43 protein-coding genes and 3 pseudogenes (1 of these 46 running past the window's edge) are annotated in these 57,671 nt (G+C 62.3%); 26 read left to right on the forward strand and 20 right to left on the reverse strand.

Annotation, left to right across the window (positions count from 1 at the left end; all coding sequences use genetic code 11):
- Positions 1-647, forward strand: a 647-nt coding sequence (locus L288_RS0121490) for a hypothetical protein (RefSeq protein ID WP_031304274.1), incomplete at its 5' end; no start/stop codon positions are given.
- Between the two features lie 127 nt (positions 648-774).
- Here the strand turns inward: L288_RS0121490 and L288_RS30540 are convergent.
- From L288_RS30540 to L288_RS30550, 3 genes are all read right to left on the reverse strand, one after another.
- Positions 775-1,506 (reverse strand): hypothetical protein, encoded by a 732-nt coding sequence (locus tag L288_RS30540; RefSeq protein WP_021237994.1) that lies wholly within the window; start codon positions 1,504-1,506, stop codon positions 775-777.
- A gap of 184 nt (positions 1,507-1,690) precedes the next feature.
- Positions 1,691-2,470 carry an SDR family NAD(P)-dependent oxidoreductase gene (locus L288_RS30545; protein WP_021237995.1) on the reverse strand — a complete coding sequence of 260 codons (780 nt, stop codon included), beginning with the start codon at positions 2,468-2,470 and terminating at the stop codon, positions 1,691-1,693.
- 300 nt (positions 2,471-2,770) lie between these two features.
- On the reverse strand, positions 2,771-3,502 hold the full coding sequence (locus L288_RS30550; RefSeq protein ID WP_030539942.1) for a helix-turn-helix domain-containing protein: 732 nt from the start codon (positions 3,500-3,502) through the stop codon (positions 2,771-2,773).
- Between the two features lie 170 nt (positions 3,503-3,672).
- On the opposite strand from L288_RS30550, the gene L288_RS30555 reads away from it, so the two are divergent.
- Positions 3,673-5,415, forward strand: coding sequence for an N-acyl-D-amino-acid deacylase family protein (locus L288_RS30555; protein WP_021237997.1), 1,743 nt, complete (start codon positions 3,673-3,675; stop codon positions 5,413-5,415).
- A gap of 53 nt (positions 5,416-5,468) precedes the next feature.
- Entirely contained in the window at positions 5,469-6,347 is an 879-nt protein-coding gene (locus tag L288_RS30560; protein ID WP_021237998.1) for a Coq4 family protein, read from the forward strand.
- Between the two features lie 111 nt (positions 6,348-6,458).
- Here L288_RS30560 and L288_RS43845 read toward each other — a convergent pair whose 3' ends face one another.
- Positions 6,459-7,256, reverse strand: coding sequence for a TetR/AcrR family transcriptional regulator (locus L288_RS43845; RefSeq protein WP_236613015.1), 798 nt, complete (start codon positions 7,254-7,256; stop codon positions 6,459-6,461).
- Here L288_RS43845 and L288_RS43850 point away from each other — a divergent pair.
- Positions 7,236-7,667, forward strand: coding sequence for a hypothetical protein (locus L288_RS43850; protein WP_236613016.1), 432 nt, complete (start codon positions 7,236-7,238; stop codon positions 7,665-7,667). The two genes, L288_RS43845 and L288_RS43850, sit on opposite strands and share 21 nt — an antisense overlap.
- Here the strand turns inward: L288_RS43850 and L288_RS44260 are convergent.
- Positions 7,614-7,931 (reverse strand): annotated as a pseudogene (locus L288_RS44260) (hypothetical protein); the annotation flags it as partial. The gene L288_RS43850 and the pseudogene L288_RS44260 sit on opposite strands and share 54 nt — an antisense overlap.
- Between L288_RS44260 and L288_RS30570 the strand changes: the two are divergent.
- The 4 genes from L288_RS30570 (at position 7,898) to L288_RS30580 (ending at position 14,877) form a co-directional block, all read left to right on the forward strand.
- Positions 7,898-10,429, forward strand: a complete 2,532-nt coding sequence (locus L288_RS30570) for a TonB-dependent receptor (protein ID WP_021238000.1) — start codon at positions 7,898-7,900, stop codon at positions 10,427-10,429. The pseudogene L288_RS44260 and the gene L288_RS30570 overlap by 34 nt on opposite strands.
- Before the next feature lie 35 nt (positions 10,430-10,464).
- Positions 10,465-11,061, forward strand: coding sequence for a nuclear transport factor 2 family protein (locus tag L288_RS30575; RefSeq protein WP_084465703.1), 597 nt, complete (start codon positions 10,465-10,467; stop codon positions 11,059-11,061).
- A gap of 169 nt (positions 11,062-11,230) precedes the next feature.
- On the forward strand, positions 11,231-12,976 hold the full coding sequence (locus L288_RS0121495) for an outer membrane protein assembly factor BamB family protein (protein WP_161625647.1): 1,746 nt from the start codon (positions 11,231-11,233) through the stop codon (positions 12,974-12,976).
- A gap of 53 nt (positions 12,977-13,029) precedes the next feature.
- Positions 13,030-14,877, forward strand: a complete 1,848-nt coding sequence (locus L288_RS30580) for an alkyl sulfatase dimerization domain-containing protein (RefSeq protein ID WP_021238003.1) — start codon at positions 13,030-13,032, stop codon at positions 14,875-14,877.
- Positions 14,878-14,919: 42 nt separating this feature from the next.
- Here the strand turns inward: L288_RS30580 and L288_RS30585 are convergent, their stop codons facing one another.
- From L288_RS30585 to L288_RS30615, 7 genes are all read right to left on the reverse strand, one after another.
- A complete protein-coding gene (locus tag L288_RS30585) occupies positions 14,920-16,014 on the reverse strand; it encodes a DUF1214 domain-containing protein (protein WP_021238004.1) in 1,095 nt (364 codons plus the stop codon).
- A gap of 126 nt (positions 16,015-16,140) precedes the next feature.
- Complete coding sequence (locus L288_RS30590) at positions 16,141-17,073, reverse strand: NAD-dependent epimerase/dehydratase family protein (RefSeq protein WP_021238005.1); 933 nt, start codon at positions 17,071-17,073, stop codon at positions 16,141-16,143.
- Between the two features lie 31 nt (positions 17,074-17,104).
- Positions 17,105-19,339: a TonB-dependent receptor gene (locus L288_RS30595; protein ID WP_161625648.1), complete on the reverse strand. Its 2,235-nt coding sequence runs from the start codon at positions 19,337-19,339 to the stop codon at positions 17,105-17,107.
- Between the two features lie 268 nt (positions 19,340-19,607).
- Positions 19,608-20,264 carry a TetR/AcrR family transcriptional regulator gene (locus tag L288_RS30600; RefSeq protein ID WP_084465714.1) on the reverse strand — a complete coding sequence of 219 codons (657 nt, stop codon included), beginning with the start codon at positions 20,262-20,264 and terminating at the stop codon, positions 19,608-19,610.
- 151 nt (positions 20,265-20,415) lie between these two features.
- The gene (locus L288_RS30605) at positions 20,416-21,318 is read right to left on the reverse strand and encodes a TIGR03620 family F420-dependent LLM class oxidoreductase (RefSeq protein ID WP_021238008.1); all 903 of its coding nucleotides are present in this window, start codon (positions 21,316-21,318) and stop codon (positions 20,416-20,418) included.
- Complete coding sequence (locus tag L288_RS30610) at positions 21,318-22,514, reverse strand: cytochrome P450 (protein ID WP_021238009.1); 1,197 nt, start codon at positions 22,512-22,514, stop codon at positions 21,318-21,320. Before L288_RS30610 ends, L288_RS30605 begins: the two co-directional genes overlap by 1 nt.
- Before the next feature lie 13 nt (positions 22,515-22,527).
- Positions 22,528-22,890, reverse strand: a complete 363-nt coding sequence (locus L288_RS30615) for a nuclear transport factor 2 family protein (RefSeq protein ID WP_021238010.1) — start codon at positions 22,888-22,890, stop codon at positions 22,528-22,530.
- Between the two features lie 339 nt (positions 22,891-23,229).
- Between L288_RS30615 and L288_RS30620 the strand changes: the two genes are divergently transcribed.
- From L288_RS30620 to L288_RS30660, 9 genes are all read left to right on the forward strand, one after another.
- Positions 23,230-24,354 carry a sulfotransferase family protein gene (locus tag L288_RS30620; protein WP_021238011.1) on the forward strand — a complete coding sequence of 375 codons (1,125 nt, stop codon included), beginning with the start codon at positions 23,230-23,232 and terminating at the stop codon, positions 24,352-24,354.
- 42 nt (positions 24,355-24,396) lie between these two features.
- Positions 24,397-25,239 carry a TIGR03619 family F420-dependent LLM class oxidoreductase gene (locus tag L288_RS30625; protein WP_021238012.1) on the forward strand — a complete coding sequence of 281 codons (843 nt, stop codon included), beginning with the start codon at positions 24,397-24,399 and terminating at the stop codon, positions 25,237-25,239.
- 34 nt (positions 25,240-25,273) lie between these two features.
- A complete protein-coding gene (gene cofH, locus L288_RS30630) occupies positions 25,274-27,559 on the forward strand; it encodes a 5-amino-6-(D-ribitylamino)uracil--L-tyrosine 4-hydroxyphenyl transferase CofH (RefSeq protein ID WP_031304280.1) in 2,286 nt (761 codons plus the stop codon).
- A 14-nt stretch (positions 27,560-27,573) separates the two neighbouring features.
- Positions 27,574-28,884, forward strand: a complete 1,311-nt coding sequence (locus L288_RS30635) for an alpha/beta hydrolase domain-containing protein (protein ID WP_021238014.1) — start codon at positions 27,574-27,576, stop codon at positions 28,882-28,884.
- 55 nt (positions 28,885-28,939) lie between these two features.
- Positions 28,940-29,614: an NADPH-dependent F420 reductase gene (gene npdG, locus L288_RS30640; RefSeq protein ID WP_030539961.1), complete on the forward strand. Its 675-nt coding sequence runs from the start codon at positions 28,940-28,942 to the stop codon at positions 29,612-29,614.
- Between the two features lie 32 nt (positions 29,615-29,646).
- Positions 29,647-31,419: an FAD-binding protein gene (locus L288_RS30645; protein ID WP_021238016.1), complete on the forward strand. Its 1,773-nt coding sequence runs from the start codon at positions 29,647-29,649 to the stop codon at positions 31,417-31,419.
- A gap of 159 nt (positions 31,420-31,578) precedes the next feature.
- A complete protein-coding gene (locus tag L288_RS30650; protein ID WP_031304281.1) occupies positions 31,579-32,457 on the forward strand; it encodes a Rossmann-like and DUF2520 domain-containing protein in 879 nt (292 codons plus the stop codon).
- A complete protein-coding gene (locus L288_RS30655) occupies positions 32,457-33,113 on the forward strand; it encodes a Rossmann-fold NAD(P)-binding domain-containing protein (protein WP_021238018.1) in 657 nt (218 codons plus the stop codon). The genes L288_RS30650 and L288_RS30655 overlap by 1 nt, the downstream gene beginning before the upstream one ends.
- Positions 33,114-33,859: 746 nt before the next feature.
- On the forward strand, positions 33,860-36,397 hold the full coding sequence (locus L288_RS30660; RefSeq protein WP_031304282.1) for a TonB-dependent receptor: 2,538 nt from the start codon (positions 33,860-33,862) through the stop codon (positions 36,395-36,397).
- Between the two features lie 59 nt (positions 36,398-36,456).
- Here L288_RS30660 and L288_RS30665 read toward each other — a convergent pair whose 3' ends face one another.
- Positions 36,457-36,741: a sensor histidine kinase gene (locus L288_RS30665; RefSeq protein ID WP_021238021.1), complete on the reverse strand. Its 285-nt coding sequence runs from the start codon at positions 36,739-36,741 to the stop codon at positions 36,457-36,459.
- 19 nt (positions 36,742-36,760) lie between these two features.
- On the opposite strand from L288_RS30665, the gene L288_RS44095 reads away from it, so the two are divergent.
- Together L288_RS44095 and L288_RS30670 are read left to right on the forward strand one after the other, a co-directional pair.
- Positions 36,761-36,886, forward strand: coding sequence for a hypothetical protein (locus L288_RS44095; RefSeq protein WP_021238022.1), 126 nt, complete (start codon positions 36,761-36,763; stop codon positions 36,884-36,886).
- 693 nt (positions 36,887-37,579) lie between these two features.
- A pseudogene (locus L288_RS30670) lies at positions 37,580-38,815 on the forward strand (MFS transporter); the annotation flags it as partial.
- 59 nt (positions 38,816-38,874) lie between these two features.
- Here the strand turns inward: L288_RS30670 and L288_RS43855 are convergent.
- From L288_RS43855 to L288_RS30685, 3 genes are read right to left on the reverse strand one after another with little or no spacing between them, the layout of a single operon-like run.
- A complete protein-coding gene (locus L288_RS43855) occupies positions 38,875-39,852 on the reverse strand; it encodes a phospholipase C/P1 nuclease family protein (RefSeq protein ID WP_236613017.1) in 978 nt (325 codons plus the stop codon).
- A gap of 14 nt (positions 39,853-39,866) precedes the next feature.
- Positions 39,867-41,033 carry a YdcF family protein gene (locus L288_RS30680; protein WP_021238026.1) on the reverse strand — a complete coding sequence of 389 codons (1,167 nt, stop codon included), beginning with the start codon at positions 41,031-41,033 and terminating at the stop codon, positions 39,867-39,869.
- Positions 41,033-43,513, reverse strand: a complete 2,481-nt coding sequence (locus L288_RS30685; protein ID WP_021238027.1) for a TonB-dependent receptor — start codon at positions 43,511-43,513, stop codon at positions 41,033-41,035. The genes L288_RS30680 and L288_RS30685 overlap by 1 nt, the downstream gene beginning before the upstream one ends.
- Positions 43,514-43,654: 141 nt before the next feature.
- Here L288_RS30685 and L288_RS30690 point away from each other — a divergent pair, with 141 nt between their 5' ends.
- The 5 genes and pseudogenes from L288_RS30690 (at position 43,655) to L288_RS30710 (ending at position 50,151) form a co-directional block, all read left to right on the forward strand.
- Positions 43,655-44,752: an ROK family transcriptional regulator gene (locus tag L288_RS30690; RefSeq protein ID WP_021238028.1), complete on the forward strand. Its 1,098-nt coding sequence runs from the start codon at positions 43,655-43,657 to the stop codon at positions 44,750-44,752.
- Positions 44,753-45,009: 257 nt separating this feature from the next.
- Positions 45,010-45,386 (forward strand): annotated as a pseudogene (locus tag L288_RS43860) (IS3 family transposase); the annotation flags it as partial.
- Between the two features lie 259 nt (positions 45,387-45,645).
- A complete protein-coding gene (locus L288_RS30700) occupies positions 45,646-48,126 on the forward strand; it encodes a TonB-dependent receptor (RefSeq protein ID WP_021238030.1) in 2,481 nt (826 codons plus the stop codon).
- Between the two features lie 139 nt (positions 48,127-48,265).
- Positions 48,266-48,913 (forward strand): TetR family transcriptional regulator, encoded by a 648-nt coding sequence (locus L288_RS30705; RefSeq protein WP_021238031.1) that lies wholly within the window; start codon positions 48,266-48,268, stop codon positions 48,911-48,913.
- A gap of 47 nt (positions 48,914-48,960) precedes the next feature.
- Entirely contained in the window at positions 48,961-50,151 is a 1,191-nt protein-coding gene (locus tag L288_RS30710; protein ID WP_051209636.1) for a CehA/McbA family metallohydrolase, read from the forward strand.
- A 48-nt stretch (positions 50,152-50,199) separates the two neighbouring features.
- Here the strand turns inward: L288_RS30710 and L288_RS30715 are convergent, their stop codons facing one another.
- From L288_RS30715 to L288_RS30730, 4 genes are all read right to left on the reverse strand, one after another.
- Positions 50,200-51,798: a DUF4139 domain-containing protein gene (locus L288_RS30715; protein WP_021238033.1), complete on the reverse strand. Its 1,599-nt coding sequence runs from the start codon at positions 51,796-51,798 to the stop codon at positions 50,200-50,202.
- Between the two features lie 7 nt (positions 51,799-51,805).
- Positions 51,806-53,314: a DUF4139 domain-containing protein gene (locus tag L288_RS30720; RefSeq protein ID WP_021238034.1), complete on the reverse strand. Its 1,509-nt coding sequence runs from the start codon at positions 53,312-53,314 to the stop codon at positions 51,806-51,808.
- A 132-nt stretch (positions 53,315-53,446) separates the two neighbouring features.
- A complete protein-coding gene (locus L288_RS30725; RefSeq protein WP_021238035.1) occupies positions 53,447-55,732 on the reverse strand; it encodes a TonB-dependent receptor in 2,286 nt (761 codons plus the stop codon).
- Between the two features lie 233 nt (positions 55,733-55,965).
- The gene (locus L288_RS30730; protein ID WP_021238036.1) at positions 55,966-56,385 is read right to left on the reverse strand and encodes a winged helix-turn-helix transcriptional regulator; all 420 of its coding nucleotides are present in this window, start codon (positions 56,383-56,385) and stop codon (positions 55,966-55,968) included.
- 87 nt (positions 56,386-56,472) lie between these two features.
- Between L288_RS30730 and L288_RS30735 the strand changes: the two genes are divergently transcribed.
- Both L288_RS30735 and L288_RS0121500 read left to right on the forward strand, forming a co-directional pair.
- Positions 56,473-57,321, forward strand: a complete 849-nt coding sequence (locus L288_RS30735; protein ID WP_021238037.1) for an SDR family oxidoreductase — start codon at positions 56,473-56,475, stop codon at positions 57,319-57,321.
- A 164-nt stretch (positions 57,322-57,485) separates the two neighbouring features.
- On the forward strand, positions 57,486-57,671 hold the 5' portion of the coding sequence (locus tag L288_RS0121500) for a hypothetical protein (RefSeq protein ID WP_030539835.1). 438 nt of this gene lie beyond the right edge of the window; 186 of the gene's 624 nt are visible here — the first part of the coding sequence; it begins with the start codon at positions 57,486-57,488; its stop codon lies beyond the right edge, outside the window.

Genomic DNA, 57,671 nt, shown 5'->3' on the forward strand with positions numbered 1-57,671 from the left:
CAGCCAGCGCCGCAGACGCGGTGGCGAGCGGCGCGCCCCTGCCCCAATCCAATGCGGCGCTGGCCGGGCGCTCCTTCGTCCTGCGCATTCCCTTCGGCTGCCATGGCGAAATGGCGGAAAAGGATGCGGACGTCTGGGCAGGCTGGAGCTTCACCCCCAAGAGCCGCGCGCTGCGCCTGACCGCGCGCCCCGCCGCTCTTACCGACGCGGCATGGGTGAAGCAGCTCGCGAGCGAGATGGAATTCGACGCGGTGGAGGGCTTCTGGCTGCGCCGCCCCTGGACGCGCGCCGAACAATGCGGGGCGGGCGATCTCGCCTCGTCCGGCGCCATGCCCGACACCGTGCCGGACCCCGGCGCGCAGCGCCTTGCCATCGCTGAATTCTACTCTCCCGGCGGCCCGCGCACGCTCCGCCGGGGCGGCCGCCCCTATACCTCCACCGTCAAGCTGGAGGAGGGAGAAAGCCCATCTCCCGCAGGCTATCAGCTTCAACTGGAAGGCAGGCTTTCCGGCTTCCCCGATGGCCAGCCCGTCCACTGTTCACAGGAAACTCCGGCCACCGCCCCGCGCTGCCTCATCGCGGTACAGTTCGAACGCGTCGCCTTCATGGCGCCGGGCAAGGACGAACCGATCGTCGAGTGGCGGTAGGCCGACCCATCAACCTCACCCGTCCGGGCTGAGCCTGTCAAAGCCCTCCCCGGAGCGCCTACCGCAATCAGGCCGCCGAAGGGCTCCTCCCAAAAAGAAGCCCTTCAGAAACCTTAACCGGCGCGGATCATCCCGCCGCCTGAGCCAGCACCTGCGCCGAAGGTTTGTTCGCCGCATCGACAGTGCCATCCGCGATCATCGCCTTGGACAGGGACGCCGCTTCCGCCTTGATCGCGGCATCCTCGCTGGTCTGGCTCGCGCCGATGAGCGCGGCGAGCAGCAGGTTGCGGTTCACCGGATTGGCCTGTTCGGCGACGGCCTTGCGCGCCAGCGGGATCGCTTCGGCATAGAGCGGCGCGGCGCCAGCCTTGTCCTGCTTGCCCAGCTTGAAATTGCCAAGCTGGATCAGCACGCCGGTCAGCACGCCCCTGCTCTGCGCGTCGGCGGGCTTGGCGGCAACCACCTTGCGCCAATGCGGCAGGCTTTCCTCATAGAGCGGGGCGATCGCGTCGATCTTCTGCAAGGCAGCGTTCGCCGCCGCCGCGGCATAGAGCGCGTTGGCGAGGAAATTCACATTCTCGATCTTGTCCGGCTGCGTCTTCACCGCGTCGCGGATGGCGGGCAGCGCGGCTTCATATTTGGCGAGCGCGGTTGCATTGTCGCCGCTCTGCTGTGCCGTCTGACCGGCGGTAAAGTCGGTCACCGCCTTGTTGAAGGCGGCGATCTGCGCCTGGCTGAGCGCCGGGGCGGCAGCATCGGCAGCGGGCGCGGAAGCAGGCGCGGCGCCGGACTGTTCCTGCGCGGCGGCGGCGGTAACGGATGCGGAAAGGAAAAGGGCTGTCAGCAGAGCACGGTGCATCTGTTCATTTCTCCGGCTATGCGGACGCGCGCCGAATAGCAAAAGACACACGACCACAGTTGAACAAGGCATCAACGCCTCGACCCAAGTTAAGGATGCTTCATCGTCGATCAACCCATTTTCGCGATGAATTTCATCGGGTTCGCTTACCCGATCCGGCCAGAGCCGGGCACGTCACCAGCCATCATTGCAGTTCCGGCAGTGGCGGGAAGGCGGCCAGGAAAGCGGCGTCGACATTCTGCGCCTGCCCGTTGATCGCCGCCGCCCCGCGCCCCAGCAGGAACAGCGCGGCTTCCGCGATATGCTGCGCCTCCAAGCCGCCGCGATAGGCCGGGTCGGGAAGCTCCGCCGGATCGACCAGCGTCTCCAGCCCCGCGCCACCCGTCATGCCCGACAGCACCATGCCGGGGCAGATCGCATTGATGCGCAGCCCGCGCGCGGCGAAGGGACCGGCGGCCGACCGGACAAGGCCGACCAGCCCATGTTTGGAAATGGAATAGGCGGCGGCTTCCGAAAAACCCACCACCGCCGCCAGCGAAGCGGTGACGACGCAACTACCCCGCGGCCGCAGCCGGGCAAGCGCCTGCTGCACGCCCATGAAGGTGCCCCGCAAATTGACGCCGACCAGCCTGTCGAACAGGTCCAGCCCAACCTCTTCAAAGGGGATATAGGGTTGAAGGATACCTGCGTTCAGGAAAGCGTGGTCCACCCCGCCAAAGCGGTCGGCCGCCGCGTCGAACATGGCGCGATTATCGTCTTCGCTGGAAATGTCGGCGCGCACCGCGATCGCCTCGCCGCCCGCCTGCTCGATCAGTTCGACGGTCCGCCGCGCCTGGTCGATCGCGATGTCGGCGACGACAAGCTGCGCGCCTTCCGCCGCCAGCAGCCTGCTTGCCGCCCGGCCGATGCCCGACCCGCCGCCGGTGACGATCGCCACTTTTCCCGCGAAAGCCTTGCCGCCCATCTGCCTCTTCCTTTCCATCTTTGGGCAAGAGGCTAATGCATGAAGGCCGCGCCCTGCCATCCTCCAATTGGATTAGATAGCCCTCAGGAGGAGCAGCACGCCGCTATGGGCAAGCTCATCTTTAATTCGCGCAGAGGCGCAGAGAACGCAGAGTTGGAAGGATGAGGACCAAAGGTCCTCTTTAAAAATCCTCCGCGCCTCCGCGTGAACCAAAAACTCTGCGCCATCTGCGCCTCTGCGCGAACCAAAACTACTCTCTCGCCCGAAATAGCCTGCTAGATCACTATAAGTGAGCGCTCTTCAGCCACCCCGGCCTATCCCGCCCTGCTCCTCCTGCAACCCAGTCGTGCGGAACGGGCGGATGGCGCACAGCATGGCGATCCACTGGCGCTGGAGCAGACTGTTCTCCCGGTCCCGCTCGGCCAGCGCATGCGTATCCCGGCGGAACCGCTCCATCATCTCGGCGAGCTGCGCAATGCCCGCATTGGATAGCTTCAACAGTTCGGACGCATAGACCGCGTCCGGCGCGGCGAAGTCCATCGCCAGGAACTGCTGCTTCATATGCTTTTCGAACAGGCCGCGCATCGGCAGCTTGCGGAAGATGAGCGCGCGATCGACCAGCGGACGCACCTTGTCGTCGCGGATGCGGTCGATCAGCGCCAGCCGCTCCAGCTTGGCGAGCGCGACATCCAGCGCCGCTGGCGCGATGTCGAAATCCTGCGCCAGTTCGCGCGGGCTCGCCCCCGCCATCAGCGCCATGAACAGCAGCGACAGGAACACATCGGCGGACAGCGCCCGTTCCTGCGCCAATGTCAGTTCGCGCGCGAGGCCCGACCGCGCCTGCTCCGCCTCATGCGCCAGTTCCATGATGGTCGTGCCGCACAGCCCCGCCAGCCGCTCCAGCCGGTCGATCGACAGCGACCTGCCCGCCAGCCAGCGCTTGACCGTGGCCTCCCCGACTCCCAGTTCGCGGGCCAGCCGCACCGCCGTCCATCCTTCGCTGCGCAGGTGCCGGCGAAGGACGCTCAACATGGCGGCGCTTGTGGAATCGGATCGCATGATGATCCGATGATGCACGGATATTGATCCCTTTTTCAAGTGCGCCCTTCGGCATCCACGATGGCGGGCGTAGCATGCTCCCCGCGAAAAGCCCCCCTCGACGCAAGCCCGTGCGAGGAGAGGATCGTAGGAGATGGAGAGCGATGAACGATATCTTGATCAGGAACGGTACGGTGGTCGACGGCACCGGCGCGCCTGCCTTCCAGGCCGACGTGCGCGTGCGCGGCGGCAAGATCGCGGAGGTCGGGCCCGGCCTTGAGCCGCAGGTCGAACGGCTGTTCGACGCGGCGGGATGCTATGTGACGCCGGGCTTCATCGAAAGCCATACCCATTATGACGGCACCATGTGGTGGCAGCCTGATCTCGACCCGCTGCCCGGCTATGGCGCGACCACGATGATCCTTGGCAATTGCGGCTTTTCCGCCGCGCCGCTGCACAAATATATGCCCGCCCAGCGCGAGATGATCGGCATCTTCTCCTTCTTCGAGGATATTCCCGAAGGGCCTTTCATGGAAAAGCTGCCCTGGGACTGGAACACATGGTCCGAATATCGCGCCTCGGTCGAGCGCAATGTGAAGGTGCCGCTGAACTATGCCGCCTATGTCGGCCATATCGCCATCAGGCTGGCGGCGATGGGGATCGAGGCGTGGGATCGCGAAGCGACGCCGGAAGAAATTGCGCGCATGTGCGAGCTTCTGGATGACGCGCTGGCAGCGGGTGCGCTCGGCATGTCGGACAATATGCACGACCATGACGGGCAGGATCGGCCCGTTCCGACCCTGATGGCGAACGACGCGGAATTTTCCGCCCTGTTCGATGTGATGGAGCGCTATCCCAACTGCTGCTATCAGGTGATCGTCGACACCTTCATGCGCATGACGGGTCCCGCCAATCTGGAACGGCTGTCGAAACTTCTGTCGGGCCGCAAGATCCGCGTCCAGATCGCGGGCGCGGTGCCGACGCTTGAATTCCAGAAGGGCATCCTGCCCGCCATGCAGGACAGCCTGCGCAAGATGCGGGAGGCCGATGTCGATGTCTGGCCGGGCTTTGCCCATGTGTCGCCGACCTCGACGCTCAGCCTCGTCAAGTCGCTGATCTTCGCCCAGTCCAACGATTATGTCTGGCATGAGGTGGTGCTGGCCGACGATCATGCGGAAAAAGCGCGGCTGCTGGCCGATCCCGACTGGCGCGCTCGTGCACGCGAAAGCTGGGACAACAGCGCCTGGCCGCATTCACCGCTCAAGAACCCGCAGGACCTCTATCTGCTGGACAGCGAAAACGGTACGGGGCCGCTCAACATCACCTTGAAGGAATATGCGGAGTCTCTGGGGCTTCACCGCTCGGACGCGATGGCGGACTGGATCTTGAAGAACGGCACCCGCTCCACCGTCCACATGGCGCCCTTCCCCAAGGATGAGGAACTGACGATCGAGCTGATGCGCGATCCCAAAACGGTCGGCAACATCTCCGACGCTGGCGCGCATCTCCAGATGCTCTGCGGCGGCGGTGAGAACGCGCTGCTGCTCACCCAATATGTGCGCGAGGAAAAGAAGCTCAGCATCGAGGAAGCGGTGCATGTGATGACGGGCAAGCTCGCCGCCCACTTCAACCTTGCCGACCGGGGCGTGATCGCGCCCGGCAAGCAGGCGGACATCGCCGTCTTCAATCTGGACGAGGTGCAGCGGCAAGCGATGGAAAAGGCGTTCGACGTTCCAGACGGGCGCGGCGGCACCACATGGCGCTTCACCCGCAAGCCGATGCCGACACGGCTGACGCTGGTGAACGGCGTGCCGACCTTCGAAAACGGCGCCTACACGGGCGCGAAGCCGGGCGAATTCCTCTCCCCGGTGATTGGATCGCCCAACCTCGCCATCGCCGCTGAATGAAGGACAGGGCGCGCCCTTTGGAGCGGCGCGCCTGCACAGGAAGGATGCAAGACATGATCGAAGCCAAGATCGGCGATGCCGACCGCGAATATTTCAACGGCCGCATCAAAACGATAACGACGGACAGCAGCGTGCTGGTCAGTTCGTCCCGCTACCTCAACCACGCGCCATTACGCGCGCTGATCGCGCAGGAAATGTTGCGGCGGAACGGGCCGGACATGCCCAACACCGCCTATATTCCCGAAGTCGCGGCGATACTGCACGAACTGGAGGACATGCCCCGGATCATCGAACTGTTCGAAATGGAAAAGGCGCGGCTTCCGCAATTCGCCAAATGGCTTTCGGAACGCCGCCTGGCAGACTTCACCATCGCTGAACTCGCCCATTGCGAAGCGGGAACATTGGGCGCAGCCATCCATGACTTCATGGTGAATTCAGGCTATCAGCTAGACCTGTTCTTTCAGGAAGTACAGGTCGTCAACGATTTTACCTTCTACCTGCGCCAGACCGCGCTCACCCATGACATTGAACATATGGTGACGGGCTTTGGCCCCAATCATGGCGGCGAAGTCGCGCTGCTCACCGCGAACATGCATGCCAAAGCGCGCTATTTCCACCCGGAACTGTCCGCCTTCTTTTCGCGCATTGCGACCTACCTCAAGGCGAAGACGATCATGAAGGACGGGCTGCACTATCCCGAAGCCATGGTCCTCAACCTGGAGGCGGAATATCGTGGGGCGCAGCAGGGGCGGAACTGGAAATATCCTCTCATGCTGGTGGACTGGCGCGCCTATACCGACTGGCAGATCAGCGACATTCGCAGGGAATTGAACATCACGCCCGTCGAAGAAGGGCTGTGGCTCGACAGCAACCGCCTCTGCAATGAAGACGATCCGAACTATGGCGTGCCGATGCTGAACGCCGCCGAATAACCAGGCGGCGGCCTGCCCCTCCCCCCGGGCCGCCTGCCTGTCCCGCCGCCGGATGACAGCCCAGCGGCGGGACAATCCTGTATCCGGGCCCGTTCACCGGCCCGCCATTTCCTACAGGGGCGGCCGGAAGATTCCGAACAGGAACTGTTCTGCCGCTTCGCTGGCCAGGGCAAGCTGTTCCTCGGCGCCTTCTGGGGCGATGAAGAGGAAGCGGCTGCCGAAGGTCGCGAGCACGAAGATGTGCCAGGCGGCAAGGTCCGGCGCCACGCCAATCGCAAGATCACCTGTGCGGATAAGCGACAGGACAATAGGCAGGATTTTATCGATCACCTGCTGAACGAGATATTCGCAGACCGTACTGGTCATGACATCATGCTCACCCGCTCCGGCGATGAGAATCCGGCTGAGCGCAAGACAATCTTCGGAACAGAAGCGCTTCTGCATGTCGAGCATCACGCCAGTGAGTATCTCGTGGGCGGTGAATGCACCCTTTTCAAGTTCGACGGGTGCCGCCAATATCATGTCGATCCGGCGCCGGGCAGTGAAAAGGAACAGTCCTGCCTTTGAACCGAACCGCCGGTAAATCGTGTTCTTGGGCAATCCCGCACGGTCCGATATTCCATCCATGCTGGCGGCATCATAGCCCGCCTGCCTGAACACGGACCAGGCCTGGTCAAGAACGGCGTTCCAGCTTTCCTGAGACTTGCGGGTAGGTGGCAGATCAGGAAAAACGGGCTGCGGCGCGATCCAGCCATGCTTTCCCCCTTCCTTTATGCCCGCGCGCGATGATCCGTCCTCACGGGCCGCATATCCGTAGAGGAATATATGCGCGGCATAGCGGCCAAAGGCGCGTTGATCATCCGCCCCCGGCATCGGCAGGCCTGCAAGATGCCGAAGACCATCCGTCACGATGGCGCCAAATCTATATGCGCAAAGCGAAGCGTCGTCGAAGCGCGCACCGTCAGCTTCGGCCGTCTTCATGAGCAATCGCGCGAGACTGTCGCCTTGGCTCGCGCGGCGCAAATAGACCTGACGGGCAACGTCGGACGAAAAGCGATTGGCGACGATGGCCGCGCGAAGGATGCCGATTCCCGGCTGCATGACTTGCCCGCGGCGCATGAGCGGCCCCAAAGCGGCAAGTTGATCGAACAGCGGTCCGTCCGGGATCGGAAGAAAGCGCCCGGACAACACGATCAACCGCCGCGCGACCGCCAGGAAAACATCGTCCCTGTTTTGGAAATGCAGGTAAAAATCGCTTTTGCTGATATGCGCCCGGCTGACGATCATGTCGATGGTCGTCCCATCGAACCCTTCCTTTAGAAACAGGCTTTCTGCTTCTTCGAGTATGCGGTCGCGCTGATCTGCTTCCCCCTGCCGTTCTGCCGCGCTCCTCACCATGCCATTTTTCATCATCCTGTCCTTATCGGAAAAGCGGGCTTGCTCAAGCGGAAAACAGCCTGTAGCAGGACGCGATAGTACGCGACCGTTACGTATAAGTACGCCCACTCTTCGAAGAGAGGTGACGTAGGGTCGAAAGGGGAGAAGCAAATATGAAGACCTACACATATCCCGTTTTGGCTGCATTCCTGGCCAGCACGGCGCTGGCTTCCACAGCGGCTCTGGCGCAGACAACGGACACTAATCCGCAGGTTGCCCCCGAAATGGGCGAGATCGTGGTCACCGCCCAACGCCGTGCCGAATCAATCCAGGACACGCCCGTTTCCGTCACCGCTTTCAGCAATGAAAGCCTGCGCGAACAGAATATCTCCAGCGCGCAGGACCTGCTGGGAAAGGTTCCGTCCGTCATCGTCGGCCCCAACGGAACCCAGCGTGATGCGGAATCGATCACGCTGCGCGGCCAGGGCCAGACCTTCGGCGCGCCCGTCGGCGTCGTGAACTATTTCGCCGAAGTGCCGCTGATCCAGGGATCGGTTCTGGGCGACCAGGGCGGACCGGGGCTATTCTTCGACCTTGAATCGCTCCAGGTGTTGCGCGGCCCGCAAGGAACGCTGTTCGGCCGCAACACGACAGGCGGCGCGCTGCTGGTCGGCCCCAAGCGGCCCACCCAGAATTTCGAGGGCTACATCCAGGGCCAATATGGCAACTATAATGATCGCGAATTCGAAGGCGCGATCAACATCCCGGTTGTGCCGGACATTCTGTCGATCCGTATCGGCGGCAAATACGCCAAGCGCGACGGTTTCACCAAGGATGTTGGGCCAGAGGCATTCGGCTTCACCGATGTCTGCGTCGCCAGCACGGTGGGATGCCTCGCCCCTGCTGGACGCGGGCCGGGCTTTGCTGGCAAGCGCTATGACGACCGCGACTATTGGACCGCGCGGATCGGGATATTGTTCACCCCTACCGATGGCGTTGAAAACTACCTCGTCGCCTACAAGACCAAGTCCGATACGAACGGCACCGGCACCTATCTGGAAGCGAGCAACGGAAACAACGCGAATCTGGCTGGTCTCGCCGCGAACCTTGCCTATCTGCGTCCCTTCGTGCCGGCTCAATCCTTCAACCCCGCGATCATCCAGGGAATACTCGCGCGCCAGCGTGAGCTTGGCCCGCGTAAAGTTGCGCTTAACACCGACACCTTCTTCAAGGTCGATATCACCAGCGTGACGGACATTTTGAGCGTTAGGCTGAATGACGCTCTGACCTTCCGCAACATCTTCGGCTACCAGCGGATGAAACAGAGTTTCGCCTGGGATCTGGACGGTTCGATCGCTCCGATTCTGGCGAACATCCCCGCGGTGGTGACGCCTGGCTTTGCTGCGCAATATCCTGAGTTGGGCGCTGCGGGCTCGTCCTACCAAGCCACCAATCTCAGCCTGATCACCGAGGAACCGCAGATCCAGGGCAAGATGCTGGATGGCAAGCTCGACTTCGTGTTCGGCGGCTTCCTGTCGCACACCAAGCCCGAAGGGTTCCAGGGTACGGGATCGTTCAATGTCGGCAATCTTGGCGGCACATTCGCCAAGATCGACACCAGGAGCACGGCCGTCTACTTCCAGGCGACACTGGATCTCGGCACCTTCTCGCCCGCCCTCGACAATCTGAAGCTGACCGGCGGCTACCGGCATACCTGGGACACGATCAAGGGTTCGCGCATCGCGCCCGCCTTCGTCGTTATCCCGACCGCAAGCGCCAAGCTCGACACCAACGCGCCGACCTGGACCATTGGCCTGGACTATCAGCCGAACCGCGACCTGCTGCTGTTCGGACGGGTGACGCGCGGCTACAAGAGCGGCGGTTTCAACGCGAGCGGCCCCCGCGTCGAAGTGCTGACCTTCCAGCCCGAATATGTCACCAACTATGAAATCGGCGTGAAGAGTGATTTCAGGGTCGCCGACATGCCGGTCCGGCTTAACGTCTCTGCCTATAATCTCGACTATAAGGACATTCAGCGCGCCACCGCCGACAATGCACCCAACGGCCTTCCCCCGCCAGCCAGCGGCTTCGACAGCGGCTCTCGCGTGTTCAACGCGGAGTCTGCCCGCATCCGCGGCATCGAGGTGGAAGGCGTAATCCGGCCCGTCACCGGCCTCGAACTGTCCGGCAGCTACGCCTATACCGACGCGAAATATAAGAAGTACACGCTGATCGTCGCGGGTGATCCGCGCATCCGCTTCAAGGATAGCTGCGACGGGCCAGTCGCACTACCGGCCTCTCCGGGTCAGACGGTCGCGCTCGATATGTCCTGCCTGCCCTTCCAGCATACGCCCAAGCATCAGTTCAACCTGAATGCGCGGTACAGCATGCCGCTGGGCGATGATGTCGGAACGCTGGTCGCCAATGCCGGCTACTCATGGGTTGGGACCAAATATTCGCTTCCCGTCTCGACCATCAGGGACGAACCTGACGCGAAGATCGACTCTTTCGGCCTGCTTAACCTGTCTCTCGACTGGAATGGGCTGTTCGGGTCGAACTTCGACGCGCGCTTCTTCATGACCAACGTCACGAACAAGCTGTACCGGATCAGCAGCACGAGCGCGAGCAGCGCGGGCACGGGCTTTACTGCCAGCATCTATGGCGAGCCCCGCATGTACGGCACGTCGCTCCGCTATCACTTCTAGGGAAGCAGCAGCCGTCCGGTGGAAATGGAGAGAGAATGAGACATATATTCGCCAGACGGCTGCTGGGATTGATGTTCGCCGGATGCTCCTTGCACGTGGGAGCCGCTGCCGCGCACGCAGCCACTCCCGCACCGGCTTCTCTGGCGGCACGGCTTCAGCGCGTCGCCGACCAGCAGGATATCGAACGGCTGATCGCCGATTATAGCGCCTTCCTGGCCGCCAAGGATTTCGATTCCTACGGCAAGCTGTTCGCCCATGGCGCGTTCCTGGGTCCGCAGGGTCAGGTCATCGCCAGCGGGTCAGAACAGGTTTCCGCCCTGGTGCGCAAATATCTGGGCGGCGATCCGGGCACCACGGTGCGCCATATGGTCACCAACACCCGCATCGACATCGCGCCCGATGGCAACAGCGCGCAGGCGGAAAGCTTCCTCACCACGATCCAGGCGAAAGCGGGTCAGCCTGCCGAAATCTTCCGCATCGCCGTCTACAAGGACAGGTTCAAGAAGGTGGCGGGCGCATGGGTTTTCGCCAGCCGTCAGGAGGAAACCGCCTGGGTTTTGGAGGAGCGGGAACCCGTACCGCCTGCTGCGCCTGCCAATGGCCAACCGGCATCGAAACCAGTCGGCAAGTGAGATGATAGGGTCTGGTTCGAACGGATGGAGCCTTCGCTCCATCCTTTTTGCGCTTGGGGGCTCCCTGCTGCTCGGCGGTTGCCAGGCGCCTAATGACGGCAATGAAACGGTTGCTGCGAATGAAGCGGCTGCGATCAGCGGCCCGGCGCTGGACAACGGCTTTCCGGTGATGAACGCAGACCTGGCCGTCGAAGGCTTCGTCCTCTTCAAGCAGAATTGTTCCACCTGCCACGATCATCCTTCCGGGCCGACGCCAAGCCGGGCCGTGCTCGGCTCCCTTACCCGCGAACGCATCTATGCGGCGCTGACGACCGGCGTGATGCAACCAATGGCGGCTGGCCTGACCGACGCGCAAAAACGGCTGCTGGCGGCCATGCTGCCGCAGGAAAAGCCGCTGCGCGAACCGTCGCTGACCGCCAATATGTGCAAGACCCCTGCCCCACCGGCAGCGGCATCGGCCGATGGAAGCTGGACAGGGTGGAGCTCTGATCTCACCAACCGCCGCTTCCAGCCCGCAGGCGGGCTTGCCGCGGCGGACGTGCCCCGGTTGAAGCTCAAATGGGCCTTTGCCTATCCCGGCGGCGTCGGCGGCCTGCCCGTGGTTTCGGATGGCTGGCTCTACGGCGCCAGCGCCAAGGGCAATGTGTTCGCGCTCGACGCACGCACCGGCTGCACCCGCTGGACCGCCAAGGTTCCCGGAGAAGTGCGGGGCGCGCCGGTCATCGGCACCGTTCAGGCACCCGGCGGCGCGAAGGCGCGGATGCTGTTCGTCGCCGATGCGCTGGGGAACGTCGCCGCCTTTGACGCGCGCACAGGCAAGCAGCGCTGGGCGACCCGCCTATTCACCGAAGAGACGCGCCGCATCTCCGGTTCGCCGGTGCTCTACGGCAACCGCCTGTTCGTCCCCATCGCCGCTTTTGAAAGCCAGATGGCGCCAGTGCCGACCTATGAATGCTGTAAGGCGCGCGGCGGTCTCGCCGCGATCGACGCTGTCACCGGGCGGATCGTCTGGTCGAAGGATGTCTTCACCGAGCCTTTGAGGCCCACCAAAGTGAACGCGGCGGGCGCTCAGAATTACGGCCCCGCCGGTGCGTCCGTCTGGTCCGCTCCGACGATCGATCCCAAACGCGGCGCCGTCTATGTGACGACCGGCAATGCCTATACCGAGCCCGCCTCCAGTGCTTCGGACGCCCTGATCGCGTTCGACCTGCGCACCGGCCAGATCCGCTGGAGCAGCCAGGCGCTGCCGCAGGATGCCTGGGTCGCCGGGTGCGACCGGAAACCGCACGCCAACTGTCCGCGCAAACTTGGGCCGGATTCCGATCTCTCCATGCCCGGCGCGCTCGTCACGCTGAACAGCGGCAAGGACATCCTCGTCGCGGGCAGCAAGGGGGGCGTGGTCTATGCCTTCGACCCCGATAACAAGGGCAAGATCCTGTGGCAGACCCGCCTCGCGCGGCCCAACCCGCAGGGGAGCCTTACCTTCGGGACGGCGGTTGTGGGGCAGATCGCCTATTTTCCCATCTCCTTCGATCAGCCCGAAGGCGGCATGGCGGCCGTTGACCTTGCCACCGGCCGTCAGGTCTGGCGCAAGCCTGCGCAGCCTGCCGTCTGTTCATGGGGCAAGGACTTTTGCAGCGCCGCCCAGCGGTCGCCGCCCAGCGCTGTTCCCGGCATCGTCTTCGCCGGTTCCAATGACGGCCACATCCGCGCCTATGCCGCCAGTTCCGGCGACATCGTCTGGAGCTTCGACATGGCCAGGACCATCAACGCGGTGAACGGCGCGCAGGCCCGCGGCGGGGCGATGGGACGCGGCGGCCAGACGATCGCGGGCGGCATGGTCTATGTCAACGCGGGCGCGGGGCTTGGCCGTGGGGGAAATGCCCTGATGGCCTTTTCCGTAGATGGCCGATGAACCTCTCATTGCGAATATCGCCCCCAGCAAAGATGAACAAAGGACGTTGCCCCATGACCTTCCGTGCGAAACAATCCGTTCGGCGCTTCATCCTCGGCACGGCGGCGCTGGCCTGCGCTTGCGCGGGAACGCTGTCCGCCGCCGCCGCGCCAGCCAACCTCGCCTATGACAAGCCCGCGCCGACGATCAATCCGAAGCTGACGGCCCTGTCCAAGGCGATGCAGCCCAAGGTCTACAAGGTATCGAACCGCGTCTATGTCGCGGTCGGCTATGGCGATGCCAATTCGACCATGGTCATCGGCGATGATGGCCTCATCATCATCGACACGACGGAATCCCTCACCTCCGGCCGCGCGGTGGAGGCGGAGTTCCGCAAGATTTCAAAGCTGCCGGTCAAGGGCATCATCTACACGCATCACCATATGGACCATCTGGGCGGGGCGGCGGCCTTCGTTCAGCCGCAGGACGCCATGTCTGGCAAGGTGACCGTGATTTCGCAAGCCGACACGATGAAGCTGCTCGCCAGCTCCGAAACGGCCAAGGCCAATCCGCTGTTCACGCGCGACATCATGACGGCGCGCTTCGCCTATATGTTCGGCGCCTATCTTCCGAAGGGACCGGAAGGCGTCGTGAACAACGGCACCGGCCCGGCGATGGTCGCGGGGCCGGTCGGCCTGGTGCCGCCGAACAAGCTGGTGGACGACACGCTGGACGTCACGATCGCGGGCGTGCGGCTTCATATCGTGCGGACGCCCGGTGAGACCGATGACGCGATTTCCGTCTGGATGCCTGACCTCAAGATGCTGGCCACCGGCGATCTGCTGATGGGGGAGACTTTCCCGAACCTCTACACGCTGCGCGGAGCGGAGATCCGCAATCCGATCACCTGGTATCGCTCCATCGACCGGGTGCGCGCGTTCCCCGCCGAATATCTGGTGCTGAGCCATGGCAGACCCGCGCTCGGCCGCGACAAGGTGGCGAGCGTGCTGACCAATCATCGCGATGCCATCCAATATGTCCATGATCAGGCCGTCCGCCTGATGAACAAGGGCTATGGCCCGGATGAACTGGCCGCCGCGATTTCGCAGCTGCCCCCGCATCTGCGCGACGATCCCTATCTCGCGCAATTCTATGGATCGGTGAGCAGCAGCGTCCGGCAGCTTTATGCCAGCTATTTCGGCTGGTTCGAAGGCGATCCGACGACGCTCAACCTGCTTCCACCGAAGGACAGGGCGCAGCGCAACCTAGCGCTGATGGGCGGCGAAGCGCATGTGGTGGCGGAGGCGCAGAAGGCGCTCGCAGCCAGAGATTATCGCTGGGTCGCCGACATGCTGACCGACGTCATCCGCGTGAACCCTAGCAATATGAACGCGCGCAAGCTGAAGGCGCAGGCCCTGCGGCAGCTCGGCTATGCAGAGGTGAACGCCAATGCCCGCAATTGGTATCTTACGTCCGCGCAGGAACTGGAGGGAGCGCCTTTGCAGATCCAGAATGACTGGTTCCGCGGCGTGGCTTCACCGCAGGCGCGCGTCGCCCAGTTCAACGCCATGCCGGGCCGCGCCATCATCGGCCTGTTCGCTCCGCGCTTGCAAGCCGAACGCACGCTGGACGTACACAAGACACTGGCCTTCGTGCTTTCGGACAGTGGCGATCAGGCCGGGATCGAAATCCGCCGTGGCATAGCGGAGGTCTATACTCAGGCGCCCCCCTCTCCCGACTTCACCGTCAGCACGACGAAAGCAGCCCTTGCCCGCCTCGCCGCCGGGGATACGACCCTCGCTCATCTGATCGAAAGCAATGCGGCAACGGTGCAGGGCGACCGGCAGGGCGCCGAAACCTTCATGAGCTATTTCGATCCGCCGCTGAAGGATTGGTCGGACCTTCACTTCACGACGCGATGAAGTTCATCTCCGGGCGGTGTTGATCACCGCCCGGAGCTTATCTCACCGCTCCAGGTCGGTAATGGGCACAACCTTGCAGCTTGGCATCGGCTTTTCCTGCGAATTGGCATAGCGCAGCATCAATGTGCCGCGCCGGTGTCCCGCCGTATCGATCCAGTTGGGAACGCCCGGATCACGGGCCGCAAGGATGACCCGCACGGTCCCATCCTGCGCAGCCACGGCATTGGCCTTGTTCACCGCGACATTGTGGAAGCGATGGTCGAATGTCTCCAGCCAGTAATTATAGGCCGTAAGGCTCCAGTATATGCATTCGGGCGGCCGCACCTCCACGACCAGCGCCTCATCGGGCTCCAACGCAAAACCGCCGACGATATAGGTGTACATCGGATCGCCATGGACCGCCGCCATCTGCGCCGGGTCCATGAGCTTCATCTCGTTGCGCATCTGGATGAACTCGCGCGACCATTCCGCAAAGCGCCGGATCGACCCGACCATCGACTTCGCGGCGGCGCGAAGCCTGCGCTCCATCCCTTCACGCGACAGCGGCGGCGGAGTGACAGCGCCACCTACCCGTTCGATGCTGAGTTCCGCAGGCACCTCGTTGAAGCGGTCGAGCATCAACTGCCGGACGATCAGCACATGGGTGTCGGGGTCCATGGGCAGCCAGTTGCCCGGCTTGGGCGTGCCGCTCACATGGATCTCGAACGTCCCGTCAGGGCCATATTCCAGCTGATCGCCGCTCAGCGCTCCGCCGCGACCGGACCGTCCGCTCTGCCCATAATCGCGACCATAATAGGTGCCCAGGCTCAGATAGGTGACGGTGCCCCGCGTGCCGCGCACGATATAGTCCGACCCAGCCTCGATCGCCGCGCCGCCCGCGATCTGGTCGGGATTGTCGAAGCCGGGCCCCTTGATCGTTTCGGGACGCCCAAGCCGCAATAGCGGCGCGGAGGCGGACGATCCCTCGACCGCACCTTCCAGCGCCTGCCGCAACATGCGCGTGACATAGCGATATCCTTCCGCGATCTCGACCTCATCAAGATCATCGATGCCCGCGACGATCTCTCCCGCTTCGGAAAGCGCCGCGCCCAGTTCGTCCCACACTGGCCATCCGCGTTGCTGACTATCGCTGCTCATCATAGCTCCTGCTCGTTTGCATCGGGACGATGACGCCCAGGGTTCCGCGCCTTCCCTTTGTCCCTCTGAACATCGATCGATGCAAAGGGCATGACGGTTTCATCCGCCATGCCCTCTCCCCCCTATTCAAAAGACATCCAGCCGGATGGGAAAGCTGGCGCCAGCATATTGCGGCACGATTTCCTCCCGGATCGTCCGAAGCACGTCACCGCGCCGGTAGTTCAGCATCGCCGCATCCTGGGGGTTGGCATTGAAGTAGAGGCTGTTGCCCCGTCCCCATGCCAGGGAGATGTCGGGCAGGATCGGATGTTCGTCCTGCGAAACCGGCGGGGCGGGCTTGCCCACTGCCTCGCAGAAAGCGCCGAAAATCTGCTGATGCGTGAGACTCTCGTCCCCGATCAGATATCCGCGCCCGGTTTCGCCACGTTCCAGCAGAGCCTCGACGCAATCGGACACCGTATCGGTGCTGACCCATGTGACGCCGCCTGCCGGAGCAACGACCGGCGCGTCCAGCAACCGTCCTTCGACATAGCGGACGAACGCCGCGAACATCGATATCTGGCCCGGCACCGTCCCGACAACGGAAGGCGCGTCGATGCTAACAACCTTGAAATCGGGACAAGCAAGCGCGCGCGTCTTCAGCCACGCCTCGTAACGCGAGCGGACATAGGGATTACTGTCCAGCAGATGCGGCGCGACATGGGGGTAGAAGCTGCCGATGTTGATGGCGGTCCGCACGCCCGCGTCGCGCGCGGCGGCGAAGAAGCGCGGTTGCGCGATCGTATTCGCCTGTGTGACATGCTGGAAATAATCAGCACCCTTGGGGACATGGCGGATGTCATTGCCCGCCGAAAAGACCAGCGCGTCAAAACGGGAGAGCAGATCGGCGGGCGGGTCGTCATTGACGAAATCCAACCGCTGAAAAGGCAGCTTGCCAAGCGGGGTGTCTTCCGCAGGCGCGTTGCGGCCCGCGATAACGACGTCATGGCCGCTCTGCGCCAGCCTCAGCGCCGCATGACCGCCGATCAGGCCCGCGCCGCCCACCACCAGGATCTTCATCTATCTTTCCTTCCTTACGGCCCGCCGCCTGTCAGAATTCGACCCTGACCTCACCGCCGATCGTGCGCGGTTCGTTATAGGGCGTGGTGAAGCTCTGGAAGCCGTCGAAGGCCGTGCCGCCCACGCCGATCGTGAAGTCCGAACGGCGCCTGTTGTTGAACAGATTTTCGGCAAAGAGCGATACGCGCAGCTGCTTGCCAGCCGGTATCGGCCGCGTCCATGTAAGCCGCGCGTTGACGTTCCTTGTCGCCTGATTGGTATAAAGCTCATGGCCCGGCACCAACGGCCCGGCACCGGCGGAGGTGAACACCGCGCTCTGGTAAGTATAGGCGCCATGAACCGCGAACGCATTGTCGCCTGCGCGCAGGAACGTCCAGTCGCCACTCAGTGTCAGCGAATGTTTCGGGACATAAGGCAGGGTGAAATAGCCAGCGACATTGTCACCCACGTTGAAAGGGGAGCTTGGATTGACCGCCGGATCGAAAATCGTTCCCGGCAAAGCGACGACCTGTTTCAGATCGCTTTTCAGATAGCCATAGGATGCGCGCAGCGAAAGATCGGGCGACGGTTGAAGCGTGGCATCGATCTCCACGCCTTTGATTTCGGCCTTACCCGCATTGGCCGAAGCGATAATGCTGGTATCGACCGGGTCCGCGCCGAAGATGATCTGGAGATCGTCAAACTTGTTCAGGAAGGCAGCTACGTTGAAGGTGAGCAACCGGTCGAACAACTGCGACTTCAGCCCCACTTCATAAGCGGTAATCTTTTCCGGGCCGAACGTCTGGGTGAAATCCTTCGACAACTCGCTGGAACCGCCCGCCTTATAGGCTTTGGAGAAGCGGAAATAGGTCATCATCTGGGGCGTCCATTGCACGGCCAGGTTTGCCATCGGACTGAAATTGTTGAAGCGCTGGGAATTTGTGATGTTATCGTCCACCAGAGCGCCATTGATCGTCCTGTCACGCGACGCATCGCGAAGATCACGCGTGTAACGCCCGCCGACCGTCAACTTTATGCGATCATCGAAGACCGGCGGCGTCCAGGTCGATTGCGCATAGGCGGCGTAGGATTCCGATTTGGCGTGAATGACGGTTTGGGTCAGCTGCTCGGCGCCGAACAGCAGATAGCCAAGTGTCGTGTCGAAGGGGTGGTAACCACTTTCCTTGAAATAATAGAGGCCGCCGGTGAAATCGAGCCTGGACGTGATATCGCCGATCAGCTGGAATTCCTGCGTATATTGCTTTGTGCGATAATAATGCTGGCTTTCGACCGTCAGCGGAAAGAACGGCGTCGACTGTGCCACGCCATAATTGACGTCCTGCGTGGCGCGCGTTCCCCTATAGGCACTCAGCGAGCGGAGAAGAACGGCGTCCGACAATTGATATTCCAGCGTCAGCTGGTGATCCACGAATTTGGTGACGCTATAATCCAGGTCCAGCGGCGCGTAGGTCCGGTCGCGATCAGCGCTGTAGCCCGGAATGGCTCCCACCAGTGCCGGGTTCACATAATAAGGCGGCGTCGATCGCACGCGGCCCAGATCGAAGGCATAACGGACGGTGAAATCGTCCACCGGCTTCCATTCCGCCGCGATCCGTCCCGCAATCTGGCCGAACTCACCGAAGTTCAGTTGCGCGCCCGGATTTTTGACCCAGCCGTCCTTGCTCTTGTAGGAAATGGTTCCCTTGATCGCTAGGTTACCGAACGAAGGCAGATCGACGCTGCCCAGCGCTCGTACCAGATTGCGGCTGCCGAAGGACAGGGATGCGCTACCACCCCATTCGCCGGTCGGCTGTCGAGTGATGATGTTCACAGCGCCGCCGGTCGTGTTCCGCCCATAAAGCGTGCCCTGCGGCCCGCGTAGAACTTCGATCCGCTCCGGCTCGCCAAGGTCGAGCAGAGCGCCCTGCGGCCGGGCGATGTAGAAGCCATCGATATAGACGCCGACGCCGCCATCGCGGGTGATCTGGCCGGGATCGTTATTTCCCTGGCCACGCATCGCAAAGGCCAGCGTGTCGGATGAGTTGGGATAGGCGACGACATTCAGGCTGGGCGCGATCGCCGCCAGATTGGCGAGGCTGGTGACGCCCTGGCTTTGCAAGGTGTCGCTCTGTATCGCGGTGATCGCAATAGGCACCGTCTGAAGCGCCTGCGCGCGGCGCTGGGCGGTGACGATGATCTCTCCGGGCGCGGGCATATCCACCGAAACCGGCTGAACCTGACCCTCTTGCGCATGGACCGGCACAGCAGCGGACAGCGCCATAGCCATCGCAGCGCCAGCCATCAAGCAGGCGCACTTATCCTGATGAGACATCTTCCATCCCCTCCCTCGTTATGCCGGACCTCGTCCGGCTTACGGCTTTTGCCGCATTGTTGACGAGCAAGCGTGATCCTTGGGACGCGGCGGACATGCATCCGCCGAATCGGAACGATCCGTTGCGTTTTCAAATTAGGGCAATCAATGATGTAGGTCAATCGTGACTTAGCACGACTGATTCACGCCATGCGGCAGCTCCGGCCACAATCAGGATAAAATGTCAGCGGCGCTTGCAGCCGTTCAGGAACAGGGCGACGGCCGAACGCACCCAGTCCTCCTGCGCCGCGCTGTCCATCTTCTTGACGCCCAGGATTGTCCAGTTGAGCGGCGCCATGTTCACCATCGTTTCCAGCAACTCGGTGGCGCGTTGCAAGTCATCGACAATGATCTCGCCGCTTTCATGCCCTTGCGCCAGCAACTCCCGAAGCGCCCGCCGCGCAGGGAAGGCGGTGGCATATTCCCCCCGCCGGGCAAGATCGGGAAAGCGCTGGGCTTCGCCCGTCACAATGCTGTAGATGCGGACCAGCTTAGGCTGCAACATACGCGACAGCATCGCCAGCGATGTGGCGACCAGCCGTTCCTCGAACGATCCTTCCGCGCTTATGCTCCTTTTATCCGGCTTGGCGAGGATGCGTTCGTCAACAGCGATGAACAACCCCTCCTTGCTGCCGAAACGCGCGTAGATCGTCTTTTTGGCAGTGCCCGCGGCAGCCGCGATGGCCTCGATGCTGGTGTCGCCAAAGCCCTTGGACAGGAACATTTTCTCGGCCGTGTCGAGGATGACGGTTTGAAGACGCTCCGCATCGCATTTGGACGGACGCCCTCCCCTTTTTGGCTTTTGCGGAGTTTGACCTGCACGCTCCTTTTGAGCACTCATTCCCGGCACACCTTCAATGGGTTGACGTCAGGAGCACTAGGTCGGCGCGGGCGACTATGCAATTCCGATCGATACACTTCTGTTCCAAGCGAAGGGGTGCGGCGTCCGTTTCCCCTTCACGCGACATCCTCTCTTTTAAATCAGCCGCGCCCTAAACCCCGGCGCTGTATGCCAGCGCTTCCAGCAGTTCCTCTCCGGGCATAGCCTCTCCCTGCGGCAGCAGCGGCTCAAGGCAGACATGGTTCGCGCCTGCATCCAGATGCGCCCTGATGGAAGCACGGATCGCCTCTGTGTTGCCCCATGCGACCAGCCCGTCCACCAGCCGGTGCGATCCTCCGTTCAGGAAATCGGACTCATCGAACCCCATCCGCTCCCAATGCTTCCGCTGATGGGGCACGGCAAGGTAGAGGGCCAGCCCCGCCCGCCCGATTTCCCGCGCGCGGCTGGGCGATGTTTCAAGGACGACTTTCTGCTGGATGCCTAGCAGCGCATCCGGGCCCATCGCGCTGCGCGCCTGCGCGGTAAATTCGGGAGTGACGTTGCACGGATAAGCCCCCAATGCCTCCTGTCCCGCAAGCTTGATCATCTGCGGACCCAGGGCGGCGATCACCACGGGCACCGGCTGAGGCGGCGGGCAGGATCCGTAATGACATGCCTGCATCGCCCTCAGGTAGCTGCGCATGGCTGGCACCGGCGGCGCGAAACTATGGCCGCGCGCCTCCACCAGAGGCGGCGTGGACACGCCCAGCCCCAGGATGAACCGGCCGCCCGACTGTTCGGCCAAGGTGTTCGCGCCACCCATCATCGCCTGCGGATCGCGTGAATAGATGGAGGCGATCCCCGTTCCGATCACCAGCCTTTCTGTCTGGGACAGCAGATAGGCCGCGTGCGCCAGCGGATCGCGACCCAATCCTTCGCCGAACCAGAAGGCGCTGAAACCATGACGTTCGACCGATCGTGCAAGCGCCGCAGCGTCCCGCGCGGGCAGGTGATCGGTATGGAACCAGATTCCCGGTGAAGGTGACAGTCCCGGCGCCTTGCCTGACGACAGCATCAGGCGGCGCCTCTGGCCAGCCGCATGGGCAACTCAGCAAATCCCTTGGTAAGCTCGGTCTTGATCTTCCGCGCCCGCCCGACATCCAACTCATAATCCGGAAAGCGTGCGAGCAACTCCTCCATCAGAACGCGCACCTCCAGCCGCGCGAAGTGGATGCCAAGGCAAAGGTGCGGCCCGCCGGAAAAGCTGAGGATGCGCCGCTTGCCCCGCCGCACGTCGAACTCGTCAGGGCGATCGAATTCCCGCTCATCGCGATTGCCCGAGGCATAGAGCAGCAGCACGCCCTGCCCCTGTTTCAGCGTCTGGCCATGCAGCGTCACGTCCTGCGCGACCGTCCGGCACAGAAACTGTGTCGGATTGTCATATCTCAGCGCTTCCTGAAACGCGTCCAGAAGCAGAGAGGGATCGGCGACCACCTGCTTCTTCTGCTCGGGAAACTGATGCAGCAGGTAGATGAGCAAGGTGACGCCCTTCGCAATCGTCTCCGACCCGCCAGACACCAGCATTCCCAAGTGGATGGACGCTTCTTCCTTCGACATCCGCCGCCCGATGCGCTGCTCATATTGGAAGAACGCCGAAACCGCATCGTTGGGCTGCTCGATCCATCCACGGCGGCTCTCCGCCAGCTCGCCGCAATAGGCGTTCATTTCCTCATAGGCGCGCAGCCCTTCCTCCGTCACTGCACCATCGGACGGATCGTGGCCGAAAAGCAGGCTCACGCATTCCCGCATGCGCGGCTGGTCGGAAGGGGGGACGCCGACGAAATCAAAGATCAAGCGCGACGCCAGCGGCATGGCAAGGTCGTCCATGACATCGAATTCATCCCGCCCGCTCAAGTCGTCGAGAAATTCGGTCACTGCCATCCGCATCATCTCCGCCTGCTTCTTGACCGCCGCTGCGTTCAGGAGGGGCAAGAACATCTTTTGCAGCATGGTATGATCAGGCGGATCGACCCAGTTGAGAATGGGTATGACCGGCTGTTCCTTGGTCAGAACTTGCGAAGGCAGCGTTCCCTTGCTGCTCGTGAACCGCACCGTATCCAGCGACGTGTTCCAGATGTCCTCGAAACGCGACAGCGCCCAGGCATCATATTTCTCCAGATAAAAAGCAGGGGCATCGTCGCGCATCCGCTTATAGATGGGATGCGGGTCACCGCCGATGATCGCATCGGCAAAGGGATCATAGTCGATCATATTGCTCCCCCGATTACAGATCGTGGGCGATGCTATATTCGACGATCTTTCCGTCACGCAGTTTCCAGAAATCGAAATAGGTCGAATATTCATCGGCCTTGTCGGGGTAACTGTGCAGCACATGCCCGGATATGGCGATGAAGTCCCCTTCGATCAGGACATTCGTGGGAATATGCTTCGTCACCTCTCCCCTGTCTGCATGATAGGTCTTCATACGCTCGATGAAATCGAGATATTCTTCAAGGTTCAACGGCTTTTCCAGCCCGACATTGATCGCGGTGAGCAGTAAGTCGGGGTGCAGCCATTCGCGCAGCTTTTCGCGGTCGACATCATCGCTGTAGCGGAAAAACTGCTGAATTTCCTCCAGGGTCATCATCCACTCTCCTGTGCCAAATTCCTACCGCGCTGCGGGCGCGGCCATCGGGCAATGCCATGCCTCTCGCCATGACGGTTACCGTGGCGATGCTCGCCCGTCAATCTTTCAGGAACGAGACGTTGCGTTTCTTTATTGCCCATTTTAGGGATGCATGAATGCTCTGATTGATTCGCCTGGCGGCATCCCCGTCATGCGAAGATCATGAGAATGGGAGAGGGCGCTGCATGGAAAAGGTTCATGGCCTCGGCAGCCGTTGCCAGCCTTGAAAAGGCTGCTTTGGCGATGCCACCGCGCTGACGCGCCAGTCTTTTGCAGCGAACTGCACTGAAAGAGAAAAAGATGCTCTATTTCGACGTCTACACCATGTTCAAGATACCCGTCCTTATCTTCAAGAAGGAACGCGGTATAAAGCGGATCGCGGGAGCGCTTCTGGCATGGCTGTTTTTCGTTGTCGCAGGTATCTTCTCCTATCTCTGCATGCTTCTTGACTATGTCTTCTTCCCCGGCGTGCGCAAGGTCGAGGTCAAGGCGCCGATCTTCGTGGTGGGCAATGGCCGCAGCGGCACCACGCAGATGCACCGCCTGCTGACGGGCGACGAAGAACGCATGTCCTTCTTCAAGGGATATGAGCTTCTCATCCCATCGCTGGTGCAGAAGAAGATGCTGGCGGGTGCAGCGGCGCTCGACCGGCTCTTGCTGGGCGGCCGCATCTACAAGCGCATCCGCGACAAGCATGACAATGGATTGCAGGAAGTGCGCCAGATGCACGACTGGCGCATGGACAGTTCCGAAGAAGACGACTTCATCATGCTGTATAACTTCAGCGCCAGCACCCTCATCACCTTCTTTCCCTATATCCGGGAATTCCACTACCTGTTCTACACGGACCAGCGGCCCGAAAAGGCGCGCAGGCGAATCATGGGATTTTACAAGGCGGCGCTTCAGCGGCAGATCTACGCGACCGGCAGCAACCGCATCCATTGCTGCAAAAGCCCATCCTTCACAGTGAAGATCCGTTCCCTGCGCGAGACCTTTCCCGACGCCCGCTTCGTTGCGATGGTCCGCAATCCGGCAGAAATGCTGCCCAGCCTTGAACATCTGATGCAATGGTATTGGGACAAGCAAGGCTGTCATTCCGAATTGTCGCACGAAGCGGCCAAGGCGTTGTCGGACCAGCAGATGTCGCAGTATAATTATATGTTCGAAGCGCTGGCATCCATTCCCGCGAAAGACCAGTTCGTCGTCCACTTCCCTGATCTTGTCGCGGACCCCAAGGCGGTTGTCGAAGGCATTTACGAACGCTTCGGCATGCCGATCAGCCCGTCCTACGCCGCTTTCCTGGACGAGGAACGGGAAAAGGCGCAACACTTCGTCAGCAAGCATGACTATGAAAAGGCGTCGGGAGAGGAACGCGAACGCTACACCGCGCAGATCCCCGAACTGGCGCTGCGTTTCGGCTGGTAGGATCGCTGGCCGCCCTTCAATCTCCCCTAGAGGATATTTCCCATGCAATTCTGGCAATCTTTCGCCCGCACGCCGATGGAGCATATGCCGGACCTGGTCCAGGCGGCTGAGGATATCGGCTTCACCGGCGTGACGATTAGCGACCACTTGGTTCGGCCGGTCGAAATCAACACTCCCTACCCCTATTCCGCCGACGGCAAGCCCGTCAGCACCACCCACACGCCCTTTGCCGAACCCTGGGTTCTCATCACCCATCTGGCCGGATTTACGAAGACGTTGCGTTTCATGCCTTCTGTTTACGTCCTGCCATTGCGCGATCCGGTCTCGGTCGCCAAGTCCCTCGGATCGGCCTGCGTGCTGACCGGCGAGCGGATCGACTTCGGTATCGGCGTCGGCTGGATGCGTGAGGAGTTCGCGGTGACGGGGCAAGACTTTACGACGCGCGGCAAGCGAACCGACGAGATGCTGGAAATATTGGCGAAGCTGCTGACGGGTGAAGTCGTCGAGTATCATGGGGAATTCTACGACCTGCCGCCGCTGACGATGACGCCAGCGCCGTCGAAAATGCCGATGATCCTGTGTGGCGGCGAAAGCAAGGCCGCTCTCAGGCGCGCCGCCCGCCTCGACGGCTGGTTGGGCGTCGCCTATGATTTCGGCGAAATCCCCGGCGTGCTGGCGGGCGTGCGGGCAGCACGGGAAGATGCCGGGACGCTCGACCGACCCTTTGAAATCGTCCTTGCGGTGAAGGGCGGCGCTACGCCCGGCCAGATCAGCGAATTGGAGGAGATGGGCGTCACGCGCATGGTCCTGCCGCCGCTGATGGGGGATACCGCTGCGGAAAAGATGCGGCAGATGCGGGAATCCGCCCGGCGCGTGGGCCTCTAGAGGCGCTGGAGATCTCAACAGTTGAGGTGAGCGAGTGGATATTCAGAAAGACCTGCTGCAACTGCCTTTGGCCAGCCTGATGGCTAGAGCGGAGGCGATGACGCTGGATGCTCATGGTCCCGTCGTCACCTATTCGCGCAAGGTCTTCATTCCGCTGACCCGGCTTTGCCGCGACAGCTGCCATTATTGCACCTTCGCCGCGACCCCGCGACAGGTTCAAAGTCCCTATCTCAGCCGCGAGGAAGTGCTGGCCATCGCCCGCGCGGGCGAACAGGCGGGATGTCGTGAGGCGCTGTTCACGCTGGGCGACCGGCCGGAGGATCGTTATGCCGCCGCCCGCGCCTATCTGGCCGAGACGGGACATGAAAGCACGCTCAGCTATCTTGGCGAGATGGCGCGGGCCGTGGTGGATGAAACGGGCTTGCTGCCGCATCTCAATCCCGGGCTCATGGGCGCGGACGATTATGCCATGCTCCGGCCGCACGCCGTGTCGATGGGCATCATGCTCGAAAGCAGTTCAGAGCGGCTTTGCGCCAAGGGCGGCCCGCATTTCGGATCGCCCGACAAGGCGCCGCATATGCGGCTCACCGCGATGGAGGCGGCCGGAGCGGCCCGCATCCCCCTGACCACGGGGCTGTTGATCGGCATAGGAGAAACGCGGGAAGAAAGACTGGACGCACTGCGCGCCATCCGCGACCTTCACGCGCGCCATCATCATATCCAGGAAGTCATCATTCAGAATTTCAGGGCGAAGCCCGGAACGCTGATGGCGGACGCACCGGAACCCGATCTGGAAGACCATCTCTGGACGATCGCCGCCGCCCGGCTGATGCTGGGTCCGGACATGACGATCCAGGTTCCGCCGAACCTCAACAAAGCGCAGGATCTGTCGGCGATATTGCGCGCTGGCGCCAATGACTGGGGCGGGGTTTCGCCAGTGACGCCCGATCATGTCAACCCCGAAGCGCCCTGGCCGCATCTCGACCTTCTGGCTGATATCACCGCCTCGACCGGTCGCATATTGCGCGAGCGGCTCGCGGTGGGCCCCGCTTATGTCCGGGAAGCGGAACGCTGGATCGATCCGGCCTTGCGGACCCGCGTGCTTCGCGCCGTCGACGGCCGGGGCTTTCCGAAGACCGACAACTGGTGGGCAGGCAGCGATGCGCCCGTTCCGCTGCTTGAAACGCCGCAGGGCAGCCCAACACCCGCCATCTCCCGTGCACTGGAAAAGCTGGACAAGGATGAACTTCCGTCGCTCGATGACATAGTGACGCTGTTCAAGGCCGATGGCGTGGACCTTGGGGCCGTGATCGCGGCTGCGGACCGGCGGCGGCGGGAACAGGCGGGCGAAACCGTCACCTATGTCGTCAACCGCAACATCAACTATACCAATATATGTAGTTATCGCTGCGGCTTCTGCGCCTTTTCCAAGGGATCGACCCGATCGGAGCGTGGGCCCGCCTATAATCTCGACCTTCCCGAGATCGGCGGTCGCGCGGCGGAGGCCTGGGGTCGCGGCGCGACCGAAGTGTGCCTACAGGGCGGGATACATCCCCAGTTCGACGGGCATCACTATCTCGACATCGTCGCGGCGGTGCGCGAAGCAGCCCCCGACATTCACATCCATGCCTTTTCGCCGCTTGAGGTGATGCACGGCGCGCGGACGATCGGCATGGCTTTGGACGCCTATTTAGACCGCCTTAGGCAGGCCGGGCTATCGACCTTGCCAGGCACGGCGGCGGAAATCCTTTGCTCCGACGTGCGGTCGGTTCTGTGTCCCGACAAGCTGTCGGCCAGTGAATGGCTTCAGGTGATGCGGGCAGCCCATGGCGTCGGCTTGCGCAGCACCGCCACGATCATGTTCGGCCATGTCGAGACCTATCGTCACTGGGCCGAGCATCTGATGAAGATCCGCGCCTTGCAGGAGGAAACGGGCGGCTTCACCGAGTTCGTGCCCTTGCCTTTCGTCCACATGGAAGCCCCCATCTGGCGCAAGGGCCAGGCCCGCAGCGGCCCCAGCTACCGCGAGGCGATGCTGATGCACGCGGTGGCGCGTCTGGTGCTGGGGACAGTCATCCCCAATATCCAGGTTTCCTGGGTGAAGATGGGGCAGGATGGCGCCGCCGCGGCACTTGGCGCTGGCGCGAATGACTTAGGAGGCGTGCTCATGGACGAATCCATCACGCGCTCGGCAGGCGGCGTGAACGGCCAGATGGTGAGCGCGGCGGAGATGGCGGCCGTCGCTAGCAGCGCCGGACGCATCGCGGCGCAACGCACCACCCTTTACGGCGCCATGCCCAGACGGCTGGAACCGGCCTGAGGAAGCGGCGCGACATGGCGGACAACCGGCAACACGCCTCGATCGAGGGACCTGTTCAGGGCGGCGCGCGCGGCAGGCCCTTCGCGGCATCGATCGTCGATCTGTCACCCCATGGCTATCGAGAAGAAGAATATTTCCTGTCCGGCACGGCGCGCTGCTGGGCCCCGCGTTCCGGCACGCGGACCGGGCAGGACGGTATGTGGGCGGCGCAACGCATCGGCGCGCCGCAACCATATAAGACGCGCCTGCTCGCGCGCATTCCCCCTCCTGATCGCTTTAGCGGCACCGTGGTCGTGGAGTGGATGCAGGAACTCTTCGGCACCGAGCGCGACATCTTCTTCCGCTGGAATGCTGAAACGCTGCTGCGCGCGGGGATCGCCTGGATCGGCGTTTCGCTCCACCATGAAGGGGTCGATGGCCCTGATCCCAACAGCCTGGTCAACTGGGATCCGCAGAGATACGGTTCGCTCACCATCCCCGACAGCAGCCTTGGCTACGACATATTGTCGCAAGCGGCGCGGTGCCTGCATGACCTGCCCGGTTTGGGCGAGGGCAAGGTGAAGACGCTCCTGGCCGCAGGCAATTCGCTTTCCGCCTGGCGCCTCTCGACTTACGTCAATGCCGTGCAGCCGGTGGAGCAGATTTTCGACGGGTTTTTCCTTCAGGATTTCCGCCAGAAAACCGTTCAGGACCGGGAGGACGCTGCTTTCCCTCATGATCGCTACGTTCGTTGGGATGCGATCAGCCCCGTCCTGATGCTCAACATGACACCGGCCGCCATGCGCAGCGCCGGCCAACCCGCGGGGCACATGCTGAGGCAATGGGAACCGGCCGGAGCGGCCCATACCAACACTTTCCTCATGGCCCGCACCGCCCTTGCCGAGGAGCGGGACACGGGAACGATCATCACCTGCTGCCCGGAAGATTATGCGAATGCGATACCCAGCCAATATTTTTCCGGCGCGGCCATAGAGGCGCTCGTGCGTTGGGCTCGCGATAAGAAAGCGCCGCAGGACTTCGCGCCCATAGACCTTGCTTCGGCTGGCGGTGCGCCCGCGCTGGATGAATATGGCAATGTGACCGGCGGCATGCGCCACCCGTGGGTCGATGTGCCGGTCGCGCGCTATGGCTGGGAAGGGGAATGCGTCGGCGGCAGTGGCCGAACATATCCATTCCCATCCAGCCGCCTCGCCCGGCTTTATGATGGTCCGCAAGACTATCACCAGAAATTTGCCGTCGCCGTCAGAAGGGCCGTGCGCGACGGCATAATCCTTCCGCACGATGCAGAGGCGGCTATCGCAGCGGCCGGACGCCTGACCTGGTAACGCCTCACGCACCGGCAAATCCAGCATGAACAGATTGGATCAGAAGGGAACGGATTTGAACGACGCAAGGAACAGGCGAATAGCGGTGCTGGGCGGCACGGGCCACGAAGGAACGGGGCTTGCGCTGCGCTGGGCAAAGGCTGGCTATGAGGTCATCATCGGCTCGCGCGACGCTACAAACGCCATCTCCGCCGCAGCAGACTTGCAAAGCCGTTCAGGCGGCCTGATTAGCGGGGCGGAAAACAGCGATGCCGCAGATCGCGCCGATATCGTGGTGCTGGCGGTGCCTTTCCAGGTGCAGGTCAAGCTTGCCAGCGCGGTGCGGGAAGCGCTTATCGGCAAGATCCTGATCGACGTGACAGTGCCTCTCGTCCCGCCCAAGGTCGCGCGCGTCCAGCTCCCGGCGGCAGGTTCTGCGGTTGAGGCCCTCCAGCAGATCCTCGGGCCAGAGGTGCGGGTCATATCGGCGTTTCAGAATGTGTCAGCGCATCAGCTTGCCGATCTCGACGGCCCGATCGACTGCGACCTATTGGTATGCGGAGACGACCCGGAAGCACGCGAACAAGTGTGCCAGCTCGCCAGGGCGATTGGCGTGCGGGCCTGGCACGCGGGTCCGCTGGCCAATTCCGCCGCTGCGGAGGCGCTGACGTCCGTGCTGATATTCATCAACAAACGGTACAAGATTTCGAACGGTGCGGGTATCCGCATCACGGGCCTTCAAGAAGAATGAGAGCAGGCGCGAGCATGGGAAGGGAGAAGGGCATGCAGGCGAATGGAGAAGCGGGACAGGCGTTCATTCCTCCCAATCCGTGGACGCAAACCAAGCCAGCCGCCGTCCCGCCGCCCGGTCAGGCCATCACCAGCTGGGGCCTTGCGATCGACGCGCCTCTCCGGCTCGATGATCCTGATGCGTATGACTGGCAGGACGAAGCCGATATGGTGGTGGTCGGCCTAGGCGGCGCTGGCGTATCGGCCGCGCTAGAGGGCCTGGAACAGGGGCTGTCGGTTATTGCCCTCGACCTTTACGACGGCGGCGGCTCATCGGCGGCGAATGGCGGGGTCTATTACGCAGGCGGTGGCACTTCCATTCAGCGCGAAGCGGGCGTCGAGGACGACGCCGAACGCATGGAGGAATATCTTCGCTACGAGGTGGGCGATGTCGTCGCGCCGGAAACCCTGCGCGACTTCTGCCGACAGAGCGCAGAGACCTTCGAATGGCTGCGCAGTCATGGCGCGCCTTTCAGCGCCACCCTCTATTCGAAAAAGACTTCCTATCCTCCGCTCGACAAGTTCCTCTACCATCCTGACAGCAGCCTTGCTGGTCCGTTTCGCGATCTGACTCCGCCAGCCGCGCGCGGTCATCGGACGGTCCACCGCAACGGCAAGAATCCCTTCGGTCTGGGCGTTGGCATCTATGCACCGCTCAAGGCCGCCGCGCTGGCGCGGGGCTTGCGGTTTCAGGAGAATGCCGATGTCCGCCAGCTGGCGCTCGATGCCGATGGCCGGGTGGTGGGCGTCCGCGTTGAACGGCTGGCCGACCCTCTTCTCCGCGAAAGGCATGCGCGACTGATCGCGACAGCCAATCGATGGATGACCATGCTTCCCTCGACGCTTCCGGGAGCGCAGCTGACCGTCGGCATCGGCTACCGCTATCTCGCCAAAGCCCATAAGCTCGCCGCCGCTGGCCGCACCAGCGCTTGGCTGCGCGCCCGGCGTGGCGTGGTGCTGAGCGCGGGCGGTTTCATCTGCAATCCGGAAATGATCCGGCATTTCGCCCCGGAATACGCAGCCGGTCTTCCCAACGGAACACTGGGCGACAATGGCAGCGGCATCATGCTTGGCGTTTCAGCGGGCGGAAAAACCGGCCTGATGGAGCGCGTTTCCGCCTGGCGTTTTCTCTCCCCGCCGCAAGCCTGGGGCCAAGCCATGATGGTGGATGGCGAAGGCCGCCGCTTCGTCAACGAAAGCTGGTATGGCGCCCGGATCGGGGATGAGATGGTGGAGCGGCATCGCGGCCGGGGCTACATCATCATGGATCGCAAGCTCTGGCGGCAATCGCTGCGCGATGCCTTCGGGGAAGGCGTGCTGACGTTCCAGCGGGACATCACCCTCGTCAACGGCCTGATCGGCTCTACCAAGGCGGCCACGCCCGAAGCTCTGGCGCGTAAAATGGGCTTCTCGCCTGACCTGTTCCTTGACTCGCTTGCCACCTATAATCGCGCGGCACGTGGGGAGGAACCGGACCCTTTCCACAAGGCGCCCGGCGAGATGTCGGAACTTGGTCAAGGCCCCTTCTATGCCGTCGACGCATCCATGGATGCCCGCTTGTTTCCGCTATCCTGCATGACCGTAGGCGGGCTTGATGTCGACGAAGGCACGGGCGCGGTGAAGTCGCTTTCGGGCGGAGTCGTGCCCGGCCTCTATGCGGCGGGGCGCAATGCGGTCGGTATCTGTTCAAACCTCTATGTCAGCGGCCTGAGCTATGCTGACTGCGTCTATTCCGGGCGGCGCGCAGCGAGGGCCATCGCCGCATGATCTCCGTTCTGGATGATGCACCGCCCATCCCGGATATGCGCAACCCGCAAACAGGCCTCTCCCCGGCCCAGCGATACCTTGCAAACTCTATCGGACATCGCGATGCGAACCGGCGAGACGGAAGGCGTCACCATTTGCTACTGCATGCAAATGAACATCATGCCTGGCGTCACATCCTATCGACGGATCGGGATCATCGGCTCCGGCCGGGTCGCGTCCGCCCTTGGTCTCGCTCTTGCCCAGCTCTCGACAGAGCCGCTTGCGATCTGGGGCCGCGATCCGGTGCGCTCTGCCGCCGCGGCCGCGTTGATTGGCCGGGCCGTTACCACAGCGCTTATGACGGAGATCGCCGAAACGTGCGATGTGATCGTCCTTGCCGTCTCAGATGACGCGCTCGAACAGAGCATCTCCGAACTCGCTGCGAGCGGTGGAACCGCATCGTCCTTCGTCTTCCATGTCAGCGGACGCAGCGGCGCAGCCATTTTGGCGCCACTCGGCCGCAAGGGATGGCTCACGGCCGCGATCCATCCGGCCATGACGTTCACCGGCGATCCTCAGGCAGAGGTCCGGCGGATGATCGGGGCAAGCTTTGCCGTAACCGGCTTGACGGGCGAGTCGAGTGCAGCAGCCCGCGCCCTCGTTGCCCATCTGGGCGGCGTGCCGGTGGATATCGCCGAAGAATATCGGCCGCTCTACCATGCCGCCCTCTGCCACGGTGCCAATCACCTCGTTACGCTGGTCGCCGGTTCCTGCGAAGCATTAGCCGCCGCTGGCGTGGACGATCCCGCCGCGCTGCTCACGCCGTTGGTTCGCGCTGCACTGGAAAACAGTCTTGGCAAAGGCATGGCAGGTCTGTCAGGCCCCTTGCTGCGTGGAGATGAAGAGACGATCGCCGGGCATATCTCCGCCTTGCGCGAGCATTGTCCCGCACTCCTACCGTCTTATCGGGCGATGGGGCTTGCCACGCTCGACGCGCTGAACAGGCTGAACGGGACGGAAGCGCCGTCTCCCTGCCGCCCCATATTGGAGAAGGTTTGATGACGAAGCTACTGCTGGCAGGCGCAACCGGACTGGTGGGTGGCGAAGCGTTGGCCCTGTCCCTGGCGGACGAGCGGGTGACCAAGGTCGTCGCGCCGACTCGGCGGCCGCTTGCACCTCATCCCAAACTCCTCAATCCGATCGTGAAGGCGGACAGTCTTCCGCTCGACGCTGACTGGTGGGCCGTCGATGGCGGCCTCTGCGCGATTGGAACGACACGGGCGAAGAGTCCCTCGGCCGCAGCATACCGCGCCATCGACCTGGATTATCCATTCGCCATTGCCAAGCGCATGCGGGAAGCAGGCGCGCTCCGCTTTGCCCTGACGTCCTCCATGGGCGCGAATGCCCGATCGCCTTTCCGGTATCCGCGGATCAAGGGCGAATTGGAGGAGGCTATCGCACGCCTCGGCTTTCCCTCGCTGACTATCGCCCGTCCCGGTTTCATCGGCGGAGAACGGAAGGAACATCGGCCGATGGAACACATGCTGGGCCGCCTTCTGCGCATCACCGCTCCTCTCCTGCCGCCGATCGCGCGCATCAGCCCGGCAAAAACCATAGCGGCTATCCTCGTCGATGCGGCGATCAGCGGCGCGATCGGCAGTCACAGCGTCAACGCGGCAGTCATCGCCCGCGCCGCGTCGAACCGCCTTGAGTAATTCTGGACATGCGGCCGGTGGCTCAGCTACAGATGTACGCGTCTTGCAGGAAGGCGCGTGCGCCGTGTCGCCTGTTCAGCCGACGGTGCGATTGAATAGCTGCCAAGCGCCCGTTCCAATGCTTTTACGAGGATAGGCGCTACCTGAGGCCGGCAGATAAACCGCCTTCCGGTCACTCTTGCGCAGGGCGCGGCGGTAGAAGAGTTCGGTCCCGACCGGCTCGTCCGGCTGCCGGACTTCCCTCTGTTCGCCATTCAGCAACGGGACAAGGCTATGCCCTTAAAGGGCAGGATAGCGCGCCCAGAGAAACGCGCCGGCTGAGTTTGCCTGGCGAGGTCGAGCAAGGTTGGGGCTATATCGGTGACGGACCTATACTGCGGCCTGCCACTCTCGCTGCGTTTAGCGACCCTTGGCAAGCCTCGGACCCGACGGGGCTTAGCCACGGTCTGTTCGCAGCAACTAGAAATTTTCGTTTGCAGGTAATTTTCTTATAGCTGAACTCCTCATTAGGGCCGATTATAGTAAATAATTTATGTAAAACTTAAAATAAATCTGGAATTACATTTATAATATTATTTTTAATACTTGAGATATTTCTTATATTGGCGGATTTACCTGTAAATGATGCCAAAATGAAAGAAACCTTATTATAATTGTGACAGTTGTTGTCACAAAATCGTTGCGATACGTGCTTAGTGGCCAGCCCCGCAAAACATCCATTCATGGATTTCCAAAGGGGTTAAATCATGAGCCGCTCTTCCACCACCCTGCTCCACGCGTCCATGGGCGCTCTGCTGCTGGCGTCGGTTTCCGCGCCTGCGCTCGCAAGCGCAGCAACCGATGGTGCCGCTGCGGAGGCTCCTGCCGCCGCCGACGCGGCTGACAGCGAGGGCATGGCCGCCATCGTCGTCACTGCCACCAAGCGCGAAACTGATTTGCAGGAAACGCCCATCTCCATGGCGGTGGTCGATACCCAGGCGCTTGAAGACCGGCATGTGCAGAGCATGTATGATTTCGCCGACGGCGCGGTTCCTTCGCTGCGCGTCGCGACCTTCGAAGCGCGCCAGTCCGCGCTCACCATCGGCATTCGCGGCATCGTGCCGCTCGACGCCAACCAGCCCGCCCGCGAGCAGGGCGTGGGCATCTATGTCGACGGCGTCTATATGGGCCGCCAGCACGGCCTGAACGCCGCACTGTTCGACATCGAGCGTGTTGAAGTGCTGAAAGGTCCGCAGGGCACGCTGTTCGGCCGCAACACCGAAGGCGGCGCGCTCAGCATCATCAGCAAGGCGCCAACCGGCGAATGGGGCGGCCGCGTCGAGGCAGGTGCGGGCAATTATGGCAGCCGCACTGCCGACGTCCATCTCGACCTGCCCAAGGTCGCGGGCTTTTCCGTCAAGCTGGACGGCGTGATCCAGCATCAGGATGCGACCACGGAGAACCCGCTCGCGCGCCAGGCGGGCTGGAATTATTACAACCGTAAAGGCCTGCGCGCCGCCGTGCGCTGGCAGCCGACCAGCACCATCACCAATGACTTCGCCTATGACGTAGCGAAGGACGAGAATACGCCCTTCTACAGCCAGCTGCTGAACTATAATCCCAACAACTGTGCCAACGGCGCCCAGGCATCGCAGCCCGCCTGCACCCTGCCCGGCACGGCCTACACCAACCTGACCGGCGGACCTGTCAAGCCCCTGCTGCCCGGCGTGGTCGTCAACGGCGACACCCGTATGGGCGAAGCCGACATCGGCGTGCCGCAGCAGGTCAGCGTCGATAAGACCCACGGCTTCACCAACACGCTGAAGTGGAATCTGGGCGACGAGCTGGAATTGCGCTCCATCACCGCCTGGCGCGGCGTTGACGCCACGCAGTGGGACAATTCGGGCGGCGCTCATCGTCCGCCGCTGGTCAACCCGCCCCTCGGCAGCACCGCTGCTGGCTGCACCACGGCCGCGCCCTGCGCCTTCAGCCGCTATAGCCTTGCTGACCTGCGCCAGCGCCAATTCAGCCAGGAACTACAGGCCGTCGGCACGGCCGGTTCGATCGACTATGTCGCTGGCCTGTTCTACTTCAACGAGCATGTCAGCGACGACGCCGCCACGCCCAGTTCGATGGGCGCGGTCGCCATCCGCAACGCTGCTGGCGCAATCACCGGCTATAATTATGTCACCATCCCCTTCTGCACCGCGTCCACGCCGCTCTTTGCGGGGAAGGCGGTCGACGGCTGCTCGATCGACCGCGCCTCGGAAGTCTGGTCTAAGAGTTACGCCGCTTATGGTCAGCTGACCTGGAACGCGACCGGCGCGCTGCACATCACGGTCGGCGGCCGCTACACGCACGACAAGAAGAAGGGCGTCCTGCACTTCTCGCGCAACGTGAACTATGACACCAACCCGCCCGCCGCCAGTGTCGGCTATGAACCGCTGGATGCGGCCTGGAACCGCTTCAATCCGATGGCGACGATCGCCTATGACGTCAGCAACGACCTGCATGTCTATGCGAAGTACGCGACCGGCTACCGCGCCGGTGGCGCCAGTTCGCGCACGTCCAACTACCAAGCGTTCGATCCTGAAGATGTGAAGTCCTACGAAGTCGGGCTGAAGTCGGACTTCTGGAACGGCCGCGCCCGTTTAAACCTTGCTGGCTACATCATGGACCGCAAGGACAGCCAGGTCGATATCAGTTCGATCCAGTTCGTGGGCACCAGCAGCTTCAACAACCTGGTCACCATCAATGCGCCCGGCACCACCAAGATTCGCGGGATCGAGGCGGACCTGACGATGAACCCGATCGAAGGCCTGACGCTGAACGCATCCTATGCCTACACCTACACGAAGATTCCGCCGGTGTTCATCTCCGCAACGGGCGTCTATCAGAACTTCTACATCGTGTTCACGCCGCGTAACGCCGCCAGCGGGTCGATCGACTATGCCCTGCCGATCGGCGGCCAGGACACGACGCTGAAGTTCCACTTTGACGGAAACTATTCGCAGGCGACCCAGGCCTTCGATCAGTTCGCGACGAAGAATGACAGCTCGCTGATCTTCAACGGCCGCATCTCTCTGGCAGACATCGGCACCGGCGTCGGCCGCAGCCTGACGCTCAGCCTCTGGGGTCGCAACCTGTTCAACGAGCAGCATGTCTTCCGCCGCGATCCGTCGAACAGCCTGCCCGCCGCGCCGACCACCAGCACCACCACTGGCGGCATCGCCAACGTGCTGGGCGACTATGGCAACTTCAACGCGCCGCGCACCTACGGCATCGAAGCCAGCGTGAAGTTCTGATCCCTCAAAACTTGTCAAGAATGCTGTGGCGCGCTGCTCCTTTGCGGCGCGCCATTTTTTCATGCGATCGGCAGTGAAACGATCACCTTCAGGCCGGGCTGCGCATCACCAAGCTCGATCGATCCGCCATGCAACCGCACGATCGATGCGACTAAAGGCAGGCCAAAGCCATGCCCCTTGATTTCCCCTTCCCCGGACAAGCGGCCGAAGCGATCCAGCGCTCTCTGCCTGTCCGCTGGCGCAATGCCCGGACCGTTGTCGGCCACGATCAGCGTCGCCCGATCCGATGAGGCGCCAGCCGTCAGGCTGAGGCGGATTTCCGACCCTGCTGGTGTGTGGCGCACTGCACACGATGGTGGACTGATGACCGAACAGCTTCAGCTGTTCGCCAAGCTGCTCCGCAAGATCTTCATCATCCTCGACGATCAGAAGGTTCAGGGACAAAGTTCGATTCCGACAGTAGAGGATTCGCGTCGGGTGAGGATGTGACAGTTAGATTTCATATTAATGACAGGATGGGAACTTCATCGATATATCGCGCCTGCATCAGTGCAGAAAATGATCCGGGCAGTTCAATCCTGCCCTGACCAACCCGTACGGCTGGTAGAAGCCGTAACTCAAAGTGGCGCGGACATTGCGCGGCTCGCCATAGATGTAGCCGCCAAACTAACTGTTGATTCTGGTCGTCGACGATGAGGAACTCGTTCGAGCCGGGCCCGCCGAAATGTTTCGCACAACATGCCACAGCGTTCGAGAGGCTGATGGCAGTGCCGAGGCTTTGAGGATATTGGCGAGCGGTCAGACATGGAGATAGTCGTCACCGACTATAAGATGCCCAGAATGGATGGCGCTGAGCTGGCGCAACTTGCCCAGGACATGCGCCCCATGATGCCGGACTTCTGATCTCAGTTTATACTGGAGCATCTAAACCAGTTGCTGACTTGTCCCGGCTCAACAAACCTTTCGGCCTTGCTGAACCGGCTGAAGCGATCCAAAGCTTGGCAAGCAGGCCCAAGGCTGAGTGAGAACAAAGCCGCTACGGCGCGACACTCCTGAACGAAGCGCAACCTTTGTCGCACGAATGAAAGAATAGGCTTCTAGGCGCTGCCCTGCCCGCAACAGCCCATGCGGTTGCAAAGATATATGGGACGTAAGGTGATCGAGAAACGGGCGGAAGGCCGTATGTTGGCCTATGCTTCCGGCAATTTCGGCAAGGCGCTGGTTTTCGGTGGGGCTGACCTGACGATCCTGTTCCTCTTGACCGACGTGCTTGGCCTGGGCGGTACGACAGCCGGATGGCTGATGCTTGCGGCACTGTGCGGCGACCTGATCTTCGATCTCGTGGCGGCGGGGCTGGTCATTCGGCTGCGCCATGCGGGCAAAGGCTATCGCTGGATGGTGGCGGCCGCGGCGGCGCCCTGCGCGCTGGCCTTCACCCTTCTTTATGCGATGCCGGCTTTGGGCGCACGGCAACCGTGGATGCTGGCCGCCGCGCTGCTGGTGTTCCGCGGCGCCTATGCGGTGATCGATGTGCCTCATAACGCGCTGATGACTGAAGTCACCAGCGATAGCCGCGCCCGGGGACGCGTATCTGGCTACCGATTGCTGTTCAGCACTGCCAGCGCGCTCGCCGTCGCAATCATACTGACGCCGCTCGTGCAGCGGACCGGGAGCGACGAGGCGTTCGGCCAGCTCGCGCTGACCGGTGCGGTTGCAGGCGGCCTCTTCGCCCTGACCATGATCCTGTGCGCATGGACGTGCGGCAGCGGCTCCTCCCGGTCAGGGCAGCAAATCGCGGCGCAGGACGGCATCGGCGTGCCACTGCGTGACCACATGGTGATCGGCATGGGTCTTTTGGGCGTGCTGACCGGCTTTGCGGCCCCGGCCTTTGGGCGGATGCTGCTCTATATCGGCAGCTATGTCGTCCATCGTCCGGACCTTGTCGCGCCATCGTTGCTGGCACTGACCGCCGGGCAATTTGCGGGGGTCATCCTATGGACCGCCATGACGGGCCGGTTCAGCAAGAGCGCGCTGCTCGCCATGGGGCATGGCGTCAGCGCGGCGGGTTTGATTGCCTTCTCCCTCTGCCTTTCATGGCCTCTTGCGCTGATCGCCTGCGCCGGGATTATCGGCATCGGCCTTGCCAGCGTGTTCATGCTGCCATGGGGATTGCTGGCGGATGCCGTCGATGTCGTGGAGTGGCGGCATGGCAGGCGGTTTGAAACCGGCCTGTTTGCCTTCTACCTTGTCGTGGTGAAGGCCAGTGGCGCTGCCTCTACCAGCCTGATCGGCTGGACGCTCGGTTGCCTGGGCTATGTCCCAGGCCATGCGCAGGCGACTACCGTCAAGGCAGGCATGGCCGCGCTGGGACTGGCCATTCCACTGATCGGCAGCCTGGCCGCTATCGTGCTGATGCGGCGTTTCGACCTTGGCCATAGCCGCCATGGCCGCCTGCTCAGGGCACTGGACCGGCGCCGTCAGTCGGGGGCCGATCCGGTTTCGGGATTGAAGCGGGGGTTGGTGAAATCGAGCGGCGAGGGCGTGACCTTCGCTGGCGGGGCAGCGCTTTCGGCCCAGGCGCGGCAGAGCATGTCACGCAGCATGGCAGCGCCCGCCGCCGTCCGCTCATAGACCATCGCCCGGACATCCTTGTCCGCATAGTCGGCAAAACCGTTGCGCTTTTCCAGCGTATAGACCGCCTCCACCTTGTCTCCCGCTTCGTCAAGAAAGGCGAGGACCGCATCGAACATGTCTCCGCTGCGACGGCCCGGCGCGCCTATGCGCGGGGCGATGTCCGCCACCGTCAGTCGCATGCCGTCGACGAACCGGCTTTCAAACCGGCCATGGACGCTGCGGTCGGTCGTGAAGCCCTTGGGATTGTCACCTCGCCAGCCGTCCGAGTGGATGGAATCGTGCATGGGCTGCGCGCCATCACCGATATAATGGCCCAGACGGATGGTGTCGAAGGCGCAATGCTGCTCGGGGATGGAAGCGTCGCCACCTTCGGCCTGCGCCTTGCGCACCTGACGCATGCAAACGACCAATCGATCATAAGCCTCGATCGCGGCAAAGGGCAAAGTGCCGGTCCAGCGGACATTGGTGCGCGCGGCGGTCGCAGGATCGTGGTCCTTGATCGTCTCGTAACGCTTGTAGAGCGCGATGACGAATTCGTAGCGCGAACGGGGAATGGGCTTCAGGAAAGCGAATTGCTCGCGAAACCAGCCATGATTGGGATCTTCCTCGATCTTCGAGAAATTTTCCGCGTCCCCGCGCCAGCTATCGGGCAGGGAGGCGGATGCCGCGATATAATCGACATGTTTCCGCAGGAATATCGGGCCGTCATCGGGAATGGCCTCGATCGCGGCGCGGTCGATCACGCTGTGGGCGGTGCCGCCCCAGGCATAAGCGGCGTTGGGCAACAGTGCCAGGACGGCGGTTAAAGCGAATATACGCACAAGCGGGCTCCTTGTCATGGGTCGAGCGGGTCGCGCGGGTCTATTCGCGCAGATTGGCGGCTGGGCCGGAAGGCGAGCTCGGTGGGCGAAAAGCGGCGGCCGATCCGGCCAGGCTGATAGCCCAGCTCATCGGCGTTGCGCTTCATGAACTGCACGCTTTCGATCATGGCGCTCTGCTGCGGATTGCAGATGATCAAGGCATCATCGTCCGGGGACGCCCCCATGGCGATCAACAGCCGGGCCGCGTTGCGCAAATTGGTTGTCGTGTGGCGAGCATAGGGCTCCAGCACAATCGCATCAGCGGGCATGCCATAACGTTGGATCAGCGCCTTACGCATCTCCTCCGCCTCGGCGAAGCGGGTCCCGCGCGGATGGGCGCGGCCGCCGGTGACGATGATGAAGGGAATATCGCCCCGCGCGAAACGGCTGGCGGCCAGGCGCAGATGATATTTGCCATAGGGGCTGAGCGGCATGCCGTCCGTTTCCGGCCCGACCCCGGTCAGGATCATCGCACTGAAGCGGTAGCGACTCCAGTCGAGCGACTTCGCCCGCGCCATGGCGGGGGCATTTGCGCCGCCAGTCAGCGGCTCATAGCCGATCGCATCGGTCCGGTCGCTGACGTCCAGCAGAGCGAGCGCATAGTCGATGCTGGGGTCCAGCGCCTGCGCCGACCGGTCGCGGGGCGTCCGCGACAGCCAGTCAGCAGCCTGAAGCCGTGCCTGCCTCTCCTGCGGGTCGATCATGCCCGCGCCGTCGATCTGCGGATAGGATGGAACCTGCCCCAGCCCATAGGTTCGGACGATAGCGTTCACGCCCTCGATTTCCCGGCGCATCTGCGCGGGTGCGCCATCATCGGCCGCCGGCAGGCCGGTCAGCGCAGCCGCAGCCTGGCCCATCGCTTCGGCTTCCGCCGGTGTCCAGATCATCGCCTGCGCCGCGCAGGTCAGATCCTGGCCGCAGGCCGCGCGCCGCTCCTGCCGGACGCGGAGCAAAGTGGAAACGTCCGCCCTTGCCTTGAGCCGGTCCAGCGTCGCGGCATCGCGTCCCGCTGCATCGAACAGCGGGAAGAGGCGCTGCGACAGCGCCTCCATCACCGTGTCACGGGCTGCCCCCGCCGAAGCGGGGACAGGCGTGAATGCAACCGCGACCGCGGTTAGCAGGCTCGCCAGGTTCCGCCCCATCACCAACTCTTGCTGATGACGAGACGGAAGTTGCGGCCGAAGATCGGACGGCCATAAATGGCTTCCGAACTGCCTTGGCCGCTCAGCGAGTCGGTACGGGTATTGCCTTCGGTCAGGCCATGGGCATTGAAGAGGTTGTCGCCCACGATCTGCATCTGCCAGCTGCCGCGGCGCGCCGTGATGCCTGCGCCTATCGTGCCATAAGCCGGCAGCGCCGTGTTGTTGTAGAGGTCTACGAAGCGCTTCCCCATATAGGTGTAGCGTCCGTAGATCGAAATATCCGTGTCGTTCGTCTGGAAGTCGAAGCTGGGACGGATATTGCCGTAGACCTTGGGCTGACGGACGATCTGATTCCCCTCGGCCTGTTCCGGATCGGCGCCGGTCGAACTCTGGAAATTCTTGTACTTGGGATCGCTGATGGTCAGCGCGCCGTTCAACGAGAACCATTCGGCCAGCGCCAGCTTGCCGTCGAATTCCACGCCCTTGACCTGTGCCTCACCGATGAAGGGCACGTTGACGTCATTGCGCCCCGTGGTCGGATCAAAGGCCAGAAAGCTGGCGTTGAGCGGATCGAAATTGGTGTAGAAGCCGGTAACGTAAAGATAGGAGCGGCCGAAGGCGAGTTTCAGGCCGACTTCGAACTGGTCGGCCTTGGTTGTGATGATGGTCGGGTTGATGTTCATCACCGTCTGGACATTGGGCGGCGTTTCCAGGTGCGACGCGCGGCCGTAAACGCCGACATGGCTGGAAAAGTCATAGTTCGCGCCGACTGTCCAGTTGGTGACGTTGGGCTTCAGCTTCTGGTTGATAATCACCCCGGTGAAGGCGCGGGTGCTGTCGTCCGCCAGCGTGGCGCCATCGCCAAGATTGGCGGCTTCGGTCAGCGCGGCCCAGCCCTTGTAGCTGTAGCGTTCATGACGGATACCCGCATCGATGCGCAGGCCCGGTATGATCTCCCAGGTGTCGTTGGCGTAAAGTGCGAACATTTTCGCGTCACTGTCGCCTTGGTTGAGCGTTGCGGCATAGTTGAGCACGCCATTGTCGGTTACGCGGCCGATTTCTTCGCCTGCGGCATTATAGGCGACCAGGTCGAGCGTGCGCGGCTTGCCCGAAACCTCGATCAGGTAATTTTGATAGAGGGTGCGGCTGTCTTCGCCATAAAGGCTGGCATAGAGGCCGAGCTTCAGGTCGTGGCTGCCGATCCCGGTCTCGAATTTGCGGGCGACCGACAGGTTGGCCTGGCCCGAGTAGAACTTCGAGTGAATGTCGCGATACTGGCCTTGCATGACCAACCCTGACGCGGAAGAGGGATCATAGACGGTGCCGGTGCCAGCCAGGGTATAGCCGAAACGATTCACAGCGCCGAAGGCTGCGGTGGTGCGGGCGAGATAACCGATGGCGAACGCGTTGCCATCGGCTGGATTGGTAGTCGAATAGAAAGCCGTGAAGTCGAGCTTGCCTTGCGTATAGCCCGCCTTGGCAGACACCAGCCAGTCGCCGAACTCGCCATCATATTGCGCGCCGAAATTGATCATCCGCATATGGCGGCCGTCGGACAGATCGCTGTCGCGGCTTCGGATCTGCCCCGCGCCGTCGCGATACATCAGCTGCACGTTACGCAGCGCCGGCGAATTCATGGTCCCGTCGAAATAGTCGATATATTTGTCGAGCGAAACGTTGGGATTGCGCGGATCGGCAATGGGGATCGGCAGATAGAAGACGTTATGATCGTTCACATAGTTCACATTGAACTTGATCGATCCATTGTCGAAGTCATGCTTGATATTGGCGCGGATCTGCCCGCCCTTGTCATTGGGGAAGCCGTTGTCGCGATAACCGTCATGATGGCGGATGAAGCCACCGATCGCATAATAGGTGTCCTTGCCCAGCGGCCCCGCCTGATAAGCGTCCAAGCGATAGAGGCCGGTGTCGCCTAGCGTCAACTGGGCCTTGCCGCGTGGTGCGTCGCTGCCGGTAACGGTGATGGCGTTGATGATCGCGCCCGAATAGCTGGCATAGACCGGCGCAGGACCACCCCGAACGACCTCGACATGGTCAGTCATCAGATCCTGTTTCAGGATGGCGTCGCCGCGAAAGAAGACGCCGTCATTTTCGTGGAACAGCGGCAGGCCGTCCTGCTGAAAGCTGACGAAACCACCATCATTGGGCAAGCCGCGGATGCGATAGATATTCTGCACTTCGCCGCCGGTGATTTCGGTCTGGAAACCGGGCAACTGGCCGATCAGGTCGGCAAAATTCACCGGCGCGATCTTTTCCACATCTTCGTTTGAAATGGTGTTGATCGCATAGGACACGTCGAAGCGGCGCTGGGCACGGGTGGAACCGGTAACGATGATGTCGTTCGGCCCGTTACCGGCATTAGTCGCCTGGTCGACAGGCGCGGCATCCTGCGCGAAGGCAGGCATGACGACACAGAGCGCCGCAAGGGCGGTGCTGGTGGCAAGCATGGTCTTGAACATGAGGAAGCCCCTTTCGATTGATCGGGCGCTCACCTGACGATGCCATGTGACGTTTTTAATTATTATTGTGAAAATAATTAAACCCGCATAACCGATCGACGCATTTCACCGGCGGCGAGCATCGGCATGGGGTTTCCCTCCTTGGACAAGGACCAGCGGCGCATTCTCCAGATGCTGCGAAAAGCGGGGCCGCTGTCCCGGTCCGCGTTGTCGGCCGAGCTGGAAATCAGCGGTGCCGCGCTGACCCGCCTCTCACGCGATCTGCTCAGCCTTGGGCTGGTAGAGGAAGTGCCAGGGTTGGAAGCACAGGGCCGCGGCCGTCCCGCTATTCCTTTGCGCCTGGCGGGTCATGGCGGTTACGCGGTCGGGGCGACAGCGCATAAGGGCTTTCTCGATATCTCGCTGGTCGATTTCACCGGTGCCACCATCGCCACCCATCATGAAGCGGTCGCGCCGATCGACCCCCATCGTTTCGCGCAAAAGGTCCGGCGCATCACCCATGATCTTGTGGATCGCCACGGCCTGTTGGGCTGGCGCATGCTCGGTCTTGGCGTGGCAGTGCCCGGCCCCTCGCTGTCACCGGCGGGCGACCGGTGGAGTGTTGTCGACGTGCTACCCAACTGGCGCGACGCGCCGCTACGCGACATCCTCTCCGCTGAAATGGACTGGCCGCTCTGGATCGAGAATGATGCCAATGCGGCTGCCATTGCCGAATTTTATTTGGGGGGTCTGCTCAAGGATTTCGGCACCATCGTCGTTCTTCTGCTGGGCTTCGGGATCGGCGCAGGCGTCATTGTCGACGGGCGGCTGGTACGCGGTCAATATGGCGTGGCCGGCGAAGTTGGTTGCCTTTTTCCCGGGCATCTGCCGCGCCCCAGCCCGCTGGACTTATTGGCGACACTTCGCGGTGACGGCTGCGATCTGTCGTCGGTTGCCGATATCGACTTTGACGCCGCAGACCAGATGCCCACGATCGAAAGCTGGCTAGACCGGGCGGCCGCGCAACTGGAGGCTGTATGCAATACTGCCTTCGCATGGCTAGATCCGGGCGCAATCGTCCTCGCCGGCACCCTGCCGTCAGCCATTCTCCAGGGACTGGCCGATCGCCTTCATGGCGCCGATCTCGTGACGACGGTCCATCAACGCCGGCCGCCTATACGGATATCCAGCCTCCATGGCTCACCGATTACCTTTGGTGCAGCCCTTCTGCCTATTCATGCCTTATCCGCAGACGTGTGAACGATCGACGTGCGGCACAAGCCGCAGAGCGGCGATTGGTTTGGGCAAGATCATGCCGCCATCCACCACCCAGTGCCAGAAACACAGCGATTTGATGATCGATCAGCGTCGTCTGCGCTTCGGCCAGATCGACCTGCATGTGGCGAGGCTGTTTTGCGCTGTTAGGACGGCCAGAAAATCGCTGCGTCCGCAGCGGAACAATGTGCCGGCATGGCGACGGACCGCTTAGCCCTGCGCACCGCATGGTCGAGAGCCGCCAGTTCACCAGCATGGCGCACCACAGATGCGCCTTCCACAATATTTTCGGCCGGGTCTGCGACGAGCATGAGGTCAAACACCGGCTGACCAAGATCAAACACTACTGGACCAATGGCCAGAGCCCGTCCCCGCGGAGGCCGGGGTCGAGCGAACGAACCGGACGATCAAGGAGGCAACGGTCAAGCGCTATCATTACGGCAGCCACGCCTAACTGACCGCGCACCTCAACGACTTCATCGACGCATACAGTTATCGTCGTCGCCTTAAGACCCTGCGCGGCGTCACACCCTACGAGTATATCTGCAAATGCTGAACACCCGAACCAGAACGCTTCAGCTTAAACCCGCACCATCAAATCCCGGAACGAAACACCTAGCCCTGCGCCACTGGTAGCATCTGCCATCCGTGAGCAAAGCTGGTTCTCATCGCGATGGTAGCGTATCCCCTCCCCGGAAAGCAGTCGTACGGTTCACCGCCTTTCCATCGTTTCGCACATAATGCGCGATGCCTCATTTCATCATCGCCCCAGCGGGTGCCGGGTCTACAAAGCACCGTGTCATTTAATCTTCCCAGCGTTGTCATCAAAATGATAATTATCGCTATCATAGTGCTCCGGACTTAATCCGGGGGTTCAAATGAGTCTTTTCACCGTTTCCCGTTTTGCGCTGTCATGCGCGCTGGTGGTGTCCACGGCTTACGCCGCACCTGTCTTTGCTCAATCCGCTCAGGGCGACGACGCTTCCGATCCAGCCTCTAGCGAGATCATCGTCACCGGCCGCGCTGGTACTAATGATCAGAAGAAAGTCGATACCAGCTACGCCATCTCGACCATCTCCGCAGCGGAGTTGGAGATTCGCTCACCGCTCGGCATAGTCGAGGCGCTCAAGCAGGTGCCCGGCTTCTTCATCACCAACACATCGGGCGAAGCGAGCAGCGGCTTGAGTGTGCGCGGCATCCCGAGCGACGGTTTCCAGACGGTGGCGATCCTGGAGGACGGCATCCCGATGCAGGCCGATCCGGGTCTGGGATGGCTGAACGGGGATCAGTCGCTGCGCGTCGATCAGACGATCGAGCGAGTGGAAGTGGTGCGCGGGGGTCCGTCGTCGATCTTCTATTCGAACGCCCCAGGCGCGGCGATCAACTTCATTTCGCGAGAAGGCGGCGAAACGCTGACGGGCCTCGCCCGCTATGAGGTCGCCGATTATGATTCGCATCGCATCGACGGCTGGCTCGGTGGGCCGCTCGCGGGCGATTGGCGCTTCTTCGTCGGCGGATATTACCGCACCAACCGGGGCCAGCGTGATCCGGGCTTTCGCGAGGGCAAAGGCGGTCAGGTGCGCGCCAGCCTATCACGCAAGTTCGATCGCGGCTCGATCAGCTTCGGCGTGAAACGGATCGACGAGCGGATCGGAAACTGGCGCGGCGGCATCTACACGACCGACGCCGATGGCAACGCGGTCGGCGTGCGCGGCTTCGATGCCAGGCGCGACACGATCCAGGGCCCGGAAAGCCGCTATTTCGACTTCCGCACGCCCGATGGCGTCTACAAGTTCGACAGCGGCGTGGGCACCACGGTCAAGCTGACCCAGTTCAGCTTCTCGGGCGACTATGAGCTGGCCGACACGGTGCGGATCGAGCAGAAACTGCGCTATCGTGAGAGCTGGACCCGCCGCAACAGCATCACGCCCTACAGCGTCGCGGCGGCGCCCGCCTTCCTCAGCGGCACCTTTGGCCGCGCGATCACGCCGGGCAGCGGCCAGACGCTGGGGCTGCGCTATCGCGACAGCGGCGAGATGATGGATTTGGTCAACGCCAATGGCAATGGCCTGGCGCTCGTCAACCTCGCCCGCTCGCACACCATGCCGCTGGATGAGTTCATCAGCGACACCCGCCTGGTCGCCAGCTTCGACGCGGCGGGCACGCACAATTTCGCGATCGGCGCCTATTACGCCAATGTGAAGGAGGAGTTCAACGTCAACAGCGCTGCAGTGCTTACCGATGTGCGCGACAACGCCCGGGTGCTGGACGCCTGGCTTCTTGCCGCCAACGGCACTCCGATCTTCAAGCTCACCGAAAATGGGGTCGCTGCCTATGGCGCCGAATGGGCCAATGCGCAGGGCAAATCCGACAGCTTCGCCATCTATGCCAGCGACGAGTGGCAAATCACCGACAAGATGCGGCTGGACGGCGGCCTGCGCTGGGAGAAGATCGACATCAGGGGCAAGGTCGAGGGCCGGCGCACGGTAAACCTAAACCAGAGCAGCACCGTCGCGGATGACGCCGTTGCGACCGGCAACGGCGTGTTCACGCCTTATGACCGCAGCTTTGATTCCACGTCGTGGACGATCGGCGCAAACTATCAGTTCCAGCCGCATTTTGGCGCGTTCCTGCGCTATACCGACACCTTCCGCCTGCCCAATATCTCCAGCTTCATCACCAATGCCGGCGCCGATCCGGTAGTGCAAACGATGAACTTCATCGAAGCAGGCCTGAAATATTCGCGTCCGGCCTTCGACTTCTATGTCACTGGCTATCGCACCCGCTATAATAGCTATGAGATTCAGGATTTCCGCCGCGATACCGCCGGAACGCTCATCCCGGTGCGGGTGCTGGGCGATACCCGGACCTGGGGGCTCGAGGTGGAGAGCAACTGGCGCCCAACGCCGCTGTTCGACCTGCGTGCTGCCTGGACTTGGCAAAATGCCCGCTTCACCAGCTTCATCTTCACCAACGATGCCGGTAAGCTCACCGACTATTCCGATCATCGGATGAACGGATTGCCGCACCACAACTTCCGGATAACGCCGGGGATCAACCTGTTCGACCGCGCGCTGCGGATACAGAGCGACATCAATTATGTAAGCCAGCGCTACACCGACATCGCCAACCAAATCAGCCTCAAGCCCTTCTGGGTGATCGATCTGGCCGCGCGTTATTCGGTGACGCCGCGACTGGAGCTTAACCTGATGATCAACAATCTGACTAACGCGTTTGGCCTCGTCAGCGGCAATCCACGCGCCGGCACAATCGATAATAGCGAAGCCGGCCAGGCGGTCTTCATCGGCAGTTCGCAGTTCCGGCGCAGCGTGCGCGGCGCGGTCACCTTCCACTTCTAACACTTCCCCCAGGGCCGCGCGCCGCGACGCGTTGGCCCTGGGCCGCCGCCAATTGGCGGATTGCCGGGATTAAGGACCGATGTTAGCCAGTTCTCTCTCGGATTGGGCGGCGCCCTGGACAACAGGAGAGAAACAGCGCGTGACGGCATATCGCCAGCCTCAGCAGGAACGATCACGACGAACATTCGATGCGCTGCTCGACGCCACCGGCTATCTGCTGAGCGAGGTGGGAATCGAACGCATCTCGACCAACCTGATCTGCGAGCGGGCGCAGGTGACGCCACCCGCCCTCTATCGCTATTTCGATGATAAATATGCGATCATCCACGCCCTCGCCGAACGGCTGCTGCTGCGCCAGAACGACGCGCTGGTAGCCTGGGTGTCGGCCTATGCCGACAAGGGGCTGGAGGTGATCTCCAGCAAGCTGCATGAATTGCTTACGACCATGTCAATTATCACCGGCAGTCAACCAGGCGCGATCTGGATCATGCGCGCGCTACGGTCAGTGCCGGCGCTTACGCCCGTGCGGCTCCAGTCGCACAATTATGTCACCGATCTGCTCACCGACGTCTACCACCATTATCTGCCGCATGCCGATCGCGAGACGATGCGCCGCCGTACCCGGCTAGCGGTGGAGATGGCCTATTCGATGGACGAGATGCTCAAGGAAGAGGATTTCGACGAGGCAAGGTTGCTGGAGGATGCCGCCTTCATTTTCCGATCGATGATGTACTTCCCGGAATATGGCCTTGCTCCACCATCCAAGGAGATGCTGTCACAAAAGTGATAGCGGTCGCTAGTATTTGCCCGGCAACATGGTTCGGAGGGCTCAAGATGCCGGGTTTGTTGCGGGATGTAGTTCGGATGTGCTGGCTCGCCGGGACGGCGATGATCGCGGCGGTGCCCGCTGCGGCGCAGGACCCCAAGGCACCGGTGATTCCTCCTGTCGCCAGTCTCACAGACGGCATGTGGATGAAGGGCGATCTGCATCTCCATTCCCGCCACAGCACCGATTCCTCGAACAATCCGGTGTCGGCGATCATCGGCTTTGCCGAACGCAACGGCTTTGATTTCCTAGCGATCACGGATCACGACAATCATGTACAGGGGGATGTCGCCAGTCACACTTGGCGCGACCCGGAGTTCCGGTCGGATCGCGTGGTGCTGCTCTACGGCGCGGAATGGACCACCGACCGCGGACACGGCAACATCTTTTCGGCCAGGCCTTATGACCACCAGAAGCTGTACGACCTGCGTGACGCTCGTGATGCGAAGATCCTGGCGGCCAAGCAGACGCTCGGCGTCCATCTCTCCGCCAATCATCCGGCTGCGGGCAAGGATCATTTCGGCTTCTCCTATGACATGGTCGATTCGATCGAAATCTGGAATTCGGCGGTCTGGCCCCGGAACGCCGCCACACTGCTGATCTGGGACGACATGCTGCGATCGGGCCGGAAGATCGCCGGGCGCGGCGGCAGCGATTCTCACCACGGCGTTCCGCCCAGCCCGGACAAGGCGACCAGGAACAGCGCGGAGGCGACCGCCAATTATGTCGGTACGCCAACTACCTGGGTGTTCGCCAAAGCCCGGACACCCGCAGCGGTGGTCGAAGCGCTTACCAATGGCCGCGCCTGCGTCAGCGCCAATCCGCGCGGGCCTCGCGTCGAATTCTATGGCGATCGCGACGGCGATGGGCAGATGGACATGATGATGGGCGACAATGTCCGCGCCAGCGGCAAGCCTGTGCACTTCGTGGTGAAGCTGACCGGCGGCGTGGTGGCGAACGCCAGCTATCGCGTGCTAGTGATCCGCGACGGTCAGCCGTTCGGCGAATTCGAAGCCAAGGGCGAGGCGCCAGTGGCGAGCTTCGAGGACTCGCCGGCGGCGGATACGCGCAGCTATTACCGCGTCCAGGTCGAAGGGCCGCAGACCCCCTACCCTGAAGTGCCCAATTCGATGCCGCTGAGCGGAAAGATGGTGGGTCTTTCCAATCCGATTTTCTTCAACTTCGATCCCGAATTCTAAGAGCGGCAATTGGCTGACCAAGGCTGGTCGGTCTGCTCTTACGGATTTTCATCTTGAGCGTTGATAGCCGGTCGCCGGTTCCTGCGCCGTGGATTGGAAGCGGAGGCGGACTTCGCCATTCGCGGGGACGGTCATGACCCATACCCGCTTGCCCGGCTTGGCGGTGAGCCGCCCGCTGAAGCCGCTGAAGATCCGTCCGTCATTCAGCGGAAAGTCCATTTCGAAACGAACGGCGAAAGGGTTGGCGTTGCGCACGATCACGGTGTGGCGCAAATGGTCCTTGCCGTCCTCCGCTTTTTCTTCCTCCACGGTAAGATTGCTCGCGCGGGCGAAGGGCCATTCGACCTCCTCATCCACGGCCTTGTCGCCGGTCATGCTTTCACCAACATACATCCGCCCCCACGGGCTGTCTTGATAGAGGATGGCGCGTCCCGCCGGGAGCGGATCGCCCATGCCTTCCTCCTTCCCGTTGTGGAAGCGGAACAGCATTTGGGGATCGCCCGGCCCGTCCCAGCTCATTTGCGACCGGTAGATGAGGCTGCCCTTCACCTCGTCCTTGACGAGGAAGGCCACCTGCTTCTGCGATCGCGCGGCGACCGTGACGGGAACGGGTATGCCGTACAACTTCAGATCCCCCAGATTTTCCGCCTTGGCGACCACGGATAAGGCGAGCGGCGCGGACTGCACAGCTTCCTGACGCCGCTGGCTGGTGACGACGATTTCGCCAGCATCCATCATGATGGCCATCGGCGGCGGAGGAGGAGGAGGCGCGGGAGGACCGTTGCCCACATCGCTCGTCTTACCGGCGGGCCAGCAATCGCTGAACCTGTTGAGATACTGCGCCTCTTGCCTGGCATTTTCCCCCGTATCATCGCGGCTATCCTTTGACCGGTTAACCCGTCCAGCCACCGCTGAGGCCGTTGCATCAGCAAAGCTGGTTTCGTCTGCGCTGGCAAGCGTCAACCAGCCGAGCAGATCAAGCGATTGCCCGTCTGAAGCCAGCGTGGCGACATAGGTGGCGTCCCAATCGAAACCGGTCGCGATATAGGCGAGCGTAATCGTCACGCTGCCGCCGGGCTGGTCCCTGGTCGTCATCGACAGCACCGGCTTGGCGGAAAGGGTTGGCGGCGCTTCTGGATAGAGGAGGGTCTGGCGCAAGCCGGAGCAATAAAGCGCCTCCACACCGCGCGGTGTCGTCACCACCAGCCGGTCGGCGGCGGAGCGGATAGTCGCGCTTTCCTCCAGCGTCCTGCCGGACGCCGGATCGGTACGGCGCAAAATCACCCGCTGACCGGTGAAGGCATCCACCAGCCCCTTTTGCGACAACAGCGCCGCGTCTCGATTGCGCTCCCTCGGGGGTGTGCCAAACAGGATGGCCGATTGCGGCACGATGCCGCTCGCCACCCCTTCGAACCGGATCACTGCTACGCCGGGCGGCAGCGTCACCGTGCGCGTCTCCGCCACCAGCGCGAAGGAGCCAGGATTGTCGCGATCAATGTCCCCCTCGCCCCTCTTAGGGTCGCGATAGAGGGTGACCGCCACCTTGTCCGGCGCGGCGGAGATGACCACGGGCGATTGCGCCCGCGCGGCCACGGGCACCCAGAGCAACAGGATCAACAGTGCCCAAACCAGCCCAAGGCGGCGCATGAGGCGCTTACCAGGGCGTGAGGAAAGTGGCGGTCAGTTCGGCCCTGCCATTGGCGGGCACCGGTACGACCCAGCGCCTGGAGTCGGCATCCTCCTGCACGCCCTTGATGCTCTCCTCCGGGACGCGCAGGTCGCGCCATCCCCACCAGCGGGCGAGTCCAGACTGGACCACGTCGACTTTCACCGGCGCCGGTTTCGCATTGGTGACGATGTAGCGCATCTGGGTACGGTAATATTTCTGCGGCCGCTCGACCATGCCTTCCACCTTGGTGCCGTCGCGGTAGGTGACGCGCCAGCGCTCCGACTGTGTCCATTCGTCGCTGGTAATGACGTCGCGCTTCTCCACCACAGGTTGCACCTTCACATCGAAGGCGTCGCCGGTGTGCAGCGCCAAGGTGGAGCCGCCCGGCGTGTGCGGGATAGCGCTTTCGCCAACAAACTGGGCTTGCCCGCGCGTATCGCGCATATAGACGCGCACCGTGCCCGCCGGCAGAGCAGCACCGATGCCAGCGGCCCTGGCATTGGAGAATTTGAGCACCGATGCGGCGCTTTCCGCCTCGCCCTTGCTCTCCATCCAGCCGTTGCGAAATTCATATCCGCGCTCCGCCGGGACGCCCGACGCGTCCAGGAAGCTCACCTGTTTGGTCTGGGCGTTGGCGATGGCAGTGCGACCGTCGATCGGATAGACGTGGAAGTCGCCCAACTGCTCGCCGCCGTCGCTTTCGGTGCCTAGCTGGTTGCCGCGTGGCCCCGGCCGTCCTCTATTATAGCCATCATAGCGTTGCTGAACCTGCCCCACTTCCCCGGCCACGAGCAGCGTGCGGGCGTTCGCGAAGGTCGTTCCGGTCCTGTTGTTGAGGGTGATCCACCCCTGCATGTCCAGCTCGCCCGCTTTCTCGTCGAACAGCGCAACATAGTCGGATTTCCAGCTCATCCCCGGCGTCAGATAGCTGAGCGTCACGAGCCGCGCGCCGCCTTGCTGTGTATCCATCGTCACGCTGAGCGTCGGGCGCGCGCGCAGGTTCGGCGGAATGGACGAAAATATGACCCGCACCGGCAGGCCGTCGTCACGCAGCACCTCTATGCGGTCGCCGATCTTCAGCACGACGCCGCCATTAGCCGCCAGTACCGTCGCCTGCTCCCGCGTCTCCACGCCGGTCGCCGGATTGGTCCGCAGGAGGGTGATGGTCTGCCCCACCGCCTTTTCCATCAGTGACGCGGGGGACAGCAGGTCATAGTCGAAATTCTGCTCGACGATGCCGACGCCCTCGCCCGACAGCGTCACCGTTTCCGGCCGGATGCGCGCGGAAACATCGGGAAACTCCTGCCGCGAACGCCCGGACGGCAGGGCCATTCTACGCACGTCCTGCACCAGCGCGAGGTCATTATTATAGATGGTGACGGACACGTCGCCCTGTGCGCTGGACGCCGAAGTCGCGTCAGCAGATGTCTGGGCGGAAAGCACTTGCGGGGCCAAGAGGGCGGTCGGCATCAACATGAGATAATTCAGCCGCATAGAGCCCCCCTTCTCAGTCTCCGCTGAACATGCCCCAAAAGGGTAAGCCATTCCAGAGGCATATAGCTGGGCTGGCGCAACAGGATGCGCCAATAGCCCCTCCCGTTACCGGCATGTAGCTCGCCAGTGCGATCACAGATGTACGCTTGCGCCGATGCCGACCGTTTGCGGTTCGCCGAGGATCGCCTGGTGGATCGCCTCATACTGATATTGCATATATTCCTCGTTGAAGATGTTTCGGGCGAAGGCGAACAGCGACCAACGACCGGTTTCATAGCCGATCCGGCCGTTGACTACGGTCCGGCCCCCGACCTTATATTGCCCCTGGTCCTGACCCACGCCGGTGAAGACGAAGGAGCGGTAATTGGCATTGAGATTGGCGGTGAAACCTGGCCCGAACCGGGCATTGATGCCACCCGCGAGCGTCCAGCGCGGCGCGTAAGGGAATTGGGTGCCGGTCAGGTCGACGCTGCTGGTCGCTCCCACAGGCAGGTCGAAATTGTCGAACTTGGTGCGGACATGGCCGACGGAGGCATAAAGGTCGATGCCGCGCGCGACATTGGCATTGGCCTCCACCTCGAAGCCGTACAGATGCGATCCGGCCGCGTTCACCGTGTTGTAATCATAGGCGTTGCGGCCGAAATAGGCCGTCACCTGCTGATCCTTCCACTTCATGTAAAAGACGTGGGCATTGAGCATCAAATGCCCGTCGAGCCATTTCCACCGCAACGACCCTTCATAGTTCCAGCTATATTCGGGATCGTAGGGCACCAGTTCGGCGCGCGCCGGGTTCTGACTGGAGCCGCCTGAGCGATAGGCCCGCTGCACCGTGAAGGCTGTCGTGATGTCCGGCGTCCAGTCCATGCTGATCCCCGCCTTGGGCAGGAAGGCGTTGAAGGTCCGGCTGGTGCCAGCCAGCGGCGACGATGCATCCGACACCAAACCCAGCACGCCTTGGTTTATCAGCGCGATGACCGGCGCATAGGCCGCTCCCAGGAAATTGGCATTGGGCAGCGTGCCGTTGAAGTTCGTGACCGTCTCCGCCACGTAGCGATTGCGCTCATGATCGAAACGGAAGCCACCGATCAGGGTCAGCCGCTCGGTTAGTTTGAAGCGGCCGTCTCCGAACAGCGCCATGGTTTCCACCTTCTCTGGCTGCTGAGCGAAGTAGGTAACTGGGATCACCGGCAATTGCGCGGCGTAGGCGGTGCTGAGGAAGCTGGCCTGCGCCGCTGTTGCACCATTGGCGCGCAGCAGTGCGGCAATGGTGGAGGTTGGAGTGGCAATATTGACGCGGCTGTTTTGCTGGAGGCTGCCGGTGCGGCGATAATACCAGGCGCCCAACAGACCGCTCAGCCGGTCGCTGTCATAATTAAGGCGCAGTTCCTGGGTCAGCGTCTTGTAGTCATAGCGATTGTCGATAGCCTGGCTATCTTGCGCCGTTCCATCAGTATCGATCCGCGAATGGACCTTAGACCGGTTCCAGGATGTGACACTGGACAGTTTCAGCCGGTCCGCAAGCGGATAGCTGATGTTCAGCACGGCAATGTCGCTGTCGATCTTGCCCCGGCTTGGCTGGTCTCCGGTCGAGATGCGGCGGCTGAAATAATTGGGGACGTCGGTGCGGGCATATTCATAGAGATAGCCGCCGTCGCGCCGCACCCTGTTATAGCTGGCGACGGCCTCCAGCCCCGGAATCGCCTGCGGCATCCATTTGATCTTGCCGCGCAGGTTCAGGGATTTGAGCGCATCATCATATCCGCCGCGAGTGACATTGCGGATGAGGCCCCGGTCGTTGCGACGCTCCGCCGACAAGCGGATGCCCAATTCATCCTGGATGATGGGCCCGCCCGCCGCAGCCGAAAAGGTGCGGCCGTCATATTCGGTCCACAGCAGGCGCGCGTCGCCGCCCCAACGAGTCAGTGAAGGTTCCTTGCTGGTGATGACGATGCCGCCGGCCAGCGCGTTGAGTCCCTGGATCGTCGATTGCGGTCCACGCAACACTTCGACCTGCTGCACATCCCACATATCGGTCGGGCCGCCATAGAGCGCCCATTTGGGGATCGGCGCCCCGTCGACATAGACGCTCGCCGCGTCCGCCTGACCACCCGCGCCGACCCCGCTATTGCTGATGCCGCGAATGGTGAAGCCAGAGGAGCCGTATGTTTCCGACAGGTTGGCGGTGCGATTATAAACATCCTGAATGGTAATCAGCGTTTCGCGCTCGATCTTCTCGGGCGTGACGACCGCAATGCTGGTCGGCGTCTGCTGCAAGGTGCGGGCGCTCTTCTCGCCAGTGACGATGATGTCGGCGCGTACGCCTTCCGCACCATCATCCCCGGACGCCTGCTGCGCCAAGGCTGGCATGCTCAATGCGGCAATGGCCGCCCCCGAAAGCAACAGCGACAGTTGACCCATATATGATCCCCCGGAATGTACCTGCCGCGCTCCATATTCATTAATGCTAACGCGAGTCAATGTCATTACCGAGAAAGGCTGAAATCCGTGCATTTGCGATAGGGGCCGGGGACAAACCCGCGCGTCTTCAACAATGGTGACACCCTCAAGAGGTGCAAGTAAGGCCGGGCGCCGCCAGCAAGTGGCCCATCGATCCCCATTGAACATCAAGGCGGCCGATCCGGCCAGCCCCTTCACCTCTGCGTCCGCTGGTCCCGATGCCGCGCGATCTGCGGGAAGTTGACCTCGATCCAGTCGGCAAGGCCGCGCACCTTTTCGGCCGCCTCCTGCCCCAGCGGGCTGAGCGTGTATTCCACATGAGGCGGCACCACATTATAGGCCCTGCGGATCACCAGCCCGTCGCCTTCAAGCCATTGCAGCGTCTGCGCCAGCATACGCTCGCTGACGCCACCGATCTTCCGCCTCAGATCGCTGAAGCGATGCGTTCCCGATTGAAGGGCGATGAGTATGAGCACGCCCCAGCGGCTCGTCACATGCTTCAACACATCGCGCGATGGGCAGGCCTGCGCCATCAAGTCGCCCCGCTGCAACTTGCCGGATAGCGTGGCGAGGGACGTCTGCGGCGTGGCAATCCCATCTGCTCTGGTCTTCATGCTAACTTACCTTCATGTGCGTACTTATGAAAAGTCATTATGGGATCTATATCACATCGGCAGTGCAGTCAGACAAGGAGTTGCCTCATGACCATCGCCGTGACAGGAGCCACCGGCCATCTTGGCCGCCTCGTGATACAGAAGCTGAAGGAAAAGGTGCCCGCCTCCGCCATCGTGGCTCTCGCCCGTTCTACTGCGAAGGCGGCTGACCTTGGCGTGACCGCACGCGCCGCCGATTATGCGAAGCCGGAAACGCTGGAAGCCGCGCTGGCGGGCGTCGATACGCTCGTGCTGATTTCCTCCAGCGAGATCGGGCAGCGAGCGGTCCAGCATCAGAACGTCATCGATGCGGCCAGCAAGGCAGGCGTCAAGAAGATCCTGTACACCAGCGTCCTCCACGCCGACACCTCGCCGCTCAGCCTTGCGGAGGAGCATCGTCAGACCGAAGCTGCCATCAAGTCTTCGGGTATCGCTTTCACAATCCTTCGCAACGGATGGTATACGGAGAATTACAGCAGCGCCATCAATGGCGCCCTTGCCAGCGGCGCTTTCATCGGCAGTGCGGGCGAAGGCAGGATTTCCAGCGCAACGCGTGAGGATTATGCGGAAGCCGCCGTGGCTGCCGCCACCAGTGACGGTCATGACGGCAAGACCTATGAGCTGGCGGGCGACACGGCCTGGACGATGACCGACCTTGCCGCCGAAGTGTCGAAGCAGACCGGCAGGGACATGCCCTACAAGAACCTGCCGGAAGCGGATTATGCCGCCGCCCTGACCGGAACCGGCATGCCGGAAGGCTTGGCCTCTTTCCTGGCAGGTGTCGATGCGGCGATCGTGCAAGGCGCGCTTTTCGACGACAGTAGGCAGCTTTCGACGCTGATCGGCCGCCCGTCCACACCGCTTGCGACTGCCGTCGCTGCTATCCTGAAGGCGTGACGATGCCCGGCCCGCTCCGTTTCGCCGGGGCGGGTCATTCCCCCTTTTATTGCCGCGCTCCAACATGCTTGAGACCGGCAGTTGCCTAATCCCTGCCGTTTCCATGTTGAAGCCCGCCTAGGGCGCTGACCGAAACGATTTTGCCTCTCTGCCGTTGTGCCAGCATGAACAAGATCCTGCTTCGCGCGGTTCCCCTATGCGGGCTGCTCTTGATTGTTCCCGGTTGTTCGTCCGGTCACCAGCCGGCCACAAATGAGGCATCGGCGAACAGTACAGGGGATAGCGCCCCCTCGGACGTCAACGCTGCCGCCATCTCGCCTGTCGATGGCGCGGCCAACACGTCCGCACCC

It is taken from the genome of Sphingobium quisquiliarum P25, from assembly GCF_000445065.1.
Classification (GTDB): Bacteria; Pseudomonadota; Alphaproteobacteria; order Sphingomonadales; family Sphingomonadaceae; genus Sphingobium; species Sphingobium quisquiliarum.

Bases quoted from the DNA above. Each gene is read 5' to 3' on its own strand.
- L288_RS30540 (WP_021237994.1), bottom strand. From the start codon at position 1,506: ATGCACCGTGCTCTGCTGACAGCCCTTTTCCTTTCCGCATCCGTTACC.
- L288_RS30545 (WP_021237995.1), bottom strand. From the start codon at position 2,470: ATGGGCGGCAAGGCTTTCGCGGGAAAAGTGGCGATCGTCACCGGCGGC.
- L288_RS30550 (WP_030539942.1), bottom strand. From the start codon at position 3,502: ATGTTGAGCGTCCTTCGCCGGCACCTGCGCAGCGAAGGATGGACGGCG.
- L288_RS30555 (WP_021237997.1), top strand. From the start codon at position 3,673: ATGAACGATATCTTGATCAGGAACGGTACGGTGGTCGACGGCACCGGC.
- L288_RS30560 (WP_021237998.1), top strand. From the start codon at position 5,469: ATGATCGAAGCCAAGATCGGCGATGCCGACCGCGAATATTTCAACGGC.
- L288_RS43850 (WP_236613016.1), top strand. From the start codon at position 7,236: ATGCCGAAGACCATCCGTCACGATGGCGCCAAATCTATATGCGCAAAG.
- L288_RS30570 (WP_021238000.1), top strand. From the start codon at position 7,898: ATGAAGACCTACACATATCCCGTTTTGGCTGCATTCCTGGCCAGCACG.
- L288_RS30575 (WP_084465703.1), top strand. From the start codon at position 10,465: ATGAGACATATATTCGCCAGACGGCTGCTGGGATTGATGTTCGCCGGA.
- L288_RS0121495 (WP_161625647.1), top strand. From the start codon at position 11,231: ATGAACGCAGACCTGGCCGTCGAAGGCTTCGTCCTCTTCAAGCAGAAT.
- L288_RS30580 (WP_021238003.1), top strand. From the start codon at position 13,030: ATGACCTTCCGTGCGAAACAATCCGTTCGGCGCTTCATCCTCGGCACG.
- L288_RS30585 (WP_021238004.1), bottom strand. From the start codon at position 16,014: ATGAGCAGCGATAGTCAGCAACGCGGATGGCCAGTGTGGGACGAACTG.
- L288_RS30590 (WP_021238005.1), bottom strand. From the start codon at position 17,073: ATGAAGATCCTGGTGGTGGGCGGCGCGGGCCTGATCGGCGGTCATGCG.
- L288_RS30595 (WP_161625648.1), bottom strand. From the start codon at position 19,339: ATGGCTATGGCGCTGTCCGCTGCTGTGCCGGTCCATGCGCAAGAGGGT.
- L288_RS30600 (WP_084465714.1), bottom strand. From the start codon at position 20,264: ATGAGTGCTCAAAAGGAGCGTGCAGGTCAAACTCCGCAAAAGCCAAAA.
- L288_RS30605 (WP_021238008.1), bottom strand. From the start codon at position 21,318: ATGCTGTCGTCAGGCAAGGCGCCGGGACTGTCACCTTCACCGGGAATC.
- L288_RS30610 (WP_021238009.1), bottom strand. From the start codon at position 22,514: ATGATCGACTATGATCCCTTTGCCGATGCGATCATCGGCGGTGACCCG.
- L288_RS30615 (WP_021238010.1), bottom strand. From the start codon at position 22,890: ATGATGACCCTGGAGGAAATTCAGCAGTTTTTCCGCTACAGCGATGAT.
- L288_RS30620 (WP_021238011.1), top strand. From the start codon at position 23,230: ATGCTCTATTTCGACGTCTACACCATGTTCAAGATACCCGTCCTTATC.
- L288_RS30625 (WP_021238012.1), top strand. From the start codon at position 24,397: ATGCAATTCTGGCAATCTTTCGCCCGCACGCCGATGGAGCATATGCCG.
- L288_RS30635 (WP_021238014.1), top strand. From the start codon at position 27,574: ATGGCGGACAACCGGCAACACGCCTCGATCGAGGGACCTGTTCAGGGC.
- L288_RS30645 (WP_021238016.1), top strand. From the start codon at position 29,647: ATGCAGGCGAATGGAGAAGCGGGACAGGCGTTCATTCCTCCCAATCCG.
- L288_RS30650 (WP_031304281.1), top strand. From the start codon at position 31,579: ATGCCTGGCGTCACATCCTATCGACGGATCGGGATCATCGGCTCCGGC.
- L288_RS30655 (WP_021238018.1), top strand. From the start codon at position 32,457: ATGACGAAGCTACTGCTGGCAGGCGCAACCGGACTGGTGGGTGGCGAA.
- L288_RS30660 (WP_031304282.1), top strand. From the start codon at position 33,860: ATGAGCCGCTCTTCCACCACCCTGCTCCACGCGTCCATGGGCGCTCTG.
- L288_RS44095 (WP_021238022.1), top strand. From the start codon at position 36,761: ATGACCGAACAGCTTCAGCTGTTCGCCAAGCTGCTCCGCAAGATCTTC.
- L288_RS30680 (WP_021238026.1), bottom strand. From the start codon at position 41,033: ATGGGGCGGAACCTGGCGAGCCTGCTAACCGCGGTCGCGGTTGCATTC.
- L288_RS30685 (WP_021238027.1), bottom strand. From the start codon at position 43,513: ATGTTCAAGACCATGCTTGCCACCAGCACCGCCCTTGCGGCGCTCTGT.
- L288_RS30700 (WP_021238030.1), top strand. From the start codon at position 45,646: ATGAGTCTTTTCACCGTTTCCCGTTTTGCGCTGTCATGCGCGCTGGTG.
- L288_RS30710 (WP_051209636.1), top strand. From the start codon at position 48,961: ATGCCGGGTTTGTTGCGGGATGTAGTTCGGATGTGCTGGCTCGCCGGG.
- L288_RS30715 (WP_021238033.1), bottom strand. From the start codon at position 51,798: ATGCGCCGCCTTGGGCTGGTTTGGGCACTGTTGATCCTGTTGCTCTGG.
- L288_RS30720 (WP_021238034.1), bottom strand. From the start codon at position 53,314: ATGCGGCTGAATTATCTCATGTTGATGCCGACCGCCCTCTTGGCCCCG.
- L288_RS30725 (WP_021238035.1), bottom strand. From the start codon at position 55,732: ATGGGTCAACTGTCGCTGTTGCTTTCGGGGGCGGCCATTGCCGCATTG.
- L288_RS30730 (WP_021238036.1), bottom strand. From the start codon at position 56,385: ATGAAGACCAGAGCAGATGGGATTGCCACGCCGCAGACGTCCCTCGCC.
- L288_RS30735 (WP_021238037.1), top strand. From the start codon at position 56,473: ATGACCATCGCCGTGACAGGAGCCACCGGCCATCTTGGCCGCCTCGTG.